General features: G+C 72.4%; 43 protein-coding genes and 1 pseudogene (1 of these 44 running past the window's edge). 20 read left to right on the top strand and 24 right to left on the bottom strand.

Annotation, left to right across the window (positions count from 1 at the left end):
• The first annotated feature begins 692 nt into the window (after window positions 1-692).
• Window positions 693-2363, top strand: coding sequence for a phosphoenolpyruvate--protein phosphotransferase (gene ptsP / locus BGP73_RS04240; RefSeq protein ID WP_069812125.1), 1671 nt, complete (start codon window positions 693-695; stop codon window positions 2361-2363).
• A 146-nt stretch (window positions 2364-2509) separates the two neighbouring features.
• Here the strand turns inward: ptsP and BGP73_RS22820 are convergent, their stop codons facing one another.
• The 3 genes from BGP73_RS22820 to BGP73_RS04255 all read right to left on the bottom strand — a co-directional run bounded on the left by BGP73_RS22820 (window position 2510) and on the right by BGP73_RS04255 (window position 6312).
• The gene (locus BGP73_RS22820; protein ID WP_069812126.1) at window positions 2510-3403 is read right to left on the bottom strand and encodes a hypothetical protein; all 894 of its coding nucleotides are present in this window, start codon (window positions 3401-3403) and stop codon (window positions 2510-2512) included.
• 92 nt (window positions 3404-3495) lie between these two features.
• A complete protein-coding gene (locus tag BGP73_RS04250; RefSeq protein ID WP_069812127.1) occupies window positions 3496-5508 on the bottom strand; it encodes an acetoacetate--CoA ligase in 2013 nt (670 codons plus the stop codon).
• 249 nt (window positions 5509-5757) lie between these two features.
• Window positions 5758-6312, bottom strand: a complete 555-nt coding sequence (locus tag BGP73_RS04255; protein ID WP_069812128.1) for an NUDIX domain-containing protein — start codon at window positions 6310-6312, stop codon at window positions 5758-5760.
• A gap of 60 nt (window positions 6313-6372) precedes the next feature.
• Between BGP73_RS04255 and BGP73_RS04260 the strand changes: the two genes are divergently transcribed.
• From BGP73_RS04260 to glpK, 3 genes are all read left to right on the top strand, one after another.
• On the top strand, window positions 6373-7170 hold the full coding sequence (locus BGP73_RS04260) for a M15 family metallopeptidase (RefSeq protein ID WP_107473968.1): 798 nt from the start codon (window positions 6373-6375) through the stop codon (window positions 7168-7170).
• Window positions 7171-7256: 86 nt separating this feature from the next.
• On the top strand, window positions 7257-7610 hold the full coding sequence (locus BGP73_RS04265; RefSeq protein WP_069812130.1) for a DUF962 domain-containing protein: 354 nt from the start codon (window positions 7257-7259) through the stop codon (window positions 7608-7610).
• Window positions 7611-8003: 393 nt separating this feature from the next.
• A complete protein-coding gene (gene glpK / locus BGP73_RS04270; RefSeq protein ID WP_069812131.1) occupies window positions 8004-9512 on the top strand; it encodes a glycerol kinase GlpK in 1509 nt (502 codons plus the stop codon).
• A 141-nt stretch (window positions 9513-9653) separates the two neighbouring features.
• Here glpK and BGP73_RS04275 read toward each other — a convergent pair whose 3' ends face one another.
• From BGP73_RS04275 to BGP73_RS04285, 3 genes are all read right to left on the bottom strand, one after another.
• Complete coding sequence (locus tag BGP73_RS04275; RefSeq protein WP_069812132.1) at window positions 9654-10061, bottom strand: DUF742 domain-containing protein; 408 nt, start codon at window positions 10059-10061, stop codon at window positions 9654-9656.
• Between the two features lie 102 nt (window positions 10062-10163).
• A complete protein-coding gene (locus BGP73_RS04280; protein ID WP_069812133.1) occupies window positions 10164-10592 on the bottom strand; it encodes a roadblock/LC7 domain-containing protein in 429 nt (142 codons plus the stop codon).
• A complete protein-coding gene (locus BGP73_RS04285) occupies window positions 10589-13210 on the bottom strand; it encodes a sensor histidine kinase (RefSeq protein WP_069812134.1) in 2622 nt (873 codons plus the stop codon). Before BGP73_RS04285 ends, BGP73_RS04280 begins: the two co-directional genes overlap by 4 nt.
• Before the next feature lie 424 nt (window positions 13211-13634).
• Between BGP73_RS04285 and BGP73_RS04290 the strand changes: the two genes are divergently transcribed.
• A complete protein-coding gene (locus BGP73_RS04290) occupies window positions 13635-14120 on the top strand; it encodes a hypothetical protein (protein ID WP_374701117.1) in 486 nt (161 codons plus the stop codon).
• Between the two features lie 179 nt (window positions 14121-14299).
• Here the strand turns inward: BGP73_RS04290 and BGP73_RS04295 are convergent, their stop codons facing one another.
• The 7 genes from BGP73_RS04295 to BGP73_RS04325 form a co-directional block, all read right to left on the bottom strand.
• Window positions 14300-19021, bottom strand: a complete 4722-nt coding sequence (locus BGP73_RS04295; RefSeq protein ID WP_069812136.1) for a hypothetical protein — start codon at window positions 19019-19021, stop codon at window positions 14300-14302.
• Between the two features lie 116 nt (window positions 19022-19137).
• Window positions 19138-20061, bottom strand: coding sequence for a hypothetical protein (locus BGP73_RS04300; protein ID WP_069812137.1), 924 nt, complete (start codon window positions 20059-20061; stop codon window positions 19138-19140).
• A gap of 112 nt (window positions 20062-20173) precedes the next feature.
• A complete protein-coding gene (locus BGP73_RS04305) occupies window positions 20174-21694 on the bottom strand; it encodes a hypothetical protein (protein ID WP_069812853.1) in 1521 nt (506 codons plus the stop codon).
• Window positions 21695-21770: 76 nt separating this feature from the next.
• Window positions 21771-22430, bottom strand: coding sequence for a pyroglutamyl-peptidase I (gene pcp, locus BGP73_RS04310; protein WP_069812138.1), 660 nt, complete (start codon window positions 22428-22430; stop codon window positions 21771-21773).
• 11 nt (window positions 22431-22441) lie between these two features.
• Window positions 22442-23410 (bottom strand): DUF979 domain-containing protein, encoded by a 969-nt coding sequence (locus BGP73_RS04315; RefSeq protein ID WP_069812139.1) that lies wholly within the window; start codon window positions 23408-23410, stop codon window positions 22442-22444.
• Entirely contained in the window at window positions 23407-24123 is a 717-nt protein-coding gene (locus BGP73_RS04320; protein ID WP_069812140.1) for a DUF969 domain-containing protein, read from the bottom strand. The genes BGP73_RS04315 and BGP73_RS04320 overlap by 4 nt, the downstream gene beginning before the upstream one ends.
• 143 nt (window positions 24124-24266) lie before the next feature.
• Complete coding sequence (locus tag BGP73_RS04325) at window positions 24267-24983, bottom strand: GntR family transcriptional regulator (RefSeq protein ID WP_069812141.1); 717 nt, start codon at window positions 24981-24983, stop codon at window positions 24267-24269.
• A 216-nt stretch (window positions 24984-25199) separates the two neighbouring features.
• Between BGP73_RS04325 and BGP73_RS04330 the strand changes: the two genes are divergently transcribed.
• The 3 genes from BGP73_RS04330 to BGP73_RS04340 are packed head-to-tail and all read left to right on the top strand — an operon-like array spanning window position 25200 to window position 27474.
• Complete coding sequence (locus BGP73_RS04330) at window positions 25200-25970, top strand: LamB/YcsF family protein (RefSeq protein WP_069812142.1); 771 nt, start codon at window positions 25200-25202, stop codon at window positions 25968-25970.
• Window positions 25967-26587 (top strand): 5-oxoprolinase subunit B family protein, encoded by a 621-nt coding sequence (locus BGP73_RS04335; protein ID WP_069812143.1) that lies wholly within the window; start codon window positions 25967-25969, stop codon window positions 26585-26587. The genes BGP73_RS04330 and BGP73_RS04335 overlap by 4 nt, the downstream gene beginning before the upstream one ends.
• Window positions 26584-27474 (top strand): biotin-dependent carboxyltransferase family protein, encoded by an 891-nt coding sequence (locus tag BGP73_RS04340; RefSeq protein ID WP_069812144.1) that lies wholly within the window; start codon window positions 26584-26586, stop codon window positions 27472-27474. The genes BGP73_RS04335 and BGP73_RS04340 overlap by 4 nt, the downstream gene beginning before the upstream one ends.
• Before the next feature lie 42 nt (window positions 27475-27516).
• On the opposite strand, the gene BGP73_RS04345 is transcribed toward BGP73_RS04340, so the two are convergent.
• On the bottom strand, window positions 27517-31128 hold the full coding sequence (locus BGP73_RS04345; protein WP_069812145.1) for a hydantoinase B/oxoprolinase family protein: 3612 nt from the start codon (window positions 31126-31128) through the stop codon (window positions 27517-27519).
• Between the two features lie 78 nt (window positions 31129-31206).
• Window positions 31207-32631: a HEAT repeat domain-containing protein gene (locus tag BGP73_RS04350; protein WP_069812146.1), complete on the bottom strand. Its 1425-nt coding sequence runs from the start codon at window positions 32629-32631 to the stop codon at window positions 31207-31209.
• 332 nt (window positions 32632-32963) lie between these two features.
• On the opposite strand from BGP73_RS04350, the gene BGP73_RS04355 reads away from it, so the two are divergent.
• A complete protein-coding gene (locus BGP73_RS04355; protein WP_069812147.1) occupies window positions 32964-34460 on the top strand; it encodes a PP2C family protein-serine/threonine phosphatase in 1497 nt (498 codons plus the stop codon).
• A gap of 240 nt (window positions 34461-34700) precedes the next feature.
• On the opposite strand, the gene BGP73_RS04360 is transcribed toward BGP73_RS04355, so the two are convergent.
• The gene (locus BGP73_RS04360) at window positions 34701-36188 is read right to left on the bottom strand and encodes a DNA-binding protein NsdB (RefSeq protein WP_069812148.1); all 1488 of its coding nucleotides are present in this window, start codon (window positions 36186-36188) and stop codon (window positions 34701-34703) included.
• A 232-nt stretch (window positions 36189-36420) separates the two neighbouring features.
• On the opposite strand from BGP73_RS04360, the gene BGP73_RS04365 reads away from it, so the two are divergent.
• Window positions 36421-37548 carry an aminoglycoside phosphotransferase family protein gene (locus BGP73_RS04365; RefSeq protein WP_069812149.1) on the top strand — a complete coding sequence of 376 codons (1128 nt, stop codon included), beginning with the start codon at window positions 36421-36423 and terminating at the stop codon, window positions 37546-37548.
• Between the two features lie 82 nt (window positions 37549-37630).
• Here BGP73_RS04365 and BGP73_RS04370 read toward each other — a convergent pair whose 3' ends face one another.
• The 3 genes from BGP73_RS04370 to BGP73_RS22970 form a co-directional block, all read right to left on the bottom strand.
• Window positions 37631-38131 (bottom strand): hypothetical protein, encoded by a 501-nt coding sequence (locus BGP73_RS04370; protein WP_069812854.1) that lies wholly within the window; start codon window positions 38129-38131, stop codon window positions 37631-37633.
• 119 nt (window positions 38132-38250) lie between these two features.
• A complete protein-coding gene (locus BGP73_RS04375) occupies window positions 38251-38793 on the bottom strand; it encodes a type 1 glutamine amidotransferase domain-containing protein (protein ID WP_069812150.1) in 543 nt (180 codons plus the stop codon).
• A 165-nt stretch (window positions 38794-38958) separates the two neighbouring features.
• Entirely contained in the window at window positions 38959-39147 is a 189-nt protein-coding gene (locus BGP73_RS22970) for a hypothetical protein (RefSeq protein ID WP_170837750.1), read from the bottom strand.
• On the opposite strand from BGP73_RS22970, the pseudogene BGP73_RS24010 reads away from it, so the two are divergent.
• From BGP73_RS24010 to BGP73_RS04395, 5 genes and pseudogenes are all read left to right on the top strand, one after another.
• A pseudogene (locus tag BGP73_RS24010) lies at window positions 39071-39657 on the top strand (maleylacetate reductase); the annotation flags it as partial. The gene BGP73_RS22970 and the pseudogene BGP73_RS24010 overlap by 77 nt on opposite strands.
• A complete protein-coding gene (locus BGP73_RS04385) occupies window positions 39654-40586 on the top strand; it encodes a dioxygenase family protein (RefSeq protein ID WP_069812151.1) in 933 nt (310 codons plus the stop codon). The pseudogene BGP73_RS24010 and the gene BGP73_RS04385, both read left to right, overlap by 4 nt.
• Before the next feature lie 895 nt (window positions 40587-41481).
• Window positions 41482-41649 (top strand): aromatic acid/H+ symport family MFS transporter, encoded by a 168-nt coding sequence (locus BGP73_RS22825; RefSeq protein WP_139134523.1) that lies wholly within the window; start codon window positions 41482-41484, stop codon window positions 41647-41649.
• A 319-nt stretch (window positions 41650-41968) separates the two neighbouring features.
• Window positions 41969-43597 carry an ABC-F family ATP-binding cassette domain-containing protein gene (locus tag BGP73_RS04390; protein ID WP_069812152.1) on the top strand — a complete coding sequence of 543 codons (1629 nt, stop codon included), beginning with the start codon at window positions 41969-41971 and terminating at the stop codon, window positions 43595-43597.
• Between the two features lie 380 nt (window positions 43598-43977).
• Entirely contained in the window at window positions 43978-45774 is a 1797-nt protein-coding gene (locus BGP73_RS04395; protein ID WP_069812153.1) for a serine hydrolase domain-containing protein, read from the top strand.
• 24 nt (window positions 45775-45798) lie between these two features.
• Here the strand turns inward: BGP73_RS04395 and BGP73_RS04400 are convergent, their stop codons facing one another.
• Both BGP73_RS04400 and BGP73_RS04405 read right to left on the bottom strand, forming a co-directional pair.
• Window positions 45799-47385 carry a phytoene desaturase family protein gene (locus BGP73_RS04400; RefSeq protein ID WP_244501088.1) on the bottom strand — a complete coding sequence of 529 codons (1587 nt, stop codon included), beginning with the start codon at window positions 47383-47385 and terminating at the stop codon, window positions 45799-45801.
• 119 nt (window positions 47386-47504) lie between these two features.
• Window positions 47505-48923 carry a serine/threonine-protein kinase gene (locus BGP73_RS04405; RefSeq protein ID WP_069812154.1) on the bottom strand — a complete coding sequence of 473 codons (1419 nt, stop codon included), beginning with the start codon at window positions 48921-48923 and terminating at the stop codon, window positions 47505-47507.
• Between the two features lie 334 nt (window positions 48924-49257).
• Between BGP73_RS04405 and dhaK the strand changes: the two genes are divergently transcribed.
• Window positions 49258-50244, top strand: coding sequence for a dihydroxyacetone kinase subunit DhaK (gene dhaK / locus BGP73_RS04410; protein WP_170837774.1), 987 nt, complete (start codon window positions 49258-49260; stop codon window positions 50242-50244).
• A 58-nt stretch (window positions 50245-50302) separates the two neighbouring features.
• On the opposite strand, the gene BGP73_RS04415 is transcribed toward dhaK, so the two are convergent.
• The 3 genes from BGP73_RS04415 to BGP73_RS04425 all read right to left on the bottom strand — a co-directional run bounded on the left by BGP73_RS04415 (window position 50303) and on the right by BGP73_RS04425 (window position 52396).
• Complete coding sequence (locus BGP73_RS04415; RefSeq protein ID WP_069812156.1) at window positions 50303-50782, bottom strand: NUDIX hydrolase; 480 nt, start codon at window positions 50780-50782, stop codon at window positions 50303-50305.
• A gap of 146 nt (window positions 50783-50928) precedes the next feature.
• Window positions 50929-51483 carry a hypothetical protein gene (locus tag BGP73_RS04420; protein ID WP_069812858.1) on the bottom strand — a complete coding sequence of 185 codons (555 nt, stop codon included), beginning with the start codon at window positions 51481-51483 and terminating at the stop codon, window positions 50929-50931.
• A gap of 88 nt (window positions 51484-51571) precedes the next feature.
• Window positions 51572-52396, bottom strand: a complete 825-nt coding sequence (locus BGP73_RS04425; RefSeq protein ID WP_069812157.1) for a glutamate racemase — start codon at window positions 52394-52396, stop codon at window positions 51572-51574.
• 126 nt (window positions 52397-52522) lie between these two features.
• Between BGP73_RS04425 and BGP73_RS04430 the strand changes: the two genes are divergently transcribed.
• The 4 genes from BGP73_RS04430 to BGP73_RS04445 form a co-directional block, all read left to right on the top strand.
• Complete coding sequence (locus BGP73_RS04430) at window positions 52523-53773, top strand: glycosyltransferase (RefSeq protein ID WP_069812158.1); 1251 nt, start codon at window positions 52523-52525, stop codon at window positions 53771-53773.
• A 169-nt stretch (window positions 53774-53942) separates the two neighbouring features.
• Window positions 53943-54422, top strand: coding sequence for a DUF6643 family protein (locus BGP73_RS04435; protein ID WP_069812159.1), 480 nt, complete (start codon window positions 53943-53945; stop codon window positions 54420-54422).
• A 318-nt stretch (window positions 54423-54740) separates the two neighbouring features.
• Window positions 54741-55343 (top strand): Rv1733c family protein, encoded by a 603-nt coding sequence (locus tag BGP73_RS04440; protein ID WP_069812160.1) that lies wholly within the window; start codon window positions 54741-54743, stop codon window positions 55341-55343.
• Between the two features lie 94 nt (window positions 55344-55437).
• A protein-coding gene (locus BGP73_RS04445) for a right-handed parallel beta-helix repeat-containing protein (RefSeq protein WP_069812161.1) crosses the window boundary here: on the top strand, window positions 55438-57671 show its 5' portion. The gene runs 172 nt beyond the window's last position; only the first 2234 of its 2406 coding nucleotides appear in the window; it begins with the start codon at window positions 55438-55440; its stop codon lies beyond the right edge, outside the window.

Genomic DNA, 57671 nt, shown 5'->3' on the forward strand with positions numbered 1-57671 from the left:
AAACCCTACCAGTCACTTTTCTGTCTTCCGAATCCGGTCTCCGCAGACTCTCGTCCATGGACACACAGGATCGGCTTCGAGTTCGATCAGCTGTGGTAGGTCCGGCCCGGGAGCGGGTATCCACCTGAGTATCTACGCCGCTCTCCCTGCGACCAGGTCTTCAAGATTACATCGCCGCCGGTCGGCGAGGCAAATCACTGTGTGCTCCGTGCCAGCGTGGCAGTCCGCGCCCTTAGCCCCGGCGGCGGTCCCCGTGACCTACGCTGCCTGGAGGCCGCCCATCCGGAACGGTTCCGTGCGGCCCGCGGCGGGATTTGCCCTGCTGAGCGGCGCGTCCGTTGCGGCCGGGCAGGGCGGCCGGGAGCACTGTGCCGGGACCTCTCCGGGCCGCCGGCCGACACGCGTGTGCGCGTGGCGGGTGCCGTGACGGGGGAAGACCCCGCTGGACACGGCGGCCGGAGGCGTCGTCCGTAGGCAGCCAGCGCCTGGGAGGCTCACTTGGATCTTCCTTATCGCCTCGGACGGCCGTCGTGCCGCCTTCCCCACTGAGCCCGTCGCGGAGAGGAGCCGGCCCGTCCCCGCCACCCGATCAGCCGGAAAGTGCTCTCGACACGCGACTGACGCCCGACTACGACATCACCGAGGGACATCCACCGAGGCGGTACCCGCCACTCTCAATCGGAGACTGTGAGATGAGGACAACCCTGCAAGGCGTCGGCGTGAGCCACGGCGTGGCGATCGGCGAGGTCAGACACATGGGGACCGCGGTTCTCGAACCACCGGCCCAGCAGATCCGGAGGGACGACGCGCCGCGCGAGCAGGGCCGTGCTCGGAGGGCGGCCGAAGCCGTCTCCGCGGACCTGACGGCACGCGGGAACCTGGCGGGCGGCGATGCCCAGGCCGTACTCGAGGCCCAGGCCATGATGGCCCAGGACCCGGAGCTGCTGTCCGACGTCGAGCGCCGGATCGCGGTCGGGAGCTCCGCCGAACGTGCTGTCTACGACGCCTTCGCCTCCTATCGGGCCCTGCTGGCAGGGGCCGGCGAGTACCTGGCCGGACGCGTCGCGGACCTCGACGACGTGCGCAACCGGATCGTGGCGCGCCTGCTCGGCGTCCCCATGCCGGGTGTGCCGGACAGCGAGCAGCCATACGTCCTGATCGCGCACGACCTGGCACCGGCGGACACCGCGCTGCTCGACACGACGCTGGTACTGGGATTCGTGACCGAGGAGGGCGGACCGACCAGCCACAGCGCCATTCTCGCGCGTGCGCTGGGGGTGCCGGCCGTCGTCGCCTTGCGGGGCGCCACCGAACTGTCCGAGGGCACCGTCATCGCGGTGGACGGGAGTACCGGAGAGGTTCTGGTGGATCCCGATCCCCGTGAGCGGGAGGAACTGGAGGCGGAGGCCGCCGAACGGCAGGCGGCGCTCCGAGGTTCCTCGGGTCCCGGGGTGACTTCGGACGGCCACAAGGTGCCGCTGCTGGCCAACATCGGCGGGCCGGCCGACGTTCCCGCCGCGCTGGAGGCCGGGGCGGAGGGGGTGGGGCTGTTCCGCACCGAGTTCCTCTTCCTGGAGGACAGTCGTCGGGCTCCGTCGCGAGAGAAACAGGTCGGGGCCTATCGAACGGTGCTTGAGGCGTTTCCGGGCAGTCGTGTCGTGGTGCGGGTGCTGGACGCCGGAGCGGACAAGCCGCTGGACTTCCTCACTCCGGCCGACGAGCCGAACCCGGCGCTCGGTGTGCGGGGGCTGCGCGCACTGCTGGACCACCCGGAGGTGCTGCGGGGGCAACTCGACGCGCTTGTCGAGGCCGCTGAGGGGCTGCCGGTCCATCTGGAGGTCATGGCCCCGATGGTCGCCGATCGCAGTGACGCCAGGGCGTTCGCCGAGGCGTGCCGCGCCGCCGGCCTGCCAGCGAAGTACGGGGCGATGGTGGAGATCCCGTCCGCTGCCCTGCGGGCCCGCTCGATTCTCCAGGAGGTCGAGTTCCTCTCACTGGGCACCAATGACCTCGCGCAGTACACCTTCGCCGCTGACCGGCAGGTCGGCGGCGTCTCGCGGCTGCAGGATCCGTGGCATCCGGCGCTGCTCGATCTGATCGCCCTCTCCGCCGAAGCGGCGCGGGCGGAGGGCAAGAGTTGCGGCGTCTGCGGGGAGGCGGCCGCCGATCCCGTACTGGCCTGCGTGCTGACCGGTCTGGGGGTGAGCAGTCTGTCGATGACCGCGTCCGCCCTGCCGTTCGTCAGGGCGACGTTGGCCAAACACACGCTTCCTCAGTGCGAGCGCGCGGCCGCCGCGGCGCGTGCCACGGACAGCGCCGAGCAGGCCCGGCGAGCCGCGCAGGCGGTGTTGTCCGGGGAGTGACCACCGCCTACCGTTACGCGGCGGTCACTCCCCGGCTGCTTCCCACACCCCGGTGGTGGCCAGCGCGTGGAACGGGCCGGCCATCACCGGCGGGTTTCGCCGGAGTCACCGTGCGGCTGTCCCGTTCGTCGGTCGGGGCCGACCGGTCAGCCGGCGCCTTCCGGGGGTGGCAGCACGATGCCCGGCTGGTAGTCGACCCCCGGCTCCGGTGGCACGGGATCGCCCGTCTCCGGATCGGTGCAGTAAGCGGTGAACACCTGGGCCGCGGTAAGCGGTCGGGGCCACCCGTCCCGGAGCACCCAGCCCCGTACGGTGTCGGTGCCCGCTTCCCTGGTGCTGCGGACGACCAGGCCGCCGGGGCTGCCGGTGACGATGCCCGCGGCCAGCACCGTGCAGTAGACGAGCGCTTCGGCCTCGAGCAGCCTGAGCTCGCCGTGCGCCCCGCACTCGGCGCTCACCGCCGCGACCAGCGGCCCCTCCCTGTCCGGGACGCTGCACACCAGGTGGTGCCTCCCGGCGCCCACGGTCTGGAGGAGCCGGACCAGTGCCTGGGAGGCCCGGGCGTAGGCGGTGCGGCCACCGTCCTCCCCGGAGCCCGGGACGGGTCCGGCTCCGGCCAGCATCGACATGGCCCTGTCCAGTACGGCGCGACGGTCCTGCTCGTCAAGGAGCCGCCGGGCGAGCCTGTCGAGGGGTCGGCCGTCGTAGGTGACGGTGGCGCCAGCCGAGGCGATGTCGGCGACATAGCGAGCCCGGCTCGCCACGCTGTCGGGGTCGAGGTCGGCATCCGCGCAGAACTCGTCGAATTCGACCGGGTCGAAAACGGTGAGCGTGGTGTGGACACCCTGCGCCGTCAGGACGCGCAGCAACTGCTCCATCTGCCGCAGATAGGTGATGTGCTCGCGGAAGGCGAAGGAGCGGTAGCGCCGCATCGCGGCGAAGTCCTCCTCCCGGACCAGCAGGCCGACGATGCTCGGCGCCTCTCTCCGCAGTCGGGTGGCGGTGGCCCCCGTCTTGTCGTGGTTTCCGGTACGTGCCATCGCCGACTCCCCCTCGGTTCGTCCAATGCGCCTCCATCACGCTAAGTGACGGCACTGACAGCAGAGTGTGACGAGGGGGTGTGTGGCGTCTCTCAGGCGCTCCGCTCCCGGGCGACCCGCTCGTAGAACCGGAGCAGCCCGACGTCGTCGACGGAGCCGGGATTGACCGCCTTCTCCAGGGCGGTCCCCTGGAGGAGGCGTTTGACCGGAACCTCGATGCGCTTGCCGGTGAGGGTGTGAGGGACGCCCGGCACCTGGATGATCTCGTCCGGGACGTGGCGCGGGGAGAGTTCCTTGCGGATGGTGCTTCTGATCCGGTCGATCAGCGCCTCGTCCAGGACGGCTCCCTCCTTCAGGTGGACGAACAGCGGCATCCAGTAGCCGCCGTCCGGCTCCTCGACCCCGATGACGAGGGTCTCCCTGACCTCGGGGAGCCTTTCCACCACTTCGTAGATGTCGGCCGAGCCCATCCGCACGCCCTGCCGGTTGAGCGTGGAGTCCGATCTGCCGTGGATCACGACCGTGCCGCGGGAGGTGAGGGTGATCCAGTCGCCGTGCCGCCAGTTCCCCGGGAACATCTCGAAGTAGCTCTCCCGGTAGCGGGTGCCGTCGGGGTCGTTCCAGAAGCGGATCGGCATCGAGGGCATCGGCGTGGTGACGACGAGTTCGCCGACCTCGTCGACCACCGCTCCGCCCCGACCGTCCCAGGCCTGGAGGTCGGTGGCGAGGCAGGGGGCCTGGAGTTCGCCGACGTACACCGGGAGGGTGGGGACGGCACCGGCGAAGCAGCTGCAGACGTCCGTGCCGCCGCTCACCGAGGCGATCCACAGGTCCTCGGCGACCTCGTCGTGGAGCCAGCGGAAGCCGTCGGGCGGGAGTGGCGAGCCGGTGGTGGCGACACAGCGGACCCGCGACAGGTCGAAATCGCGGCCAGGGTGGACCCCGGCCTTGGCGCAGGCCATGACGTAGGCGGCCGAGGTGCCGAACAGCGTGGCCGAGGTGCGCTCGGCGATCCGCCACTGGGCCGCGGTGTCCGGGAAACCGGGGCTGCCGTCGTAGAGCACGATGGTGGAGCCGACCAGCAGACCGGAGACGAGGAAGTTCCACATCATCCAGCCGGTCGAGGTGTACCAGAAGAAGCGGTCCCCGGGGCCGAGGTCGGTGTGGAGGGCCAGCTGTTTGAGGTGTTCCAGCAGGATGCCGCCCTGGGACTGCACGATGGCCTTCGGCAGTCCGGTGGTGCCGGAGGAGTAGAGCACCCAGAGCGGGTGGTCGAAGGGAACCTGCTCGAACTCCGGCTCGACCTCGGCCGAGGTCAGCCGGGCCCATTCCAGCGCGCCCGACGGAGCCGAGGTGCCCAGCAGCGGAATGTGGACGACTGCGCGCAGGGTGGGCAGGTTCTTCCGGAGCTCGGTGACGGTCTCGCTCCGGTCGTGCTCCTTGCCTCCGTAGCGGTAGCCGTCGACGGTGAAGAGGACGACCGGTTCGACCTGTTGGAAGCGGTCGAGGACGGAACGGGCCCCGAAGTCCGGAGCGCAGGACGTCCAGACGCCGCCTACGGCCGCGGTGGCGAGCAGGGCGACGACCGCCTCCGGGATGTTCGGCAGGTAACCGCTGACCCGGTCACCGGGCCGCACCCCCAGTCGGCGGAGTTCGGCGGCCAGTGAACCGACCTGCCGGCGCAGTTCGCCCCAGCTGAGGGGGCGCGGAACCTGTTGTTCGTCCACGCTCAGCAGCGCCGGCAGACCGGCGCGCTCGGAGTCCTCGCCGGCCCGGAGGGCGTGCTCGGCGTAGTTGAGCGTGGCGCCCGGGAACCAGCGGGCGCCCGGCATGCCGGCGTCGCCGAGAACCTCCTGGTGGGGGGAGCCGAAGCGCACGTCGAACCAGTCTGCCGCCGCCAGCCAGAAGCTCGACAGTTCCTCCACCGACCACTTGTGCAGAGCCGCGTAACTGGCCACCGGGTCCCCGGGCACCGTCCGAGGTGCGCCGTAACGCTCTGCCGCCCAGGTCTGGAACCGGGTGATCTGGGCGTTGGCGACGCGTTCGGCGCCGGGTGTCCAGAGGGGTTCGGGTGCGGGCGTCGGCGGGTTGTTGGCTGGGGTCATGGCTGGGCTCCCGGGCTGCACAGAAGACTGCGTCGGTCGGTGTCGCTCGCAGTGGTCGTCGTCGTTCGGCTGTCGTGCGGAAACGGGTGGTCTCCGGCAGCGGTCCCGCGCGGGGTGTGCGTGGGACCGCTGCGCAGGACGATGCCATGCGAGGGAGCCGCGCACCAGAGTGGCCTTGGAGCGCCCTGCGAGAGGAAGGCGGCCGGTACCGCCGTGCCCCAGTGCTCGGCGGATCGGGCGGGACGGCCCTCAGCCGTGAGAGCGGTGCCGTCCCGGGGCGTAACCCCCCTCGAACCACTTCCGGGCGACTTCGGTGTGGAGCGGGAAGGCGAGTTCGGCGGGGGTGTCCAGGACTTCCCAGCCCTCGGTCTCCTCGGTGGGGACCGAGGGCGGCAGCTCTTCGACGGGCCGCTCCGGCAGCAGGCCGAACACCAGCAGGTGGCCCGAGGGGGAGCTGCGGACGTCCGCCAGGCGCACCTGGTCGCACTCGGCCTCGATGCAGGTCTCCTCGTGGAGCTCCCGGACGACCGCCTGCCGCCAGTCCTCTCCGTGGTCGATGAAGCCGCCGGGCAGGGCCAGGTGTCCCAGTCGAGGTTCGATGGTGCGCCGGATGACGGTCAGCCCCGGGGGCTGCTCCCGGCCGTCGACCGGACGGCTGCGCACGGGCAGCACCGCCACGGCGACGGGCAGGGGGTTGCGGTAGGCGACGTTGCCGCAGACGGCGCACCGTCGCGGCCAGCCGACGTCTGCGGGGTATCCGGCACCGCAGAAGGAGCAGTGCGAGTCGGGGCGGGGTTCGGGCACAGGCGGACTGTACCTCTCACGGCCCTTCCCCTGTCCCCGCGCGGCTGGTAGACGATGGACATGCCGAAGCTGACTCTCCGTGCCCTCGCCTCGTCCATCGCCGGCCTGATCGCTCTGGCCGCCCTCCCGGCCACGGCGCGAGCAGTACCGGAGCCCAGGGCCCCGGAGGAGTTCGTCGCCCTGCGGGACATCGCCCCGAGCATTCTCCAGGAGATGCGGTACCCGACCGCGCACAACTTCGTGGGAGAGCCGGTGGACGGCTACCACCGCCCGATGTGCATCCTGACGCGCCCCGCCGCACTGGCGCTCCGTCAGGCGCAGCAGAGGCTGCTCGCCAGGGGGTACACACTGAAGGTGTACGACTGCTACCGGCCGCAGCGGGCCGTGGACCACTTCGTCGCCTGGGCCGAGGATCTGCGCGACCAGTCCATGAAGGACGAGTTCTATCCCCGGGTCGACAAGACCCGCCTCTTCGAGGACGGGTACATCGCCGAGAAGTCCGGTCACAGCCGTGGCAGCACGGTGGACCTGACGATCGTCAGACTGCCCGTCCGGCCGACGCGCCCGTACCACCCGGGTGAACCGCTCAGGTCCTGCTACGCGCCCCAGCGGGAGAGGTTCCCGGACAACTCCATCGACATGGGCACCGGTTTCGACTGCTTCGACACCCTCTCCCACACGGCGGATCCACGGATCACCGGCGAACAGCGGGCCAACCGCCTCCTCCTCAAGAAGACCCTGGAGGCCGTGGGCTTCGAGAACCTTCCGGAGGAGTGGTGGCACTTCACCCACCAACCCGAACTGTTCCCCGACACCTATTTCGACTTCCCCGTGGAGCGGCGGTCGCTGACGCCGTGAACCCCCGTGGTCCGTACGCCGGAGGCGAGCCGGCCGTTCTCACCCGGGCCCTTACCTGTGGTGGGAGCGGGGGTTAGCGTGGGGCCATGAGCGAGCGGACCTTCGAGAGCTACGAGGAGTTCTGGCCCTTCTATGTGGCGATGCACTCCCGGGCGGCGACCCGGTGGGTGCACCTGGTGGGAACCCTCACCGGTCTGGCCGTCGCCGGGTACGGGCTCGCCCGGGGGCGTCGGCGCTGTCTGGCCGCGTTCCCCCTGATCGGTTACGGCACGGCCTGGCCCGCCCATTTCCTCATCGAGAAGAACAATCCGGCGACCTTCGGCCACCCGGCCTGGTCGTTGCGCGGCGACGCGCAGATGATCGCGATGATGCTGGCGGGCCGGGACCGGGAGCTCGCCGAGACGGCCGCCGAATGGCTCGCGGAGAACCGCGGAGCCTGACTCCCCTGACGGCATCGGGCGGGATCACGGCGGACCGGACGAGGGCTGCCGCGTTCGGATACGCCCAGAAGGCGGCACCCGGCCGTCGTAACCCCAGGTTGCTCCGGCGCCCGGAGCCGCACGGTGCCCGTGGTGCGCGCCGATCGGCGCGGGCTCGTGCCGGAAGCCGGCGGGGATCGGCGAACGGGGGTACTCCGGGGGAGGGAATCCTGCCGCCGGCTCCACCCGTGCGGGAAGTAGACACCCTGCACGGAGGGACCGGGGCACACGGCCCCGGCGAGAGCCAGGGAGCCGCTATGCGTTTTCAGACGGTGGTGCGCTGCGACCAACGAGGGGCCGAAGCGGTGATCTCGGGTCTGACCTTCAACGCCGCATTCTGAGTCAGGAGTCTCCATGCCGGTCCAGTTCGTCGCCGCAATCGACCAGGGAACCACTTCCAGTCGGTGCATCATCTTCAACCAGCAGGGGCTGATCGTCGCGGTCGATCAGCGCGAGCACCGCCAGATCTTCCCCAGGCCGGGCTGGGTCGAGCATGACGCCGCGGAGATCTGGACCAACGTCCGGGCCGTGGTGACCGGGGCCCTGCGGAAGGCCGGTCTCCGTGCCGACCAGCTCACGTCGCTGGGTATCACCAACCAGCGGGAGACCACCCTGCTGTGGGACAAGGCCACCGGGGAGCCGGTGCACAACGCCATCGTCTGGCAGGACACCCGTACCTCGGCGCTCTGCACCGAGCTGGGCGGCGAGGTGGGTCAGGACCGCTTCCGGGACACCACCGGGCTCCCGCTGGCCAGCTACTTCTCCGGGCCGAAGGCGCTGTGGCTCCTGGAGAACGTGCCGGGGCTCCGCGCACGGGCGGAGAAGGGCGAGATCGCCTTCGGCACGATGGACTCCTGGCTCATCTGGAACCTGACGGGTGGGCCGGACGGCGGCAGGCACGTCACCGATGTCACCAACGCCTGCCGCACCATGCTGATGAACATCAAGACCCTGGAGTGGGAGCCGGCGAACCTGGCTGCGATGAATATCCCGGAGTCAATGCTTCCGGAGATCAAGTCGTCCTCCGAGGTGTACGGGCAGGCCGTGGGCCAGCTGGCGGGGGTACCGGTCGCCTCGGCCCTCGGCGACCAGCAGGCCGCGGTGTTCGGGCAGACCTGCTACGGGGTCGGCGAGGCCAAGAACACCTACGGCACCGGGAGTTTCCTGCTGCTGAACACCGGGGAGCGGCCGGTGGCCTCCAAGAGCGGCCTGCTGACGACGATGGGCTACCGGCTCGCCGGGGAGCGGCCGGTCTACTGCCTGGAGGGCTCCATCGCCATCACCGGGGCGCTGGTGCAGTGGTTCCGCGACCAGCTCGGGATCATCCGGACGTCCGACGAGATCGAGGAGCTGGCCGCCAGCGTCGACGACAACGGCGGCGCCTACATCGTGCCGGCCTTCTCCGGACTCTTCGCGCCGTACTGGCGTTCGGACGCCCGAGGGGTCATCACGGGCCTGACGCGTTACGTCACCAAGGCCCATCTGGCCCGGGCGGTGCTGGAGGCCACCAGTTGGCAGACGCGCGAGGTGGTCGACGCGATGTACCAGGACTCCGGCGTGGAGATCCAGAGCCTGAAGGTGGACGGCGGGATGACGGTGAACAACCTGCTGATGCAGCACCAGGCGGACGTGCTGGGCGTGCCGGTGATCCGGCCGAAGATCGCGGAGACCACCTGTCTTGGTGCGGCCTACGCCGCGGGGCTGGCCACGGGGGTCTGGCAGGACCTCGACGAGCTCAGGTCGCACTGGGCGCGGGACGTCGAGTGGACCCCTCGGATGGGAGCGGAGGAGAGGGAACGCGAGCACGGCCAGTGGCGGAAGGCCGTCGAACGCAGCTTCGGTTGGGAGCAGGCAGAGGCCTGACGGCTCGGGCCGAGCCCGCCGGCCCGGCCGCCGGGGCCCATGGGTGCGGTGCGGCCGGCCTCCGGCGCCGTACCCACCTCCGGTCGGGTCGGCGCCCAGGGGCCGGCTGCCTCGGAAGGGTCGTCCCGGCCTGGCCCGGGTTCACAGGGCCCGGAGACCGTTGATCACCTCGCGCAGGATGCTGACGTCCGGCAGCTCTGCCGGGGGCACGGGACGTGAGACCCGGACCAGCTCCGCCGCCAGCAGGTCGCCGACGAAGACCCTGACCACTCCCACCGGCAGGTCGAGGCCGGCTGCCAGTTCGGCGACGGACAGCGGGGCTGCCCGGCACAGCTCGACGAGGCTGAGGTGTTCGGGGGAGAGTCCCCGGTCGGCTCCGTCTCCGCCGTCATCTCCTTCGTCCGGCCCGTCCCGGTGCTCGGCGACGACCATGGCGATCAGGTCGAACTCTTCCCGGGCTCTCCCGCGGGTGCGTCCCCGGGTCATGGCGTAGGGCCGGACGACCGGCCCCGCAGCGTCGTCGAACCAGCGTTCCCCATCCTCGCTCATATCACGCCAGCCTCACAGGCGATGTCTGACACGGATCTGTCCGGTCTCCCGGATCGTCGGCTGGGAAGCGGAGACTCCGCCCGGTGGGTGACCATCGACGGGTCACCCGCCGGCGGCCGCCTCCCGCGGTGCGGAAGCGAGGTGAGCGCCCACCCGCTTGACCAGGAGCGTCATCTCGTAGGCCACCTGGCCCACGTCGGAGTCGGCGTCGGCCAGCACCGCCAGGCAGCTGCCGTCCCCCGCGGCGGTCACGAAGAGGAAGGCCTCGTCGAGTTCGACCAGGGTCTGCCGGACCTGACCGGCGTCGAAGTGGCGCCCCACGCCCTTGGCGAGGCTGTGGAAGCCGGAGGCGACGGCCGCCAGATGTTCGGCGTCCTCCCGGGACAGGTCCGTCGAGACCCCCGTCGCCAGGCCGTCCCCGGAGAGCAGGAGTGCCTTGCGGATGCTGGCGACCCGGCCGACCAGCTCGTCCAGGAGCCAGTTCAGCCGGTTCCCCGAACCGTCGGATGCCATGGGCTTCGATGTGCTCATCGACCGTCTTCCCCCTCGGTTGTCGTGGCTGACGAGATGTCGCCGGTGTCTCCAGCGCTCTCGTCACCATCGGCTCGTCCTCGTTCCCAGCCCCGCTGCAGCGAGGCCATCCGGGACCGCACCTCCTCTGCGTCCCGGTCTCGTTCGGTCGTCGCGGTCTCCTCGTCGGGTTCGGCAGGTCGGAACGGTTCGGCCGGCTTCAGCTGGGGCGCGAGGCTGGCCTGCCGCACCCGGCGCGGCAACCCAGTGCCGGGAGTCCGCCCGGCTCCCGACTCCGGACCACCGCCGTCCTCGTCCTGGGCTCCCCGGGTGCGACGGCCGTCCGGCTCCACCATCCGGCCGTGATCGCTGATCAGCACCGGCGCCTGCCGACGCGGCAGCGGGACCGGGTCACCGCCGGACCGAGCGGGTTCCAGGTCGTCCGAACTGTGCTGGTGCTGTTCGCCGGAGTAACCGCGGACCGGACCGCCCGCGGGCCTCGGCCGGGTGTTCGCTCCCGTGAGGGTGCGGAGGATGGTGCCCTGCTCGGAGTCGTCCCCGTCCAGATCGTCCAGCGGACCCTCGAGTTCGACCGGACCGTCCAGTACGGGAGTGGTACGGCGGGCAGCACGGCCGGTGATCGCGGCCGGTGTACCGGTGGAGGCCCGGTATCCGCTGCCCGGCGGTCTCCGCTCCGGCTGCTCGCTCTCCCCCCTGTCCTCGCCACCCCCGCCCTCCGCTTCCTCAGTGAGCAGGTTGGCCGGGATGAAGACGACGGCGGTGGTGCCCCCGTAAGGAGAGGGCTGGAGCGATACGCGAACCCCCTGCCGCCGGGCCAGCCGGCCGACGACGAAGAGTCCGAGCCGGTCGGTGTCCGAGAGTTCGAACTCGGGGGTTTCGGCGAGCCGGAGGTTGACGTCGAGCAGGGTCTGCGGCGCCATGCCCAGGCCGCGGTCGTGGATCTCCAGCGTGAAACCGTTGGCGACCCGCTCCCCGAGTACCTGGACGGCGGTGTGCGGCGGGGAGAAGACGGTGGCGTTCTCCAGGAGTTCGGCGACGAGATGGGTGAGGTCGGCGACGGCCGGACCGTTCACGGCGAGCTTCGGCAGCCGGCGGACCTCGATCCGCTCGTAGTCCTCCACTTCGGCCACCGCGGCCCGGACCACGTCCATCAGCTGGACCGGCTTCCGCCACTGCCGGGAGGGGACCGCCCCGGAGAGGATGACCAGCCCTTCGGCGTGGCGGCGCATCCGGGTGGTCAGGTGGTCGAGTTTGAACAGGTCGGCCAGTTCGTCGGGGTCCTCGGTACGCCGCTCCATCGTGTCCAGCAGCGCGAGTTGGCGGTGGAGCAGGACCTGGCTGCGCCGGGCGAGGTTGACGAACACCTCGGAGATTCCGCGCCGCACGTCCGCCTGTTTCACCGCGGCCTCGACCGCGGCGCGCTGCAGGTTGTTGAGGGCCTGACCGACCTGGCCCATCTCGTCGCGGGGGTAGTCGAGCCGGGGGGCCTCGGTCTCGACGTCGACCTGTTCGCCGACCGCCAGCCGCTGGAGCACGCTGGGCAGGCGGGCGTCCGAGGCCTCGGACGCCTCCTTGCGCAGTCTGGTGAGATCGCGGACCAGACCGCGGCCGATGCGGATGGAGACGACGAGTGAGAGCACCACCGAGAGGAAGCCGACGCCCGCGATGACCAGCACGATGGTCAGACCCTCTCGGGTCACCGGTGCCAACCGGTCCTCGAACCGCTCGGTCGCGGTGGACGCCATCGCATCCAGCCTTTCGAGAGCGTCGTCGGCGGTGGCGCGCCAGTGCTCGGCGCTCACCGCGTCGACCGCTCCCTCTGGTCCGGCGGCGGTGATGCGTTCCTCGATCGCGCGCAGGTCGTCGCTCTCCGGACCGCTCCAGAACGCCTCGAACAGGGCCCGCTCCTCAGCACGGAGGAGAGGAAGACTCATGCCGTAGTGCAGCTCACGGTCCGCGATCCGGTCGGTGAAGGAACGCAGGTCGTGCTTGCCCATCCGCCCCGCGACGGAGGAGGAGGCGAACATCGCGTCCTCGCGGGACAGCGCTTCCCGGGCACGGGCGATGCCGATGAGCGCCCGGCCCTCGTCGGCGATGCGCGGATCGTCCATCACCCCGTCGCTCTGCGAGGTGAGCAACGTGTAGCAGGGGTCGATGACGTCGTTGTAGGCGACGAAGGCTGCGGAGCGGGCGATGGTGCCCTCCTCCACCCTGTGACGCAGCCCCTCCAGGCTGTCCAGGCTCTCCAGGACGCTGTCCACCCGGGGCCCCAGCCTGGAGAGCGCGGAGGCGACGCTGTCGTCGGAGCGGATGTTCCTCCGGAGCGCCTCGGCTCGCCGGTCGGTCTCCTGCTCCAACTGCCGCAGTCTGGAGTGGGTCGCCGCGTTCCTGGGGTCGGCGAGGAAGACCAGACTCTGCCTGCGCTCCTCCTGGAGGCCCTGCACCACGTCCTCGACCGGGTGGGCCACCTTCTCCAGGAACGGTCCGACCTCGAACAGTCGCTGGGCCTCGCGGCCGGTGAACACCGCGGCCACCGCCCAGATGGTGGTCAGGGACAGCAGCGGAAGCAGAAGCAGCCCCACGATCTTCCTGCGGATCGACGTCCCGCGAGAACTCATGGCCTCTCCTGCCTCAACCCCGCTCCACGGGTGTGGTGTTGCCGTGTCTCCATAGACGGCCGTGAGCCTACTACTGGAAGAGCGGCAACTCGAAGGGTTGCCCTGACCGCGGGTTTCGCCGTGGCATACCAGCCTTCCGAGAATTATCCGGTGATGGCCGGATATACTTGCCTTCCTGGAATGCGTCGAAAGGCAATGGGAGACGGGCCGACTGATCAATTCCCCGGTCCAAAACCAACGTCGTGCCGGGAACCTTTCGCCCACTACCGTTCGTGCCCTTTCCAGCGGCGTGGGCGTTTTTTCGGGGGCGCTCGCCAACCGACCGGTTCCGGGACCGGGCTCGGCCTGAGTCGGGGGCCGGTGGAGCGGCGCGACGGCTCCGGGCCTGCGCCGAACCGCACGTTCGCACGGGAGTGGGGATCTGATGGCACCTGGAGCAGGTCACGCACGAGCGCCTGAAGCGGACTTCCTGCACGGGGTACGGGGCCGCCGCGAGGCGTCGCGGGCCGCGGGGCGCCGCACGCTGTGGACGGAGGAACCGGCGAAGCGTCCTCGGTTGCCCGATCCGGTGCGTACCGCGGCCGCCCGTGCCGTCGTCATCGTCGCGGTGACACTGGTCCAGGCGATGGTCGCCTTCCTGTGCACGCTCGCCGGCTCGTGGTTCGCCTTCCCCGCGGTGCTGTGCTCCGTGGCCAGCACGGTGGTGGCGACCTGGAGCGTGCTGGACGTGTGGATCACCCGCCAGGTGTGGAACCAGCGGCACGGGGTGGTCTCGACCCCCAGCAGCACAGCCCGCGCCCGTCGCCGGGAACGGCGTGCGGCCCGACGGGCGGCACGCCGCCAGGCACGCCGCAAGGACCAGCGGCCGGAGCAGAACCGGCTGCCGGGGCAGGGGCTGTCGAAAGCCTGACACCGAGCGTCGTCAGCTGCCGACGGGTGACGGTAGACCGTTCGCGGGAGTGGGGGGCTTCCGGTTCTCCTCCTCGTTGTCCGCGTTCGGCGAGCAATACGTACTTCGGTCCGCTGTCGTGGACGGGCGCCGGTGACAGGGTGTCAGGGGTTCGTGGTCGCCGGCGTGGCAACCACCTCTCAGCTGCGTTCGGCCGGGCGGCGGTACACCCGGGTCGCGGTGATTTCCGCGTGCGCCGTCTCCGTCTCCGGCTGCTGGTCGGGCAGCCCCGGCCGCAGATGCTCCTCGACGCTGATGTACTTGAGCCCGGCCCGCAGGTCCGCGTCGTTGCGCAACCGGATCACCAGGGGGAATTCGGCGAGGGCGGTGGTGTCGAACAGGCCGGTGGTGTATAGGAGTTGCACGCCCAACGCGTCGGCGACCGCCCGTTGCAGCTCCAGCAGGTAGGTGGCGTTCGCCCGGCCGATGGGGTTGTCGAGGAAGAGGGTGCCCGCGTGCCGGTGCCGCTCACGGCCCCGGTCGTTGCTGCGGAGCGCGGCCATGGTGCAGTAGAGGGCGATGGCCGCGGTGAGCAGCTGGCCGCCGGAGAAGACGTCGCCCATCTGGCCTACCGGAACCCGCTCGGCCCGAAGCACCGAATCCGGCTTGAGGATCTCGACGGCGACGCCCTTGGGCCGCAGTGCAGCCGCGACACCGCGCAGCAGCAGGGACATCCCGTCACGGCGGAGGTCGGAGTTGTTGCGGACGGCCGTCCGGGTGGCCTCGTCGACGACTTCCCCCAGACGTTCGGCGAGGGTGGCGTGGTCCGGATCCTCGAAGCGGATGCGGAGGAACTCCTGCCCCGACCACTCCCCCAGCCCCTCGGGCAGCCGGGACAGCCGCTGGGCGGAACGGAGAGTGGCCAGCGACGCCTCGACCAGACCGCGCAGCCGGTCGACGATACTGTCGCGGTTCCGTTCCAACTGCGCCAACTCGTCGGTGAGCACCCTCAGCCGGGGGGTGAACGCCTTCGCCCAGGCCGCGGCGTGTTCCGGGAGGGCGGCCGCGGGCAGTTCCCGGATCTGCTGCCGGGCCGCCGTCCGCACCTGCTCGTAGCGGCTGGAGTTGGCGTGGCGGACGAGGGCGTCGCTCGCCTCCCGCAGGGCGGACTCGGCGGTGGACAGCTCACCGGCACGCCCCCGGAGGCGCCGGCGCGCCTCGGTGGCCGCCGAGCGGGCCTCGGCCAGGCTCCCTGGATACGGCTCGGGCGCGCCATCGCCCCCGTCCGTGCCGGCGGCCGGTGCCGGGGACGAGGGCTCGCGGAGCAGGTCGCGGAGGAGGGCGGCGGTCTCCTCGAAGCCCGCCGCGGCCCCCTCCGCGGCCTGATGGGCCCGGAGCGACTCGCTGAGCTCCTCCTTCGCCGTCTCCAGGGCCTGGGTGTGGGCGGCGAATTCGGCGGTCGTGCTGCGCAGCAGCGCCTGGGCCTGCTCGGCGTCGGTGGGCTCCGACCGCTCGGGGAGTTCGGTATGCGCCCGCCCGTCGGCCGGCGCGTGCCGTTCGGCCTCTCCCCTGAGCCTGCCGAGCCGCTCGCTCGCCGCGGCGGAGCGGCTCTCCAGCAGCTGCACCAGGGACTCGGCCCGAGCCACGGCGGCCTGACGGGAAGGGACGTCGGCGCCGTCGGTACCGGCCAGCAGCCGGGCGGCGCGAGTGCGGGCCTTGTTGCTGAAACGTTCGAGGTCGGCGAGGGCGACGCTCTCGTCGCTCTCGGCGCGCGCCTGTTCGGTGCGCAGGTCGGCGCCCACGCCGACCTTCTCGTAGAGCTGGGAGGCCGCGCGGTAGGCCTCTCGCAGGTCCGGAAGCGTCCGGCCGCCCGGAGCCGGTCCGTCGGGGAGGTCCTCGGGGACACCGGCGATCTCGGCCCGCTCGGCGCGCAGGGCCCGGGCCGTCCGGCGGGCGTCGTCGGCGGCGCGTTGGGCCGTCCGACGGTCTTCGTCGGCGGCGCGGGAGCGGTCCAGGCAGGCCGCTGCCCGTTCCTCGGCTTCCGCCGCCTCCTCCGCGAGCTCCCGGAGTCTGTTCCGCCAGCCGCCGCGGGAGCGCAGCCGGGTCGCGAGGCCGCTCAGGGCGTCGGCGTTCCGACGGGCCCGCTGCGCCTCCTCCTGGCGCTGGTCCCGCACGGTGCCGAGGTCGGCTGCCGCCTGGTCCGCGGCGACTCGCTCCACCTGGGCCGCGATGAGCGCTTCCTGAGCCTCCTCGGCCCTGGCGCGGGCCTCGTCGGCCTCTGCGGCGAGTTCGGCGAGGCGCCCGGCCGGACAGTCGCTCCGCCAGGCGGCGAGCCGGGCGGCGAGCGCCCGGTCGCCCTGGAGCCGAGCCGCGAGGGCGCGGATCCGCTCGTCTCGGGCGATCACCCGCTCCCGGAGTGTCTGCCGCTCGTCGTCGGCGGCGTGCTCGTCGTGCATCGCGGGGTTGGGCGGGACGAGGAAGACCTCCCCGGAGCCCCGGTCGCTCACCGGTACGGGTGGGCCGGACAGGGCTTCGGCGGTCCCGACGGCGACGGCGGACCGGGGCAGCAGGGCGGCGCCGGCGAGGACTTCCCGGGCGCGGGCGTGGCTGGCGGAGTCGGTGATGACGACGCCATCGACGAGTTCCGGGCGCGCCGCGAGGACGGCGGCGTGCTCTGCCGGGTCGATGGCCTGCGCGAGGTAGCGCCACCCGGGCAGGGCCGGGATGCCGTGTTCGCCGAGGTACTCGACGGTGGCGAGCACATCAGGCCCCGGGGGGAGGAGTCCGCCGTCACCGAGCGCGGCGAGGATGCGTGTGTCGTCGGCGGCGGCGGTACGCAGTTCGAACAGGTTCCGCTCGGCGGCCTGCACGCTCTGGTCGAGCAGCCCCGCGAGCGTCTCGGCGTGGCTGTCCAGCTCATCGGCTTCGAGGGGGTCTCGGTGGGCGGCCGCAACGTCGCCCGTGGGCTCGGGTTCCTGGCCGGAGGCGGTCGTACGGGCCGCTTCCCGGCGCGGCCGGGGGACTCTGCTCTCGGACTCCGCGCCGCCCCCGGGCTGGTTTCCGTTCTGTGGGGCGGGTGCGGGGAGGCTCAGTAGTTCCGCGAGGCGCGGCTGGGCGGCCAGCTCCCGGGCGGACCGGTGCTGGTCGGTGTGTGCCCTGCCCGCCGCCTCGGCCGTGTCCCAGGCTCGGGCGGCGGCCAACTCGCTCTTCCCCTCCGCGACCGCCGCCTCCCTGGCACGCTCCTGGGCGTCCCGGGCAGCCGTACGGGCCTGCTGGGCCGCCTCGGCCGCGGCCTTGGCGGCGTCGCTGGCGGCCAGTGCGGCCCGAGCCGGATCGGTCTCCACCGTGGACTCCTCGATCCACCCGGACCGTACGGCTTCGTCGACCTCCTGGGCCACCTCCGCGAGCCGCTGCTGGAGGTGGCCCGACTCGCTCCGTGCCCGTTGCGCCTCGGTGGCCGCCGCGGTCGACTCCCGCTGGGCGGTCTCCGCGGTCCGCTGGAAGGCCGTGGAACGTTCTTCCTCGTCGGTGGCGTGCTGTTCGGCCTCCCGGGCCGCGCAGTTCAGTGCCTGTACGAGCTCGCCCGCCGCCGAAGCCCGGGCCGCCAGGGCGGGGGCCGCGTCGCGTTCCGCCGCCCGGATCGCCGCCGCCACCCGGGTGGAGCGGTCGGCTGCCGCACGGTGGCGCAGCACCGCCTCGGCGGCCTGCCAGGCGGAGAGCACCGCCCGCGCCTCGTTCAGTTCGCGGCGCTGCGCGGCGGCGGCCTTCTCCGCCGCCGCGAGGGCGAGCGAGGCGTGCCGGTAGGCGAGTTCGGCGGCGATCAGGGAGCTGTGGTGGCGGGTCTCCTCGGCCTGGCGGACGGTGTGCTCGGCGGACGCCACCCGCTGGGCGAGAGCGGCGGAGCGGTGCCGTTCAGCTGCCGCCCGCGCCGACAGCTGTCCGACGAGCGCACGGGCACCGCGGTCGGCGGAAGCGTGCAGGTCCCGGGCGCGGTTCCGTTCCTCGGTGAGTTCGACGATGCGTCCGAGGAGGTCCACCGAGCCGGCCGTGAAGTCCCGCTCGGCGGTCAGTTCGGCCCGGTGGCCGAGCTTGTGGGCGAAGCCGTGCACGAGGTCGGCGAGCCCGTCGGTGTCCCGGGTGTCGGTGACCGCCCGCAGCAGGAGGTCGGTGAAGTCCGAGTCGTTCTTGACGGCGAAGAGGCCGGCCGCCTCGCCCTCGTCGGCGTTCATCTCCCGCTGGTAGCGGAAGAGTTCCGGGTCCAGGCCGAGTTCGCCGAGGTGTTCGTTCCAGCGTTCGTGCACCTCCACCCAGGTGACGTCGAGGTTCGGATAGGCCTTGCCGGCCTCGGTCAGCGCGTCCCGGAAGCCTTTCAGGGTGCGGCGGCGGCCGCGTGCTCCGGAGACCCCGTCGCCCGGTGGGCGTACCGCCGTGGCCTCGGCGACCGGGAGCGAGTCCAGGCTCATTCCGGCGCCCGGCCGGAATGAGTACCAGGCCTCCAGGAACTTCCTGGGGTCGCCCGAGACCTGCCGGCCGCGCCACTCGCTGACCTTGCCGACCACCACGCACTCACCGGTGAGCGTGTGCTGCCATTCCAGGGCGACGTGGCCGCAGTCGTCGGCGAGGAGGAACTTCCGCAGCACTCCTGAGCTGGCTCCGCCGAGGGTGTTGCGGTGGCCGGGCAGCATCACCGAGAAGATGAGTTTGAGCAGTACGGACTTGCCGCCGCCGTTCTCAAGGAAGAGCACTCCGGCCGGGGCCGGACGGCGCGGCGCGCCGGTCGGCTCCTCCTCGAAGAAGTCCGCCTGGACGGGGGCCGGGTCGCTCACCGGCTCGCCGACGCCGCGTAGGTCGAGCACGGTGTCGGCGTAGCGCGCACCGGCAGGCCCGATGGAGTAGAGGCGGACCCGGGACAGCTCGTACATGGTGGGACTCTCGTGGTGTGCGGTGGTTGGGGCGGTCGGGATGGGTGCGCCGGCGGGACGCCGCTCGGCGTCGGTTCGCCCCCGGACGGGGCGTCCGGCGCTGCCGGATCAGGTTGTCAGGCGTGGTGGAACGGCAGCCCCGCTTCGGCGGCCAGTGCCTCGGAGTCGTCTGTCGGCAGCAGCGTGCCGGTGCCGTCGCTGATCGGCACCACGCCCAGGTCCAGCAGTTCGCCCATGGCGGCGCTCCCTGCCATGTCGCGGACCTGGAGCTGGTAGCGGGCCGTGGTGCGGTAGGCACCGCCGGCGTCGTCACCGGCGCGTTGCAGGAAGCCGGAGTCGACGAGGAAGGCGACCGCCTTCGCGATGATCCCGGTGGTCGAGCCGGCCAGGCGGCGGGCATCCTTGGTGGCGCCGGTGGCACTGCGCCTGGCGTACACCCGCCAGGCGGTCTCGAGTCCCGGTTCCTCGGTCCGCGGGTCGGTGTTCTCCCCCCGTTCCTCCGCCCGCTCCTCCAGTCGGCGGCAGACCTGTCGGACGAAGGCCTCCACTCCGCTGACCGTGATCCTGCCGATGTAGCCGTCGTCGGCGAGGTCCTCGGGGCGGGGGAAGGCCATGGCGGCGACGGCGAGGTGCGCGAGGCCGTGGAGGAAGCGGTCTGCGGAGTCGGCCGAGGCCCGGCGGGCGTAGTCGCCCATGCGGACGGCGAAGACCGAGTCCTCGGCGGCGGCCACGGCCATCCCGGCCCGGGCGGACACCTCCAGCACCACGAGTCCGAGGCCGGCGGCGACGGCGTCGGCGAGCCGGGCGAAGGCGGGGTCGTCGCGATGGCGGCGCAGCAGGTCGGTGTACTCCGGGTCCCGGGCCGGCAGCAGTTTGGGCTGGAGGCCGAAGGCGACGAGACGCGCGGCGTCGGCGGCGTCACCGGGGGTCACGCCGCGGGGCGGGGCGGGCGGCTCGGTGTGTTCCGCGGTGGGCTCGGCGGCAGCGGTCCCGCCGAGCGGTGCGGTCCGGGCAGCGTCCTCGGCGTGCTGTTCACTCACGGCTGCTGCTCCTCGTTCTGTTCCGTCCGGCCGACCGGCCGCCTTGTGCTGCTGCGGGGAGCTGTGCTCCCGCCTCCGGGTGGGGTGCGGTCCAGCCGACCGCGGGAGGCCTTCACGGCCCCTCCGGGGTCTCGGCGTCCGCCGTGGTGAGCAGGGCGGTGCCGACGATCAGGTCGGCTCCTCCGTACTGCGGGTCGTCGAGCCGCTCGCCGTCGTCCACCGCGAACAGCAGCCGCCGCTCGCCTTGGCGTTGGGCGCTGCCGACGGGCGGGCTGGCCGCGTGCACCGCGAGGAGAGCGACGAGGTGCGGGAGGTCCGGGTCTCTCCGGCGGGCTTCGGCGAGCAGGCCGGAGAGCCGGCGCGGCGCATGGGGCGGCAGGTCGAGGATCTCCATGGCCTCGGCCAACTGCGGCTCAGTGAAACGGCTGTCGTCGGGGGTGGCGACGAGGTCGGGGTCCGGCAGCGCCACGCCGAGGTGGTCCCGCTCGGCGGGCGGGGTGAACAGCACGTCCACGAGGTCGCCGAGGCGTACGGCCGACGGACCGCGCAGGCCGGTGCCGCGGGCGAAGAAGGCGTCGGTGACCCGGCGCGCGTCCTGGACCGGCAGCGCCACACAGGGGGCGAGGAGTTGGCCGTGGAGGTCGAGGCCTGCTCCGGCTGCCGGGCGGGCGAACGCCTGCCGGTCCTGCTCGGCGCGGAAGAGCGGTCCGGCGGCAAGGAGGCGGGACTGGAGTTGGGTGTGGCGTCTGATGCAGTCCTTGACGATGTCCACCAACTCGGCGGCTCGACGCTTGTGCTCCGCTTCCTCGGTTTCGTCGCGGGCCCGGCGGATGTTGGTCAGGATCGCGTTCTCGTGGCGGTACCGTTCGGCGACGTGCTCGAGCGCTTCGTCGATCATGTCGGGGACGGTCTGCAGCCAGTCCACGGCGCGGACGTCGCGGCGGGTGGCCTCCAGTGTGCGCCGGAGGGTCTCCGCGTACTGGACGGTGCGGTAGCGGGCCTGTTCGGCGGCGAGTTGGGCATCGGCGAGCCGGCCCCGGCTGATCAGCACCTCCAGTTTGACCTCGGCGGCGATCTGGGCGCTGGTCACATCGGTGTCGAGGGCGCCGACCAGGACGTTGACGGCCTCGTCGGTGGTGCGCAGGTAGACGCTGCCGCCGGGGCCGGGGACCTCCTCGATCAGTTTGAAGTCGTAGTCCCGGCGGACGTAGACGCCGTCCGCGCCGAAGGTGCCGTAGACGGCTCGGAAGCCCCGGTCCACGCTGCCGACGTTGATGAGGTTCTCCAGCACCCAGCGGGCCACCCACTCGTGTTCGCCGGCCGGCCGCTCAGGGGCCTGGGCTGCCACCCGGGGCAGCAGCTTGGCCAGGATCTGCTCCTGGTCTGCGCCGGTGTCGAAGTCCATGCTGAGGGTGACCAGGTCGATGGCGGCCAGCGCCACCTCCGCCATGGCGTAGCCGCGGTACTCGCCCGCGAGGTTCGACTTGCGGGCGTCCAGGTCGTGCAGGGGTGCCGTGCAGGCGAGCGCTCGCAGCCGCCGGGCCAGCCCCTCGTCGGCGGCCGGCCCTGGCGCGGGCCGTGGGCCGGCCGGCGGGTTCGGAGCGGCCGGCGCGGCAGGGGGGTTGGCAGTCACCACGACAGGTTAAGCGGTGCCACCGTCTGCGATCGAAACGGCGCATTCTGGTTCGGCCACCCGAAACCGCGGCCCTTCAGTGGGTGGCCCCTTCGGCAACCCGGATGTCGGCGCGGGTGGCCATCGCGGTGGCCACGATGATCCGCAGCGCCTTCGCCATGTCGGAGACGGACATCGAGGGCGCGTCGCCGCTCCCGCCCCGGTCGGCGACCTGGTCCGGCGCGTAGGGCACGTGCACGAAGCCGCCGCGGATCTCCGGCCGTTCCGTGGCGATCAGGTGCGCCAGTCCGTAGAAGACGTGGTTGCAGACGAAGGTGCCGGCGGTCTGCGAGACGCAGGCGGGCAGCCCCGCCGCGCGTACCGCGGCGGCACAGGCCTTGACCGGGAGGGTGCTGAAGTAGCCGACGGGTCCACCGGGCACGACGGGCTCGTCGACGGGCTGCCGGCCGGCGTTGTCGGGTATCCGGGCGTCGTCGACGTTGACCGCTGTCCTTTCCAGACTGACGGAGGCCCGGCCGCCGGCCTGTCCGACGCACACCACCAACTCGGGCCGGTGGCTCTCGACGGCGGCTTCGAGTTCCTCGATGGCCGTACCGAACCGGCAGCTGAGCCGGACCGCCGCGAGCGGCCCGACTCCGGGCAACGGCGATCGGGCCGCGGCTTGGACGGCCTGCCAGGACGGGTTCAGCCGGGCGCCGTCGAACGGTTCGAATCCGGTGAGCAGTACCCGGGCCACTTGGGTCTCCCTCAGAAAGCGAACAGCGAGATGATGAGGATGTTGCAGGCCAGCATCGCGCCGGCGGTGGGGATCTGTGCCTTGATCGGGCCGTACTGGTCCTTGAGTTCCAGCAGCGCCGCCGGCACAAGGTTGAAGTTGGCGGCCATCGGGGTCACCAGGGTGCCGCAGAAGCCGGCGAGCATGCCCACGGCGAGGATCGCGGGCGGGTTGCCGTGCATCTGCTCGATGAGCACCGGCCAGCCGATGGCGGCGGTCATCACCGGGAAGGCCGCGAAGGCGTTTCCCATGATGACGGTGAACAGCGCCATTCCGACGCAGTAGACGGTGACGGCGAGGTACTTCTGCCCCTCCGGCAGTACGGATTCGGTGATCCTGCCGACCTGGTCGCCGACCCCGGACACCTGGAAGATGGAGCCGAGCACGGCGAGGAGTTGGGGAAGCAGGAGTGCCCAGCCCATGGCTTCCAGCAGTCCTCGACCGGCGTGCACGGGCACCGCGGCCCGGCGCTCGCGGACGACGAACATGGCGACGGCGAGGCCGGCGATGGAGCCGATGCCGAGCCCCAGGATGGTCTCGCTGCCCGGTTCGAGAACCGGACGTCCCTCGATGGTCCAGTGCTTGACCAGCGAGGCGCAGAGCACCGCGACGACCGGGATGGTCAGCGCCGGGATGAACAGCTTGCTGCCCAGCCGCTCGGCGGCGGCGGTCCGCTGTTCGGCTGTCGTCGTACGCGGGGTCCCCCGCCCGGTGCGTCCGAACCCGGCCAGGCAGACCATCACCAGGACGGCCACGCCGAGCGGTTCGGCCGGGGCCCGTTTCTCGGTCACCCAGGTGCTGTACAGGAAGCAGAGCCCCAACAGCCCCCAGAACGCCGCTGAGCCGAGCCGCCGGGCGTTGCTGCGATCCCGGACCATCTGCAGGGCCATCGCGACGAAGACCGCGCCCACCAGCCAGAAGAACCACTCGGCCCGGATCACTTGGCCTCCTCGTGTCGTGTCCCGGCCGCTGACTCCGCGTTGGCCGCGATGATCTCCCGTTCCAGGGAGCGGTCCAGGCGCAGCAGGCGGGCTCCGTGGACGAAGAAGGCGCAGACCGCCGTGGGGATGGCCCAGAGCGCCAGTTGCAGCGGCTCCAGGTGGGTGTGGTAGGTGCTGTTGACGAAACCGGTGATGAGCAGGATGGAACCGATCGCGAGGAAGCAGTCCTCGCCGAAGAACAGCCCCACGGTGTCGGCGCTGGAGGAGTACGAGCGGATGCGTTCGCGCACCCGGTCCGGCAGTGGGCCGTACCGTTGCTCGGCAGCTCCCTCGGCCATCGGCGCGATCATCGGCCGGACGCTCTGGGCGGGCCCTCCGATGCTGATGAGGCCGAAGGCCGCGGTGAGTTGGCGCAGCCCCAGGTAGATGGCGAGGAACCGGCCGGTGGTGAGTCCGCTGAGCCTGCCGATGAGTCTGCGGGCCTGTTCCTGGAGGCCGTGCCGCTCCAGCAGGCCGATGACCGGCAACGTGATGACGAAGATCGTCACCGCGCGGCTCGATGCGAACCCCTCACCGAAGGCCGCGAGCACCTCGCGAGGCGACAGCCTGCCCAACAGGCCGGTGGCGATACCGGCGACACCCACCACCAGCAGTGGGTTCCGTCTGGTGGCGAACCCCAGGACCACCACCAGGACACCGAGGAGAACGATCATGCGTCCGCCTTTCGCACACGGACCTCACCGGGACGTGAGGCGAATGCGGGGAGGCTAGAGGATCGTTCAACGATCCGACAAGAGGTCGATCGCCGGAGTCACCATCGCTCCGGACGCGCGCCCCGTTGGGAAGTTCCGCGCCGTCAGTTCTCCGGCATCTGCTCGGCATAGGCCCCGGCGAGCTGCCTTCGGGAGTCCTCCAGGTAGCGGGCGAGAAGCCGCTCGGCCGCCGCTGGCCGCCCCTGCCGGAGCTCTTCGAGGATCTGCCGGTTCCGGGCCAGGTAGGGCTGGTAGAAGCGCCGCGGATCGTCCATCACATGGAAGACCAGGCGTAGTTCGGCGAAGAGGCCGCGCATCAGGTCGTCGGTGCGCGGGCTGCCCGCGAGGCCCACGAGGGCTTGGTGGAAACGGATGTTGGCGGTGGAGAGCTCCTGCCAGGCGCCCTCCCGTACCGCCGACTCCCCGGCGGCGACAGCCGCCTCCACCGGCTTCAGGTCGTAGGGCGGATCCCCCAGGCCGCGCACGATGGCGCACTCGACGAGCTCCCGCACCCGGTAGATGTCCACCAGGTCCTGCACGGTGACGATCCGCACGAAGACCCCCCGGTTGAGCTGGTGGACCAGCAGTCGCTCGTGGGTGAGCAGCCGGAACGCCTCCCGGAGCGTGTTCCGGGAGACCCCGAGGGCGCCCCCGATGCTGTCCTCCGAGAGCCGGGCGCCGGGTGCGAAGCAGCCGCGGGCGATCCGGTCCCGGAGGATGTCCGCGACCCGCTCCGCGGTGCTCGTCCGACCGAGCAGCGCCCGGTCCGCCTCCAGTCCCGCGACCTCCGCCGAGCGCCGGCCAACCCCGTTCGTCACGATTCTCTTCCCTTCCGCCCGGCGTAGCGGGCTTTTCCCGCACAGGAGTCAATCCCAGTTGCGGAGGGAGAACAACGACCTCTTGTCGGATCGTTCAACAATCCCTTACCGTATGGTCGGCCGATCGTTCCCCCTGTCTTCCGCGGACCCGGGACCGGACCGGCGATGGGCGGGCGCCGCGGCCGACCGGAGGCGCTCCGGCAGGACGAACGGAGAGACATGACCGAGCTGGTGATGGACCTCAACGCCGACCTCGGGGAGGGGTTCGGGCGGTGGAGCCTCACCGACGACGAGGGCCTGCTCTCGGTGGTGACCAGCGCCAACGTCGCCTGCGGCTTCCACGCCGGGGACCCCAGCACCATGCACCGGGTCTGCACCATGGCGGCCGAGCGGGGGGTGGCCGTGGGCGCCCAGGTCTCCTACCGGGACCTCGTTGGGTTCGGCCGTCGGGCCATGGACGTGCCACCGGAGGAACTCACGCACGAGATCGCCTACCAGATCGGCGCGTTGGAGGTATTCGCCCGGGCCGCCGGCAGCCGGGTGCGCTACGTCAAGCCGCACGGGGCCCTGTACAACCGCGTGGCCGTCGACGAGGAGCAGGCCGCTGCCGTCGTCGAGGGCATCCTGCTGGCGGCGGGCGGGGCGAAGCTGCCGGTGCTCGGTCTGCCGGGCTCCCGTCTGCACGCCAGCGCCGCACGGGCCGGACTCCCCGTCGTCGCCGAGGCGTTCGCCGACCGTGCGTACACCGCGGCGGGCGCGCTGGTGCCGCGGAACCGGCCCGGCGCGGTGGTCAGCGACCCGACCGAGGTGCTGCGGCGCTCCCTCGCCATCGCCGGGAGCGGAGAGGTGACCACCGTCGGCGGGGAGCGGATAGCCCTCAGGGCCCGTTCGCTGTGCGTGCACGGCGACACCCCAGGGGCCGTGGATCTGGCGCGCCGGCTGAGGACGGGGCTGGAGGCTGCCGGCATAACCGTCGGGGCCTTCGGATGAGGCCCCTGCCGGTGGGAGACCACGGGCTCCTGATCGAACTCGACGACGGGGAGGATGTCGGGGCGCTCCACGCCGAACTGCTCCGCCGCCGAGCCGCGGGCGCGCTCACGGCCACCGGAGAGATCGTGCCCGCGGCCCGGACCGTCCTGGTCACCGGGATCCCGGACCCGGCGGCGCTCGCCGCGGAGCTTCCACGATGGCAGGTCCCGCCCCTGGCGCCCACCGCCCGGCAGGTCGTGGAGGTCCCCGTCCGATACGACGGCCCGGACCTCGCCGAAGTGGCCGAGCTGTGGGGGGTCACCGAACGGGAAGTCGCTCGGATCCACTCCGGCACCGACTTCCGGGTGGCGTTCTGCGGGTTCGCCCCCGGGTTCGGCTATCTCACCGGGCTGGCCGAGCACCGCCGGGTGCCCCGCCGCGCCACCCCTCGTACCCGGGTCCCGGTCGGATCGGTCGGCCTCGCCGGCACCTACACCGGTGTCTACCCCCGGCCCTCCCCCGGCGGCTGGCTGCTCATCGGGACCACGGACGTCGTGCTCTGGTCTCCGGAGCGCGAACCGGCCGCACTGCTCACGCCCGGTGCCGGGGTCCGTTTCGTCCCGGAGACCGCGGTATGAGCGGCCGGTCGATCCGGGTGGTCCGCGCCGGCGCGCTCACCACGGTGCAGGACACCGGCAGACCGGGCTACGCGCACCTCGGGGTGCCCCGTTCCGGCGCGTTGGACCCCGGGGCGCACGCGCTGGCCAACCGGCTGGTGGGGAACGAACCCGGGGCCGCCGTCCTGGAGACGACCCTGAACGGATGTGCCGTGCGGGCCGACACGCCGACGACCGCCGCGGTCACCGGCGCCCCGTGCCGGGTGACCCTGAACGGACGTCCGGTGGCGTGGAGCGGGCCCGTGGCGGTCCCGGCCGGCGGGGTGCTCTCGCTGGGGCCGGCCGAGTACGGGGTCCGCAGCTACCTGGCGTTCGCCGGGGGCCTCGCCGTGGACCCGGTGCTCGGCAGCCGTTCGACGGACCTGCTCTCCGGACTGGGCCCCGAACCGCTGACGGACGGCGCCACACTGCCGCTCGGCCCGGCCCGGCCCGTGCGGCCGGTGTCCGCCCCCACCCTGCCGTGGCAGGCGCCGCCGGCTGAGTTGGTGCTCCCGCTGCTGCCCGGTCCCCGCGAGGACTGGTTCACCGACGGGGCTCTGCGGACGCTCGCGACCGGCACGTACCGGGTCTCCGCAGCGAGCAACCGGATCGGTCTGCGCACCGAGGGGCCGGCGCTGGAGCGCGCCCGAGAGGAGGAGTTGCCCAGCGAGGGCATGACGCTCGGCTCCGTACAGGTACCGCCGGACGGCTGCCCGGTGGTCTTCCTCGCCGACCACCCCACCACCGGCGGCTACCCCGTGATCGGGGTCGTCCCCCAAGAAGCGCTCGACCCCACCGCGCAGGCGGTCCCCGGCACCCCGCTCCGCTTCGTCCTACGGCGCCGGCGAGCCGCGCCCGGCCGCAACTGAGCGCCGGTCCCGCGTCCGGTGGGGAGCGCGGTCCGGCCTCGGTCAGCCCTCGGCCGGCGCGCCGAACCCCCCGCCCCCGGGTGTCTTCAGGACCAGCAGGTCGCCCGGGCCGACCTCAGCCAGATCGCAGCCGGCCAGCCGGGTGACGCGGCCGTCGGCCCGCTGGATCTCGTTGCTCCCCAGTTCCCCGGGGAGGCCGCCGGCCATGCCGTACGGCGGGACCCGGCGGTGCTGGCAGATGAGCCCCACCGTCATCGGTTCCAGGAACCGGAGCTTCCGTACCACTCCGGACCCCCCGTTCCACCGTCCCCGGCCGCCACTGCCCTCTCGTACGGAGAAGTCCTCCAGCCTCACGGGATAGCGCCATTCGAGCACCTCGGGATCGGTGATCCGCGAATTGGTCATATGCGTCTGCACCGCGTCGGCGCCCGGGAAGCCCTCCCCGGCACCCGACCCACTGGCCACCGTTTCGTAGTACTGCACGCGGTCGTTGCCGAAACTGACGTTGTTCATGGTGCCGGAGCCCTCGGCCTGGACCCCCAGTGCGGCGTACAGGGCCCCGGTCACCGCCTGGGAGGTCTCGACGTTGCCCGCGACCGTAGCGGCCGGAGGGCGCGGAGCCAGCATCGAGCCCTCCGGCACCCGGATCTCCAGGGCCTTGAGGCAGCCTCCGTTCAGTGGCAGGTCTTCGGCGATCAGCGTGCGGAACACGTACAGCACCGCCGCCATCACCACGGCCCGGGGAGCGTTGAGGTTTCCCGGCTGCTGCGGGGAGGTGCCCGTGAAATCCAGCACCGCGGTGCGGGCGGCGCGGTCCACCCGCACCGCGACCTCGATCGCGGCCCCGTTGTCGGTCTCGTAGCGGTAAGCCCCCTCGCGCAACGAGGCGATGACCCGCCGGATCGACTCTTCGGCGTTGTCCTGCACGTGCTTCATGTAGGCCTGCACCACGGGGAGGCCGAACTGGTCGATCAGGCCGGAGAGTTCCCGGATGCCCTTCTCGTTGGCGGCGATCTGGGCGCGCAGGTCGGCGAGGTTGGCCTCCGGGTCGCGGGAGGGGTAACGGGCCCCGGTCAGCAGCCGGCGGGTCTCCTCCTCCCGCATCCTGCCGTCGCGCACCAGCAACCAGTTGTCGAACAGCACGCCCTCCTCCTCGACGGTGCGGCTGCGGGCCGGCATGGAGCCGGGGGTCAATCCGCCGATCTCCGCGTGGTGGCCCCGGGAGGCCACCAGGAAGAGCAACCCCTCCCCGTGTTCGCCGAACACGGGGGTGACAACGGTGATGTCCGGCAGGTGGGTGCCCCCGTGGTAGGGGTCGTTGACGGCGTAGACGTCCCCCGGTCGCATCGCCCGGCCATCCGCGTTCCGCCGCAGCACCTCCTGTACGGCCTCGCCCATCGACCCCAGGTGGACGGGGATGTGCGGAGCGTTGGCGATGAGGTTTCCGCCGGGGTCGAAGATCGCGCAGGAGAAGTCCAGGCGCTCTTTGATGTTGACCGAGTGGGCGGTGTTCGCCAGTCGTACGCCCATCTGCTCGGCGACGGCGGTGAAAAGGGAGTTGAAGACCTCCAGCCGCACCGGGTCGACCGCGGTCCCCACCTCGACGGCGCCGGGCCGCAGTCGGACCCTGGTGAGCAGGAGATGGCCGAACTCCCCCACCGACGCCTGCCAGTCCGGCTCCACGACGGTGGTGGAGTCCGCTTCCAGGATCAGGGCAGGCCCCTCCACCCGGTCGCCGGGGCGCAGTTCGGCCCGCTGGTGGAGCTCGGTGCCTCGGCTCCGGCCCCGGCAGAACATCGACACCCGTCCGGCGTGCGGCGGTGCGCTCCCGGCCGGGCGTTCCGCCATCGCCCGCGGTCGGTGCCGGCCGGCGGCGCCGACCGCCTCCACCGCCACGGTTTCGATGACGACGGGCTTGTCCATGGTGAAGGAGTATCGGGCCCGGTGCGCCTGCTCGAAGTCCTGCTTCATCCGGGCCGTGGGGCCCAGCGGCACCGCCAACGCGGAGTCCGTTCCGGCGTAGCGCAGGTGGGCGCGGGCGACGGCGGTCACGGCGCTGTCGGGGATGCCGTCGGCGCGCAGTTCCGCGCGGCCCCGCGCGGCCAGTTCCTCGCAGACTCGACGCGCCTCGGCGGTCCCGGAGTCCGACAGCTCCGCCTCGACCGACTGTTCGCGCAGGGCGGTGGCGTCGGCGAGCCCGATGCCGTAGGCGGAGAGCACCCCGGCCAGCGGGGGGACGATCACCGTCTCGATCCCGAGTTCGTCGGCGACCGCGCAGGCGTGCTGGCCACCGGCTCCGCCGAAGCTGGTCAGCGCGTATCGGGTGACGTCGTGGCCGCGCTGCACCGTGACCTTCTTCACCGCGTTCGCCATGTTGAGCACCGCGATCTCGAGGAAGCCGGCCGCCACCTCCTCGGGGCTGCGCGGGTCACCCGCGGCGCTGCCGGTCCGGGCGGCGAGCTGCTCGAAGCCGCGCCGGACGACCTCGGTATCGGGCGGCTGGTCGCCCTCCGGGCCGAAGACCGCCGGGAAGTGCTCGGCCCGTACCCGGCCGAGCATCAGGTTGGCGTCCGTCACCGTCAGCGGACCGCCGCGCCGGTAGCAGGCCGGCCCGGGGTCCGCGCCGGCGGAGTCGGGCCCCACCCGGTACCGCCGTCCGTCGAAGTGCAGCACCGAGCCGCCACCGGCGGCGACGGTGTTGATGTTCAGCATCGGCGCGCTCATCCGGACCCCCGCGACCTCGGTGCCCAGGGTCCGTTCGAGTTCGCCCGCGTAGTGCGACACGTCGGTCGAGGTGCCTCCCATGTCGAAGCCGATGACCCGGTCGAAGCCGGCCTGTTCGGAGGTGCGGGCCATGCCCACGACACCACCCGCCGGCCCGGAGAGCACGGCGTCCTTGCCCCGGAAGTGGGTCGCCTCCCGCAGCCCGCCGTTGGACTGCATGAACATGAGGCGGATGCCGGGCAGTTCCCGCGCCACCTCCCCGACGTAGCGCCGCAGGATCGGCGACAGGTACGCGTCGACCACCGTGGTGTCGCCGCGGGGCACGAGCTTCATCAGCGGACTGACCTCGTGCCCCCTGCTGACCTGGGAGAAGCCGATGCGGCTCGCCGCGTCGGCGACGGCGTTCTCGTGCTCGGGATGGCGGTAGCCGTGGGTCAGGACCACCGCCGCGCTGCGGAACCCGTCCCGGTGGGCGGCGCGGAGCCGCTCGGTCACCGTCGACAGGTCGAGTGGCCGCACCACGGCGCCGTGGGCGTCGATCCGCTCCGGCACCTCGATCACCCGTTGGTAGAGCGTTTCCGGCAGCAGGATCTCGCGGTCGAAGAGCCTGGGGCGGTTCTGGTAGGCGATCCGCAGCGCGTCCCGGAACCCCTCGGTGACGACGAGCACCGTGGGCGCGCCGCGCCGCTGGAGGAGGGCGTTGGTCGCCACCGTGGTGCCCATCTTGACGACGTCCACCCGATCGGCCGGTACGGGCTGGTCGGAGGCGAGACCGAGCAGCGCCCGCAGGCCGGCCACGGCCGGGTCCCGGTACCTCCCCGGGTTGTGGGAGAGCAGCTTCCGGCTGACCAGCCGGCCGTCCGGGCGACGGCCCACCACATCGGTGAACGTCCCGCCCCGGTCGATCCAGAACTCCCAGCGCCCGGTCACCCCGGCATTGTCTCCGGGTTCCGGCGACGCCGCAGGGCGGCGGCCCGCGGGCGCGGCTCCCGGCCGGAGGCGTGTCGCCTACTCGGTCAGGGCGTCCGGGCCGATCCGGCCGCGAACGGCGGTCTGCACGCCGTCCTCCTCGGCGGGGTCGGCGGCGAGTCGGCGGAGTTGCTCGACCACCCGGCTGTCGCCGATCGCGGCGTGCCCGGCGGCGAGCTCCCGAGTGGTCTCCTCGCAGTCCCACAGGCACTCCACGGCCAGTCCGGCGGCGAACCGCGGGTCGGTGACGGCGAGCGCGCGGGCGGTCGCCCCCCGCAGACGGGAGGAGGAGGTCTCGCGGTAGAGGTGGCGCAGCAGCGGGACCGCGCGGTGCACCACCAGCCGTTCGACGCCCTCGACGAGCGGCCACAGGTCGGCGGCGTCCGCGCCCTCGCTCCGCACCACGCGCCGCAGCGCGGCCAGCACCGAGGGTCCGTCGGATGGGACCCCTCGGCGGGCCAGCAGCACGGCGGCGGCGCGGCCGAGCGGGGTGTCGTGGGAGGCCCAGGAGCGGGCGCGGAGCACCGCCGCACCGCCGCGCATCCGTCCGAGGGAGGCTGTCGCTACCCCGGCGACCAGTGGTGACGGGCTCTCGGCCGCCGCCTCCAGCAGGTCGAGTGCCTGCGGGTCCTCCTGCTCGGCCAGGTGGTGCAGCGCCGTGCTGCGGGCGGCCTCCGGTCCGCTGCGGGCGGCCTCCAGGAGGACGGGGCGGTCCCGCGGGCCGGCCACGGCGGTCAGACAGCGTGCGGCAGCGAGGTGACGGGACCGATCCGGGTCCTCCTCCATCCCCTGCTGCGCCCAGGCGAGCACTGCCGTGACGCTCCAGTCCGGCCTCGGCCCCGTCGGCCGGACCTGCCGCTGCCACCGGTCGAAGGAGGCGTGCTCCTCGGCGGCCCGCACCCGGGCGGCCAGTTCGGGGGCGGCCGTCTCCGCCCACAGCCGCCAGGGCCGGGGCTCGTAGCTGCACCGCATCGCACCGGCCAACTCCGCGATGCCTTCGGGCGTCGGCGGGAACCTCTCCAGCACGGCCGGCCCGATCGCCCGGAGCCCGGCCTCGTCGTCGCGGAGGGCGAGTTCGTCGAGCGCCCAGTGCCAGTTGCTGCCACGGCCCGCGTAGCGCCGCAGCGCCGCTGTCGCGTCGGTTCGTCCGTAGGAGGCGAGGTGGCCGAGTACCGACAGCGCCAGCCCGGTGCGCTCGGGCGCGGAGTCCAGCAGGTCGTCCGGGTGGAAGAGGTGCTCCTCGATCCGCTCCAGGCGGCCGTCGAGCCCCAGCAGGACGCGCGCGTAGTACAGGGAGCGGTTCTCGATCCGCCAGTCGTGCCGTGGGTCGCGGAGCACGCACTGGTGCAGCGCGGCCAGCGCCTCGGACCGCGGGGCGGCGAGGGCGTGCAGCAGGCCGTCCCCCCGGCCCCGCTGGAGGAGGCCGAGGAGGGTGCCGCTGGGCGCTATGTCTGGATCGAACATGAGGTCAGCATCCGGTGTGGGGGGTCCGCTGGCAACGGGATTTCTGTTGGACGGCAGTCTTGCCACAAGCGCGGAGTCCATGCCTGTACGGAGAGGTTGTCCGGCCTGCTGAGCGCGGCAGCCTACCGGGCGAGCCGGTTGCTCCGCTCGGGCGGGGTCGGGCTGGTGGGAGGAGGGGCCGCCCCCGACCGGCCGCCATTGGCATATGCCACAGGCATGAACCGGTCCGGTGTCGGCAAATCCCTTACGGCCCGTCGCTCACTGTGCAACAGTCGTTACCGGCCCTCCGGCAAGTCTCCCCTCAGCCTGCCGCGCCCGTATCGGAGTACGCCATGCCGTCCCATGTGCCCGCGGATCCCTTCGCCGCCGCACCTCCCGAGCGCCCCGCGGTCGACTCCATCCTCGACCGGGCCCGGCAGCTCCGCGGCGAAGTGGACGCCATGCGCCGGGAGGCGGTGGGGCGGGACGGTGCCCGATCCCGGTGGCAGCGCACCCTCTGCGACCTGGCGGTGGCCCACCTCGACGACCTCGGCCGGCAGCTCAGCCAGCTCCGGGAGGGGCTGCCGGCCGGAGCCACCGGTCCGGACCCGGTTCTTCCACCCGGTGCCGTCGACTCCCCCGCGGCCGCGCCCCCCTCCCACTCCGTCCTCCCACCCACTCCGGAGGGAGCGGCGCGGGCGGACTCACTCCTCAACCGCGTCGGCAGCGCCGAGTGGAACCTCCTCACCGACCAGGTCGACTGGTCGGCAGAGCTCTTCACCATCTTCGGCCGTTCCCCCGATGACGGCCCGCTCTCGCTGGACGAACTCCCCTCCCTGCTGCTCCCTGAGGACCAGGGTCTGCTGACGGCCATGGTCACCGGCTGCCTGGTGGACGGCAGGACGATCGACGGGGAGTTCCGCGTCGTGCGGGCCGACGGTCCGGTGCGCACCCTGCACATGGTGGGTGAGCCGGTGCTCGACCAGGAGGGCGACACCGCCTCCATGTGGGCGGTGTTCCGGGACGTCAGCGAGTTGCGCCGGAGCCAGCTGGCGGCCGGCGAGACCCGTGACTCGCTCCACCGGCAACTGGCCGCTGAGCGGCAGGCGCGTCGCACCGCGATCGAGTTGCAGGAGACCGTGCTTCCGCCACGGCACGGGGCCCCGTGGCTGCTGCGGAGCGGGTCGGAGACGCTCGAACTGGCCGCGCAGTACCTGCCGTCGACCACCAGCGACCTGGTCGGGGGCGGCTGGTACGACGCTCTCCCGCTGCCGGACGGCGCGACTCTGCTCAGTGTCGGAGAGCTCCTCGGTCACGGTGCGCGGGCCACCACCGGGGTGGCCACACTGTTGGGGGCGCTGCGCGGTATGGCGGTTGCGGGTATCGCTCCCGGCCCCCTTCTGGGGTGGCTGGGCCAGATGCTCGACAGTTGCGCACAGCCGGTGCTGGGCGGCGTGGTCTGCTGCCGCTACGACCCGCGGACCCGTGAGCTGAGCTGGGCGCAGGCCGGTGGGCCCCCGCCGCTGCTGTTCCGCGACGGGACGGCCGAGCCGCTGCACCCCTCCGGGACTGCGGCCCGGGCCGCCGCTCCGGCCGGTGGGCACCGGCAGCACTCCGCCGTGCTGGACCCCGGTGACCTGCTGTTGCTCCACACCGAGAGCCTCACGCCCTGGCGCCCCGGCAGCAGCGGCGAGCGGGTCGAGAGCCCTCCTGTCCGACTGCTCGGCCTGGCGCCGCGTCTGACCGCGACCCGCAACCCGCGGGAGTGGGTACGGCTGGTGACCGAGGAGTTCAGCGATGCGGAGCGTGCCGCCGACGCCTCCGTGCTCATCGCCCGGGTCGGCTGCTGACCGTGCGCCAGCCCCGGTCGAGGATGGATTCACCCACCGGTCCCTCGGCTGAGGGTTGTCCCGTAATCCCCGGGGATCAGCGCACGGCGTCAGATGCGGTGCGTCGCAAGGCGGAGGGACGTCCCGATACTGGGCGTATGGGTGTTCCGATAACGCGGCGAGGTGCCGCAGCTGTCGTCGTGCGCCCACCAGGGATCACGGGACAACCCTCAGGCCGTGGCGTCGGTGCGGCTGAGCGTCTCAGACGGTGGCGTTGCGCAGTCGGCCCGTGCCCCCTCCGGGCATCCTGGGCAGCGCTTCCCGGATCTCCTCGCGCAGTTCCTTCAGGGCGGCGGACCCGGAGTACCGCCCGGTGAGTCGGTACATCTCGCGCAGCCGGTCCCAGGTGCGGTGTGAGGAGGTCTCGCCCATGCTGATCAGCGCCAACCGGGCGTAGCGGTCGGCCTGTTCGGGATCATCGGCCAGGAAACACGCCGAGGCGAGCGTGATGTAGTCGAAGATCTTCGACCTCTGGCGTCCCGAGGCCCGAAGCCGCAGGGCCTCCTGCGCGTGGTGCTGGGCGGTGGCGGCGGCCGCCGGTTCGTGGTCGGCCAGTGTGCGGTAGGCGAGAGCCTGCATTCCGTGCAGATCCGCCTCGTCGAACAACTGCATCCAACTGGGGGGCGGCACGTCCACGCGGTCCGACACGAAGAGCTCCTCCGCCTCGCCCAGGGTGCGCCGCATCTCCTGGCCGCGTCCCGCCGAAGCCTGGGCCCACGCCTCCACTGTGCAGAGCATGGCCCGGGTACGCGGCAGGGTCTCCTCGCCGGAGCCGGACTTCGCGAGTTCCATGAGGTCCAGCGCGTCGTCCGGTCGGCCCAGGTGCACCATCTGGCGTGCCGCCCGGGACAGGGCCTCGCCGGCCCTGGGACGGTCGCCCCCCTCCCGGGCCGCATGGGCGGCGATGACGAAGTACTTCTGCGCGGTGGGCTCCAGGCCCACGTCGTGGGACATCCAACCGGCGAGGACCGCCAGGTTGGCCGCCACACCCCACAGCCTGCTCTGCAGATGCTCGGGATGGCGGTAGGCGAGGATCCCCCCCACCTCGTTGAGCTGGCCCACCACCGCCTTCCGCTGCAGGCCGCCGCCGCGGGCCGCGTCCCAGGCTCGGAAGACCTCGACCGAGTGCTCCAGGGCCTCGATCTCCTGGGACCCGACCGGTGCCGCCTCGTAGCGGTCGTGATCGGCGGTATCGGACGTCGGACGGCCGCCCACGGCCCGGTCGCCTCGGGGATCAGGGGTCGGGAGGGTGTGCAACCACTCGTGCATGGCGCCGGTGAGCGCCGATCCTGCGGCGAGCGCCGCGCCGGCACCCACCAAGCCGCGTCGGTTGAGCATGAGGTCCATTCCCGTGAATTCGGTGAGGACAGCGGCTGTCCGCTCCGGCGCCCACGGCAGCCCTTCGGCAGACTGCTGCCATCCGGCGCGCGCTCGCCGACCCAAGCCGAGATCCTCGATGGTCACGACACGGCCGAGGCGCTCGGTGAACAGCGACGCCAGCACCTTGGGCACCGGATCGCGCGGCACTTCGCCGGTGTCGATCCAGCGCCGCACCCGCGAGGTGTCCGTCGCCAGCTGCGGATGGCCCAAGGCCGTCGCATGCCGGTTGACGAGCCTCGCCAGCTCCCCCTTGGACCAGCCGGACATCCCGAACAGGTCCGCGAGTCGGGTGTTGGGCCCCTTGCTCACAACAAGCCCCCAGGTTCCTCGGCTGAGTTCGACAGTAACGGCCGGTGACCGGCCGGGCGACTATTCGCCAGGGTTCGCCAGGGTGCGCCAGATGGTGTGCCACCCGACTCGGGGTGTCGGGTGGAGTCCGCCGCCCGTTCCGCCGGGGGACTCCGCTCCCCAGGCTCAGGTCCTCGGCCGGAACGGGCCGGCGCAGACACTCGCCCCGTACGCGAAGGGATCTGTATCGCCCATGTACGCACCATCGTCTCCCGCGTCCACCTCGCCCCGGCCGCACCGCTCGCAACAAGGTGGCGGTGACCTGCTGGCCGGGCCCGGGCGCACGGCGGCAGGAGCAGTGGGCGGCAGGCGTGCGCGCTTGACCTCGGGCGCCGGCGCCCCACCGCCCAGCGGGCGGGTCGACCTGTCCGGCCCGCAGGGGGTCCAGCTGCGCACCGCGCTCACCGCAGTGCTCCGTATCTGCCCGGAGTTCCACGCGGTCCAGGTGCTCCGCCGCAGCAGCCGCTCAGTGGTGCTGTTGGGCACGGTCGGTCGGGGAACGGCCGTCGCCAAGTGCCTGCTCGACCACTCGCCCGTGTGGACTGAACGGTTCCACCAGGAGATAGCCGTCTACCGCACCTTCGTGCGGCACCGGCCGCCGGTGCGGGTCCCCCGGCTGATCGCCGCCAACGCGGAAGAGGGCACCCTGGTGCTGGAGCGGGTGCCAGGGCGGACCGTCTCCCTCCCGCAGCACCGTTTCGAGCCCCAGTCAGGTGCCGATATCCGGGCGACGCTGGAGGCGATCAGCAGGCTCAATCGCTGGCAGCCGCCGAGCGGCCTGTTCGACCACCCGATCAAGTACGGGGCGCGCATCGCGCGCTACCACGAATTGGGCCTGCTCACCGACCGGGACGTGGAGGATCTACAGAAGCTGCTGCACGGCTTGGCCACCGCCTCCGCCCAACCGGTGCGGCGTCAGTTCTGTCACGGCGACGCGCTGCTGTCCAACATCCTGCTCTCCCCCACCGGGCCGGCTCTGGTGGACTGGGAACAGGCGGGCTGGTACCTGCCGGGCTACGACCTGGCCACCCTCTGGTCGGTGCTCGGCGACACCCCGGCGGCCCGACGCCAGATCAGCCAGTTCGCCCAGGCCGGAGGAGCGGCCTCGCGCGACGCCTTCCTGGTGAATCTGATGCTGGTGCTCACTCGGGAGGTGCGGAACTGCGAGATGGCCGTACGCCGGACCATGAGCGAGTCCCTCCCCACCGCCCCCGGGGTACCGACGGCCCCCGGTGAGGCGCAGCGATTGCTGCTGCGGCGGCTCCAGGACGACTGCGCTCTGGCTCGCGGGGCGGTGCGCGCGGCGGTCGGCACACGTTGAGCCGCCGGTGATCCGCAGAATCGGTACGGCACGGCTGAGCCGGCCCTGCTGGGAGCCGGCTCGGCGATGCCGGACGGGCGGCTCAGCCCTGCTGGAACATCTCCGGCGGCAGCGGCTTGAGCAGTTGGTACAGCTCGTCGGTGATGGGCCGGTCCCAGCTGGCGATGGTGACCAGCACTCCGTCGTCGCGGTCGAACTGCACGCAGGACACGCGGCTTTCGGAGATCTTGACCCTGCGGACGATCAGCAGGTTGCCGCTGTGCATCACGGGGGTGTCCTCGGTGTCCACCACCCGCACCGGTTCGTCGTTGTCGAGCGCGAGGAGCAGTTGGGCGACTTCGAAGGGGACCTCGTCGCCCTCCAGCTCACGGGCCGGCGATCCGGCGGGGAGGTTCCCGATGATCATCGCGGGGCCGCGTCCGCCGAACAGGTCGTAGCGGAGGAACACCCCCTGGCAGCTACCGTCCGGAGCCGGAAGGAGACCGGCCCCGAGATTGCCTGGCCAGTCGCTCGGGTCCATGGCCAGGACGTCGAAGTCCGGCCCGGCGGGCGTGGCTGCGCTGCGTCGACGGAGGAACGACATGCGGAACATGGTACGTGTCCGGTGCCCTTCTCGTGCCGGCGGGCGTCCGCCGCGCCGACGCCCTCACTCGCCGCCGGCGGTGACGGCGCCGTGCCTGCGGATGACAGGGAGCGGGGCCTTCAAGCGGCGACCTTCCCGAACTCCTTCACGAAGGTCTCCTCGAAAGCCTTGAGGTCGGACGGGCCGCGGCTGGTGATCAGCGTGTTGGGCCCCTCCCGGCTCACCCGCACCTGCTCGTCCACCCAGGTGCCGCCGGCGTTCCGCACATCCGTCTGCACACTGGGCCACGAAGTGAGCGTCCGACCGCGCACCACATCGGCCTCCACCAGCATCCACAGCGAGTGGCAGATCGCGGCCACCGGCTTGCCCTCGTCGAAGAACCCCTTGACGAAGGCGACGGCGGTCGGGTCCCGCCGCAGCGCGTCGGGGTTGGCGACCCCGCCGGGCAGCACCAACGCGTCGTAGTCGGCCACCCGCGCCTGGTCGACCTTCCGGTCCACCGGAAAGGTGTCCGCCTTGTCGAGATGGTTGAACGCCTGGATCTCCCCGGCACCGGTGGAGAGCAGTTCGGGCGTGCCTCCGGCCGCGATCACCGCCTGCCATGGCCCGGTGAGCTCCACCTGCTCGGTACCTTCCATGGCCACGAGAAAGGCTACCTTCACCTCTGCCACGTCCTCTCTCACTGCTCGCGTGGGCTGTCTGGTCAGCGGACGCACGAGTGCCCGGGGGAAAAGCCGCGAAACGGAGAGCGCCCGGCAGCCGTGGTGGCTCCGATGCTGAGCGCCCGAGACCATCCCGCCTGGCCCGGAGGACGGCGGGACGCCGGCTCAAAGATAGGTGGGGTCGGCGGCGACCGCGATGTCGAGCACCAGCGGACCACTGCGCCGGGCGGCGCCCGGCAGCAGGTCCGCGAGGCCGGCCCGCAACTCCTCGTAGGGCCTGCCGGGCGGCATGACCGTGGCGTCGGGCCTGAACGCGATGGCGCACTGCGTCGACTCCTTCTGGGGGCCCCGCACCGACCCGATCGACCGGGCACTGGCCGGGGAGGGGATCCGCAGTCTGGCCGCCGGTCTACCCGTCGTGGCCGAGGACCCGGCGAACGTGGCCGGTATCGAGCAGACGCTCTACGGCGCCTACCTCGCGGCGGTCTCCTCCGCCAGCGCCGGCTCCGGCATGCACCACAAGATCTGCCATGTGCTCGGCGGCATGTTCGACCTTCCGCACGCCCAGACCCACGCCGTCGTCCTGCCCCATGTGCTCGCCTTCAACGCGCCCAGCGCCCCGGAGGCGGAGCAGCACATCGCACGGGCTTCGGCAGCGCGACCGCCGCCGCCGGGCTGGCCGCACTGCGGACCGAGCTGGACGCCCCCAAGGCGCTCAAGGACCACGGGATGCCCCGGGAGGGCATCGCCCGGGCGGTGGCACCGGTCCTGGCGGCGATCCCCACCAACAACCCCGCCCCCGCTACCGAGGACGACATCACCGAACTGCTGCACGCAGCCTGGGAAGGGAGTGACCCGTCATGACCGAGGCCGGCTTCGAGACGGCGGAGACGGAGCACGGGCCGCCGCGGCCCGCGGTCCCCGCCGAGCAGGAGGCCCGGGAGGCCGAGCTCCTGGAGCGTGTCGTGCGCTCCTTCGACCAGTGCCGCGACCCGCGTCTCAAGCAACTGATGGGCTCGCTCGTCAAGCATCTGCACGCCTTCCTGCGGGAGGTCCGGCTGACCGAGGAGGAGTGGGCCGCGGCGATCGGCTTCCTCACCGAGGTCGGCCACATCACCGACGACAGGCGGCAGGAGTTCGTCCTGCTCTCCGACACCCTCGGTGCATCGATGCAGACCGTCGCGATCAACAACGAGGCCTACCGGGACGCCACCGAGGCGACCGTCTTCGGCCCCTTCTTCGTCGAGGGATCGCCGCGGATCCCGATCGGCGGCGACATGTCGTTCGGCGCCACCGGCGAGCCGTGCTGGGTCGAGGGCGCCGTCACCGGCCCCGACGGCGCCCCGCTGGCCGGGGCCCGCATCGAGGTGTGGAAGGCCGACGAGAAGGGCCGTTACGACGTGCAGTACGACGACGGTCGGAGCGCAGCCCGTGCCCACCTGTTCACCGACGAGCGGGGGCGCTACAGCTTCTGGGGCATCACACCCACGCCGTACCCGATCCCGCACGACGGGCCGGTGGGGCGGATGCTGGCGGCTGTCGGCCGTTCCCCGTACCGCGCCTCACACCTGCACTTCATGGTCACGGCGGAGGGGCACCGGCGGCTCGTCACACACATCTTCGTCCGCGGTGACGAACTGCTCGACCGGGACAGCGTCTTCGGCGTCAAGGAGTCGCTGATCAAGGACTTCGAGAAGCGGGCCCCCGGCACACCCACTCCGGACGGCCGCCGGATCGAGGGCGCCTGGTCGCAGGTCCGGTTCGACATCGTGCTGGCTCCGGCCGGCCTCTGAGCAGCGCGCCACCAGGCACGTGACCAGCCGTCAACTGCCCTCGGGGCGGCTCGGGGCCCGCCCCGAGCCGTCGGGAGGCGGCCCGTTGCGCCGCCACGGCCGCGGGCCGCCCTCCACACCGGCGGCCCACCTCGACGCGAGCCCGCCGGGACCACCCCGGTGGATGTACGACACCCAGGCGGAGCGCCTCGTCCGGCCCCCGGCGAAGCGTAACCGCCACGCGGCACCTGGCATCGGCGCCGCCGCAGGCCACCACCGCCCGACACGGCACCGGACGGCCCGCGGCCAGCGGATTGCGACTCACGGCGCGTGTCAACAGCCCCAGCTTCGGCCGACTCCACTCCGCAGGCCACCGCCGGCACTCGACAGCCGGCTTCCGGCACACCGCGGCGGACCGGAGTCTCTCCAGGAGAACGGAGCGCGTCACATGTCCGCGACCAGAGCAACCGCAGGCCCCGTCAGCGGACGCAGTACACACTGGGTCCTGCTGATCTGCTGCCTCACCGTCATCTTCGACGGCTACGACCTGATCGTCTAGGGGGCGATCGTCCCCGACCTCCTCGCCTACGACTCCTGGGCGCTGACGGCTTCCGAGGTCGGCCACATCGGAAGCCTCCCGCTCGGCGCCCTCGCCGACCGTTGGGGCGAGAAGCTGGTCATCGCCTCCTCCTCTGCCTCGCGGCGGTCGCCGTACTTCTGTTCATCACGAAACCCTCCACCGTCCCACTGCTCCTCGTCGGCGCGCTCGCCGGCTTCGGGTCGAACACGCAGACGCTGGTGAACGCGTTCATCGGCGGCCTCTACCCGTCGAAGGTGCGGGCGTCGGCCCTCGGCTGGGCCCTGGGGGGGGGGCGGTCGGATCGGCGGCATCCTCGGTCCCACCTACGGCGGTTGTGTGCTCACCCCGGTCAACAGCGACTCGCTCTCCGACAACTGGGTGTTCTACGCGTTCGCCATCCCGGCGGTGCTCGCCGCGGTCCTGACCGTCCTGGTGCCCACCAGCCCTCGGCGGGATCCGGTCGAGCGCACCCACGCCCCGGCCGTGGCCGAGCCGCGGGCCTGAGGAACATCCGGGGCGGCGGGTCGGGCATCCGAAAAGGAGGTGACAGCCCGGGCCGCCGCCCTGCTATGTTGTTCGGGCTTCTGTTGCCGCCGATCGGAGTAGGACGTTGCTCGTCTGAGGTCCTGAGACACCGTGTCCCCCGTCCGTGTGGGGACGCCACGTGCGACCTCGGCGTCAGAGCCGTCCTTGCGGAGCGGGGCTCTCGGCAGTTCTCCCGCTCCCCGGGCTTCACTCCTCTCCGGCCGACGGCGGGTCGCCGCCTCCCAGTGTCTCGACACGCGTTTGCCCCTGACCGGATCACGCAACCGCGGAGACCCTCATGGCTCATTCCGTCACCTGTTCCTCCCTCTCCTTCGCCTGGCCCGACGGCACCTCCGTCTTCGAGGAGCTCGACGCCGCCTTCGGCCCCGGCAGAACCGGACTCGTCGGTGTCAACGGCTCGGGCAAATCGACCCTGCTGAAACTGATCGCCGGCCGACTCTCCCCGGCCGACGGCACCGTCCGGGTGGCCGGCACCATCGGCCACCTCCCGCAGGACATCACGCTCGACACCGCCACGCGGGTGGACGAGACGCTCGGTGTCGCCGCCCAGCGGGCGGCGCTGCACGCCATCGAGTCCGGCGACGCGGCCGAGGAGCACTTCGAGACCGTCGGCGATGACTGGGACGTCGAGGAACGCGCTCTGGCCGCCCTCGGCGAACTCGGCCTCGACCACATCGGACTCGACCGCACCTTGGGCGAGGTGTCCGGCGGCGAGTCCGTGCTGCTCCGGCTCGCGGCGCTGCTGCTGCGCCGCCCGGACATCCTGCTGCTGGACGAACCGACAAGCAGCCTCGACCTGTACGCGCGGCGGCGGCTCCACGCCGCCGTCGCCTCCTGGCCGGGCGTCATGATCGTGGTCAGCCACGACCGGGAGCTGCTGAAACTCGTGGACCAGGTCGCCGACCTGCGCGCAGGCGGCATCACCTGGTTCGGCGGCAACTTCTCAGCCTACGAGGAGGCCCTCGCCGTCGAACAGGAGGCCGCCGAGCGCATGGTCCGCGTCGCGGAGGCCGATCTGCGCAAGCAGAGGCGCGAACTGGTCGACGCCCAGGTCAAGCTGGCCCGCCGCAAGAGGTACGGCCAGAAGATGTGGGACCAGAAGCGCGAACCGAAAATCGTCATGGGGCTGCGCAAACGCGCGGCGCAGCAGTCCGCGGGCAAGCACCGGGTGATGCACGAGGAGAGACTGGCCGAGGCCAGGGAGCGGCTCGACGAGGCGGTGGAGGCCGTGCGGGACGACGGCGAGATCCGCGTCGACCTGCCGTACACCGCTGTGCCGCCGGGCCGGTCGGTGCTGACGCTACGCGATCTGGAGCTGGTCCACGGCGCTCGCGTGGCCGGCGGGTACGACCTCCACGGTGCCGAGCGCATCGCGCTGGTGGGGCGCAACGGCGCGGGCAAGACGACGCTGCTGCGCACCATCGCCGGGGAGCTGGCTCCGGTGTCGGGCGAGGTGGCGGTACACGTGCCGGCACGGTTCCTGCCCCAGCGGCTGGACATCCTCGACGGGGAGCTGAGCGTCGCGGAGAACGTGGCCCGTTTCGCGTCGGGCGCCACCGACAACCTGATCAGGTCGCGGCTGGCCCGCTTCCTGTTCCGGGGTGCCCGCGCCGACCGGAAGGCGGCGACCCTCTCCGGCGGCGAGCGGTTCCGGGCGGCGCTGGCCGCGCTGATGCTTGCCGATCCGGCGCCGCAGCTGCTGATGCTGGACGAGCCGACGAACAACCTGGACATGGTGAGCGTCCGGCAGCTCACCACGGCCTTGGAGTCGTACGAGGGCGCGCTGCTGGTGGCCAGCCACGACCTACCGTTCCTCGCCTCGCTGGGGATCACTCGGTGGCTGCTGCTGGAGGAGGGAGAGCTGACGGAGACCGCACCGGGGGCGCTGGGCGCCACGGACGACTGACGCGGTGCGCGGCGGCCGGTCGGCTCCTTCGGCAGCGCCCCGCGGCATGGTGGGCCTATGTGCGGAAGGCGCCGAACGGACTCGGGATCCGCGCCGGCCCCAGTACCGGCGCCGGTGTTCGTGGCCGCTCCCGCCAGTGGCACCGAGGTCGAGGCCGGCTGCTGGAGCACCGGCACTTCCGTCAGGGGCTGCAACTCCAGGTCCGCAGTCATCCGGCCCTCGCACCAGCGCACTCGCCACCCCGCGCCGCGGGTACCGCCTCCGTCAGGGGACCGCAGCCGGAAAACAGGCCCCCGCGCGGCCTTGACACAGCCCTTTCCTCGGAAGAATGTTCCGTCTACTGATCCACTGTCCGAAAGTTATTTTCAGGAGGGTGTCGCATGACCGAGGAAGCGGGAAGCGTCGGCAGAGCGCTGTCACGGAGGCGGTTCGCGGCAGGGGTGCTCGCGTTCGGCGGCTCCCTCGTGCTGCTCTCCGCTCCCGGCGGAGCGGCCCAGGCCGCCGCGCCGACCGGCGGGAACCGGGGCCGGGTGCTGCACCGGGGCTCGGCTCGGCAGGCCGGTCTGCTCCCGGAGCACCTGCGGCAACTGGTCTCCGACGCGCGCACGTACCTCGGCCCCTCCCCCGAGCATCCCTGGTACGCGGGCGCCGTGATCCTCGCCGGGCGCGGCCACACGGTCGCCCTCCACGAGCCGATCGGCAAGGCGGTCCGCTACCGGGACTACGACGAGGCCACCGACACAGGTGTCGAGTTCCCCGCCGAGCAGCAGATCCCGATGGCCGACGACACGATCTTCGACCTCGCCTCGGTCTCCAAGCTCTTCACCTCGATCCTCGCCGTCCAGCAGATCGAACGGGGCACGCTCGAACTCGAGGCGGCGGCCTCCTCGTACCTCCCGGAGTTCGCGGCGGCGGGCAAGCAGGACATCACCATCCGTCAGCTGCTCACCCACACCTCCGGTTTCCGGTCCTGGATCCCGCTCTACGAGGAGCCGACCCGGGAGGGGATGCTCCAACTGCTCTGGGACGAGGAGCCGGAGAGCCAGCCCGGCACGGTGTACCTGTACTCCGACCTGAACCTCATCTCGCTCCAGCTGGTCCTGGAGCGGATCACCGGCCGCCCGCTCGACCGGCTGCTGCGGGAGGAGATCACCGGACCGCTGGGGATGCGCCACACCCGCTACAACCCACCCGCCTCCTGGAAGCCCAGGATCGCCGCCACCGAGGTGGCGCGCCCGCCGTGGAGCGGACTTGACCGCGGCCTGGTCTGGGGCGAGGTCCATGACGAGAACGCGCACGCCTTCGGGGGCGTGGCCGGGCACGCCGGGGTCTTCTCCAACGCCTGGGACCTGGCGGTGCTCTGCCGCACCCTGCTGGACGGCGGGGCGTACGGCGGGGCCCGGATCCTCCGAGCCGAATCGGTGGAACTGCTGTTCACCGACTTCAACACGGCCTTCCCCGGCGACGAGCACGGTCTCGGTTTCGAGCTCTACCAGCACTGGTACATGGGTGCGATGGCCACTCCACGCACCGCTGGGCACACCGGCTTCACCGGTACCTGCCTGGTCCTCGACCCGAGCACCGACACCTTCCTCGTCCTGCTGGGCAACTCCGTGCACCCGGTTCGCGACTGGCGGTCGGGCAGCGCACCCCGAGTGTCGGCCGCCAACCATCTGGCCCGGGCGGTCCCGGTGCCCCCGGCACACGGGCGCACCGCCTGGTTCTCCGGCATGGCCAGCGACACCGAGGCCACGCTGACACTGCCGGAGCTGACGGTGAACCAGCAGCGGGCGCGGTTGAGCTTCTCCCTCTGGTGGGACACCGAGCCCGGCTCCGACCCGGTGCGGCTGGAGGCGTCCGCGGACGGCGGTGAGACCTGGCAGCCGGTGCCCTTCACCACCGAGCGCGGCGGCCGCCCGCCCGAGCCGCACCCGGACGGCACGGCCCGGGGCTGGTCGGGCCGCGCCTGGCACCGGGCGCACGCCGATCTCGGGCCCTGGCGCGGGACTCCCGTCCGGCTGCGGTGGAACTACACCACGGACCCGCTCTACGTCGGGCGGGGGGTATACGTGGACGGCATCCGGGTCACCGACGGGAGCCGCCCGCTTTTCGACGACGAACGCCCGAAGGACGCCCGCAAGGTGGCGGCGGACGGCTGGTCGGCCTCCGCGAACTGACGCCGCGGAGACCGACCCGGGGTGCTACCGGCCCAGCGCCGCCATCGCGGCGTTGTGGCCGGGGACACCGCTCACCCCGCCGCCCCGGACCGCCCCCGCACCGCAGAGCAGCACGTTGGGGTGTTCGGTCTCCACCCCCCAGCGTCCCGTCGTCTCGCCGGCGTACGGGAAGGCGAGTTCCCGATGGAAGATGTTGCCACCGGGTAGTCGGAGTTCGCGCTCGAGGTCCAGGGGACTCTTCGCCTCGATACACGGCCTGCCGTCGGCGTCGGTGGCCAGGCAGTCGGCGATCGGTTCGGCGAGGTGGGCGTCGAGTTCGTCGAGCGTCGACCGCAGCAGTTCCGCAAGGACGGCATCGTGGTCGTGCTCGAAGAGCCGGGCGGGCGTGTGCAGGCCGAAGAGCGTCAGCGTGTGGTGGCCCCTGGCGGCGAGGTCCCCGCCGAGGATCGAGGGGTCGGTCAGTGAGTGGCAGTAGATCTCGGACGGCGGGCGACTCGGCAGCCGGCCGGCCGCGGCCTCCCGGTAGGCGTCCGCCAACTGCCCGTACCCCTCGGCGATATGGAACGTGCCGGCGAACGCCTCTCGGGGATCGACGGTCCGGTCCCGCAGCTCCGGGAGGCGCCGCAGCACCATGTTGACCTTCAGCTGTGCGCCTTCCGCCCGCTCCGCGGGCTCCCTGCCGAGCAGACGGTCAAGCGCCTCCGGAGCGGCGTTGACCAGCACCTGCCGTGCCCCGAGGGTGCCCTCCACCCCGTCCGCGCTGCGGTACCTCACCTCCGCCCGTGTTCCATCGGTGGCGATACCCGTCGCCTCGTGCCCGGTGACGATCTCGGCGCCGGCCGCGCGTGCGACGTCCGCCAGCGCGTCCGTGAACGCCCCCATTCCGCCGACCGGGACGTTCCAGTCGCCGGTACCACCGCCGATCACGTGGTAGAGGAAGCAGCGGTTCTGCGGCAGCTCGGGGTCGTGTGCGTCGGCGAAGGTGCCGATCAGCCCGTCGGTGAGCACCACCCCCCGCACCAGGTCGTCCTGGAAGAGATCCTCGACGGTGGCGCCGAGCGGTTCCTCGAACAGCGCACGCCAGGCCGTCTCGTCGTCCACACGCTCCCGGAGTTCGGCCCGGCTCGGCAGCGGCTCGGTGAGCGTGGGGAAGATCCGTCCGGCGGCCCGCTGGGTCATGCCGTAGAAGCTCTCCCAGGCCTCGAAGTCGCGGTCCGACCCGGTGAGGCGGACGAAGGAATCCCTGGTCCTGGCCGGGTCGGAGCCGTCCACCAGCAGGCCCGTGGCGTGCTCTCCGCGCAGCGCGGGGGTGTAGGAGGAGATGGTCCGCTTCCGGACGTCGAACGGCAGTCGAAGCTCGCGGACGATCTTCCTGGGCAGCAGGCTCACCAGGTAGGAGTAGCGGGACAGCCGGGCGTCGACACCGGCGAACGGCCGGGTCGAGACGGCCGCGCCCCCGGTGTGCGGGAGCCGCTCCAGTACGAGCACCCGGCGACCGGCAAGGGCCAGGTAGGCGGCGGCGACCAGTCCGTTGTGGCCACCGCCGACGATCACCGCGTCATAGGCGTCCCGGGCGGGCGGGGTGGGCTTGGGTTCCATGGCGTCGGGCATGGTCCTTGGTAGCACGGACCCGCGGCTTCCGGGGGGTCGCGGGGTGCCGCTCCGCCCCGGCGTGGACCAGCCGTGTCTGAGAGGCCGTGGGTCGGGCGGTTCCGGCGCCCCGGCTGCCCTCAGGGGCCGCACGCCGCCGTACGGCTCAGCTCCGAGAGGCGTCGGTGCAACCGCGTCGCCTCGACCGGACGGCCCAGACGTTCCAGGAAGTAGGCCTGGTCGGCAAGGCTGGTCACGGTGTCCGGGTGGTCGACGCCAAGCGCCCGTTCCCGGGAGCGCGCCACCTGGCAGGAGAGGGCGAGCGCCTCCTCCCAACCACCGAGTCGCCCCAGCGCCACCGCGAGCTCGCGCCGGCTGGCGAGGGTGTCGGGGTGCTCGGGCCCAAGCAGCACCTCCCGCTCGGCGATCACTGAGCGGTAGATCTCACTCGCCTCCTCCCAGTGGCCGAGCGCCGCCAGGTGCAGGCCGGCGCTGTGCCGTCGGGCCAGCGAGGCGAGCGCTCCCGGCGCCGCCTCGGACCGGTTCGATGTGTACCGGGGTGTCCAGCCGGCGGTGAGCGCTGCCCGTCCGCCTTCCTTCCCTGTCTCGCCTGCCGCGGCACCGTCCGTCCGGTGCCCGGCGGTCATCCCGGCCGCCCAGGGGGGAAGCCCGTCCGGAGCGGGATCGGCCCAGCTCTCCGACGGCCAGGGCGGCCTCCGCGCGACCGTGAGCCGATCGACCACGTCCGCGGCGCGCTGCGGTCGGTCTTCCGGGGCCTTGGCCAACAGGCCGAGCACGATCTCCTCGAGGTAGCGGGGGATCTCGGGACGGTGCGCCCGCGGGGGCACCGGGGCGGTGTCGCGGTGGCCGATGAGCACGGGCCAGGGGTCCCCCCGACCGAACGGCGGTGTGCCGGTGGAGAGTTCGTAGAGCACGCAGCCCAGCGAGTACAGGTCGCTGCGGTGGTCCACGGTGGCACCGGCGATCTGCTCCGGTGACATGTAAGGCGGTGTGCCCATCGGGGCACCGGTGCCGCTGAGCCGGGCGGTGAAGCCGATGTCCTGGCCGAGCCTGGCGATGCCGAAGTCGCAGATCTTCACCGTGCCGTCCCCGGTGCGCATGATGTTGGCCGGTTTCAGATCGCGGTGCACGATGCCATGGCCGTGGGTGTGGTCGAGGGCGGCGGCCACCTGCTCGGCGATCTCCACGGTCTCGGCCACGGGCAGCGGGCCACCGTTGTCGGTGAGCAGCTGGCCGAGGTCACGCCCGTCCAGGTACTCCATCACCAGGAAGAGCGAACCGCTCTCCTCCCCGAAGTCATGGACGACCGTCACTCCGCGGTGCTGCAACGCGGCGGCCACCCGAGCCTCCCGCCGGAACCGCTCACGTAGCGCGCCTCCGGATGAGTGGTCGAGCTGTCGGCCCGCCGGTTTGAGGCACTTCACCGCGACCTGGCGTTCCAGCGCCTCGTCCAGCGCACGCCACACCTCGCCCATGCCACCGCGCCCGATCGTCTCGAGCAGCCGGTAGCGGCCCCGGATCAGTCTGGTCCGCCCCATCCACCCGCCACCTCGTCGACTCGCACCGCCCTCCCCAGCCCGTCCAGTATGGCTGGCTGACCAACCGTTGGCACGGAGCTCAGGACCCCGTGGGGCGGCGGTGACGGCGCACGGGGCGCACAGCGGGCACCGACACGCGGAAAGCGATGCGCCCAATGGTGACCTGGGCCACTCTCACCGTGATACTGGTCGCTGTACGGCAGCCCCGCCCCTCGTTCCAGCCCCGCACGCTCCCGCCTCGGCCCGCCAGGATCGTTCGATCCGCACGCTCACCTGGGGAGTCCGGTCCACGGCGGTCGCCGCCAACGCCTTTCGGAGGTAGGTACCCGTGAAGATGCTGATCAACGTACCGGAGACCGTGGTAGCGGACGCGCTGCGGGGGATGGCCGCCGCCCACCCGGAGCTGACGGTCGACGTGGAGAACCGGGTGATCGTGCGACGGGACGCTCCGGTCGCCGGCAAGGTCGCCCTGGTCTCCGGCGGTGGCTCGGGGCACGAGCCGCTGCACGGTGGGTTCGTCGGCCCCGGGATGCTGGACGCGGCCTGCCCCGGAGAGGTGTTCACCTCGCCGGTCCCGGATCAGATGCTGCGCGCGGCGACGGCCACCGACAGCGGCGCCGGCGTGCTGTTCATCGTGAAGAACTACACCGGCGACGTCCTCAACTTCAACATGGCGGCCGAACTCGCCGAGGACGAGGACATCCAGGTCGCGACCGTGCTGGTCAACGACGACGTGGCGGTCACCGACAGCCTCTTCACCGCGGGCCGCCGCGGCACCGGGGCGACGCTGTTCATCGAGAAGATCGCCGGCGCGCTGGCCGACGAGGGCGCGCCGCTGGACCGGGTGGAGGCGGTGGCCCGGCAGGTCAACGACTCCTCGCGCAGCTTCGGAGTGGCCCTGACCTCGGTCACCACACCCGCCAAGGGCGGTCCGGCCTTCGACCTTCCCGCGGGGGAGTTGGAGCTCGGCATCGGCATCCACGGCGAACCGGGGCGGGAGCGCCGGGCCATGATGACCTCCCGGGAGATCGCCGACTTCGCGGTGGACGCCGTCCTGGAGGATCTGCAGCCCAACGGTCCGGTGCTCGCCCTGGTCAACGGCACGGGCGCCACCCCGCTACTCGAACTCTACGGTTTCAGCGCCGAGGTCCAGCGGGTGCTGGCGGAGCGGAAGGTGCCGGTGGCCCGCACGCTGGTGGGCAACTACGTCACCTCACTGGACATGGCGGGCTGTTCGGTGACGCTCTGCCAGGCGGACGAGGAGCTGCTCCGGCTGTGGGACGCGCCGGTGCGGACTCCGGGTCTGCGCTGGGGAGCCTGAGCCCGTTGGCGGTCCGCCGCGCGGCGAGCGCGGCGGACTGTCACGCCTCCTCGTGCCTTCAGAGAGGTCCGGCCGGCTCGAACCACGCCGGCCCTTCGTCGAGGGCCTGCTTGATCCGGGTGACGGCGAAGTCCTCCAGGGTGGGCAGCGCGTCCACCGGGAACCAGGCGACCTCCAGCGACTCGTCGTCGTTGACACGGGCCTCACCGCCGGTCCGCCGGCAGCGGAAGGTGATGTCCATGAACTGGCACCGGTCGCCGTTGGGGTACTCCACCGGCCGCAGCGTCTGGGCCAGCACCAGCCGCTCGGGGACACACCGCACCGCGGTCTCCTCGTAGACCTCGCGGACGGCGGCGGCGGCCGGTTGCTCGCCCGGCTCGGGGATGCCGCCGATGATCGACCAGCGGCGGGTGTCCGTCCGCCGGGCCAGGAGCACGCGTCCGTCCTCGTCGAAGACGATCGCGCTCACGCCCGGTAGGAAGAGCAGTTGGTGGCCGATGCTCTCGCGCACCGCTCGGATGAACTCGGGGGTTGCCATGGGCCGAGCCTATGAGCTCTCCCCCTCCCGCCCGGAGGCCGCTCCGTGCCCCAGCGGGCGTGGAGCACGGCCCGGCCGCTGAGCGGCGCCTCTCCCGTCTGCGGGCGTGCTGCGGACCACCGGTCACCGAGGCGGGAGCTGCGGGATCAGGACCGCCCGGTGCCCAGCCGGTCCCGGATGGCCCGCACCGCTGTCTCGGCATCGTCCACGGTCACCGTGAAGACGCGTCCGTCACCGAGCCTCACCACCAGCGCCTCGCCCCGGCGGACCACCACCGCGGTGCCCTTCTCCGGTCGCCAGCGGTAGCCCCAGCCGCCCCAGTGGCGCGGGGTCACGCTGGGGGCGAAGTCGGCCGCGACCACGTGCTCGAGAAGGATGCGCCGGCGGGGCAGTCCCATGTGGCCGCAGCGGACCTCCAGGGCCTGCCCGTCGACGCGTACCGCGACGTGGACGAAGGCCAGCGTGCCGAAGAGGATCAGCAGCCCGGCGAGGACGCAGCCCACGACGGACATGGCCAGCGGGACGCCCCCGGACGTCCACGGCGAGTGCACGGCCAGCCCGATCCCCAGAGCCAGGCAGCCCGCGCCCACCGCGGCGAGCAGCCACTGCGTCCGGTTCCTCGCCCGGCCGGTCCAGACTTCCGGGACCTGCCGGGCGGGGGTCTCCGGGTCGGCTGCCGGCTGCTGGGGGCCGTCGTTCATGGCAGCGAGCGTACCCGCCGCCACGGCGGCGTCCCGGCTTTCGCCGCGCCCGGTCACCACCGCTCGGAGGCGGCGGGTCCGCTCGTTCTCAGGCGCCGGGCACCGGTGGGGAGGGGACGGTACGCGGAGCGTCGGTCTCCAGGGCGGGGGAGAGCGTACGCCCCTCGGCGTAGCGGAGGGCCTCGGCGGGGAGCCCGACCTCCCTGCCGCTGAGGAGCACGGTGGTGTCGTCGCTGGCCACCGCGGACGGTTCGGGCCGCGCGCCGATGCGGTGCAGCGCCTGGGCCGCCACCGCCCCGGCGGAGCCATGGAGGGTGACCGCGGGGCCGCCCGGCCGCTGGACCGCGGCCCTGATCCGGTCTGTCACCAGTTCGTAGTGGGTGCAGCCCAGCACGACGGCCGCGACGTCCGGAGGGGTGCGGTCGGCGGCCGCGGCGACGGCGCGGTCGACGGCTGAGGGCTCCGCCCGCTGCACCGCGTCCGCCAGTCCCGGACAGGGCACCTCGGTGACCGCCACCCCTGCGGCGAAGTCCGTGATCAGTCCATGCTGGTAGGGGCTGCCCGTGGTGGCGGGGGTGGCCCAGACGGCCACCGGCCCCCCGCCGCGGGCCGCCGGTTTGACCGCCGGCACGGTACCGACGACCGGGATCCGCGGTTCCAGCTCCGCGCGGAGCGCGGGCAGCGCGTGCACCGAGGCGGTGTTGCAGGCCACGATCAGCACATCCGGGCGGTGGGCCACGGCCGCCCTGGCGCAGCGCAGGGCGCGGGCGGTGACCTCTTCCGGGCTACGTGGCCCCCAGGGCATCCCGTCGGGGTCGGAGGAGAGGACCAGCGCGGCGTCGGGCCGCAGCCGGCGGACCGCGGCGGCCGCCGCCAGCAGTCCGATTCCGGAGTCCAGTAGGGCGATCTTCACCTGACCACCGTAATCGGATCGTCGGAGCGGCGCCGGGCACGGGTCGCTGATCCGGCGGAGGGCATCCCGCCGAAACGCGCCCGCGCATCACCGCTGGTGGCCGTCGGATGGGGCAGACTCCGCAGGATGAGCCCCCTGACGTGGATCGCCGCAGCTTCACTGGTCGTCTGGCTCTGGCTGCTGCTGGGCCACGGGTTCTACTGGCGGACGGACGTACGGTTGCCTGGAGCGGGCACGCCACCGCCCTCCGAGACGGCCGGGTGGCCCGCGGTGGCCGTGGTGGTGCCGGCCCGGAACGAGGCCGCGGTCCTGCCGTCGAGTCTCCCCTCGTTGCTCGACCAGGACTATCCGGGAGCCGCGGAGGTCTTCCTCGTCGACGACGGCAGCACCGACGGAACGGCGGAGCTGGCGCGCCGGCTGGCCGAGGGGCCGCACCCCTCCCCGGCACGCCCGGAAGGCCTGCCGTTGACCGTGGTGTCCGCCGGAGAGCCGCCCGCCGGCTGGACCGGGAAGCTCTGGGCCGTCCGGCAGGGCTGCTCGGCGGCCCGGGACCGGATGCCGGAGCTGGAGTACCTGCTGCTGACCGACGCGGACATCGCACACCGCCGGGACAGTCTGCGGACGCTGGTCTCGGCCGCCCGCTCCGCCGGTCTCGACCTGCTCTCGCAGATGGCGAGGCTGCGGGTGGTGACCACCTGGGAACGGCTGGTCGTCCCGGCGTTCGTCTACTTCTTCGCCCAGCTCTACCCCTTCCGCCGGGTCAACCGGCCGGGTTCCGGTACGGCTGCCGCCGCCGGCGGGTGCGTGCTGCTGGGCGCGGCGGCAGCCGAGCGGGCCGGGGTCCCCGAGAGCATCCGGGGAGCGGTGATCGACGATGTCGCCCTGGCCGGGGCGGTCCGCGCCGCCGGGGGGCGGGGCTGGCTGGGGCTGGCCGAGGGGGTGCGGAGCGTACGGCCGTACCCGGGGCTGGCCGACCTGTGGGCCATGGTCTCCCGGAGCGCCTACACCCAACTCCGCCACAGTCCCTGGCTGCTGGCGGGAACGGTGCTCGCCCTGGCCCTGGTGTACCTGGCGCCCCCGATCTCGCTACTGGCCGGCGTGGTGGCCGCGGAGCCGGCCACGGCGCTGGCCGGCGGAGCGGCGTGGGCGGTGATGGCCGGAACCTATCTGCCGATGCTGCGGTACTACGGGCAACCGCCGTGGCTGGCTCCGCTGCTGCCGGGCACCGCTCTGCTCTATCTGCTGATGACCGTCGACTCGGCGGCACGCCATCACCGGGGCGGCGGCGCGGCTTGGAAGGGCCGGACCTACCGGCCCCGCACGGCCCCGGAGGAGGACGCGCCGGTCGAGAGCGGAGCCTCTGAGGGGGCCGGCTGATCCGGACAGAAAGAAGGCTGAAAGCCTCTGTTCCGGCGATCATGGTCCGCCCGTACGACCGGTTGCTCCCGGTTCCGCCGCATTGGCGCCGCGGTACCACTCCCAACAGGAGAAACAACCTTCTTGCCAGTCTCCCCAACTCGCACGTCGTGGGCTTAACTTAGGTGGTATGACTCCCCCCCGCTCCACTTATGGCGGCGGTTACTACTCCGCGCCTTCTTTCCCGGACACCCCGATCTACGACAGCCTCGTCGCGGAACGCGGTACCCCGCAGATCGCGCCGATCCGGGTGCCGGCCGCGCCCTACGACACGGGCAGCCATCTGCCGGCACTACCGGCCGCACTCCCCGCGCTGCCGGCCGCGCCGTCCCACCACACGCCGCCGCACGGTTACCAGCATCAGACGAACGCGGTGCCACCGCCCGCGCCACTGCAGCAGGCACCCGCTCCGCACATTCCGCAGCGGCCCGTGCCGCCCAGGGGCTACCCGGTGCCGCAGCAGCCGCAGCCGGGGCACGCCCCGGCCGGCGGGATGGGCTATGAGGCGATGCGCCCGGCCGCTCCGCGCCCGCAGCCTCCCCGGCCGGCACCGGCCCCGCCCGTGTACGACGACCCCTACGGCCGGCAGTACCCGAGGCAGGGTTACTGATCCGTTCGGGAGGAGCGGCACCACGGCAAGGAGCGGCCGTGGTGCCGGTCAGCGGCGCCGATTCGGAGTCGGGCCGCGCTTCAGGCAGAATGTGATCTCCGAGGGCACCGGAGGGCCGGGCACAGGCGCTCCGGTGGAAGTTTTCGGCTGACCCATCGGCCGCGGCGAACCGCCCTGCTGGAGCGGGGGTTCGGCGGCACGGGACGGCGGGGGCGTCGAAGCGGTCAGCCGTCAGAACGGCAGCCGTGGTCCGTTCCCAGGGCCGTGTGACCGCTGGTCCGGTGAGGTCATCGCCGGTTCGGAAGGCGGTACGGGGCGGTGCTGGTGTTGCAGGGTCTGTGGCGGTGGCGGCGGAACCCGCTGCGCCGGTGCACCGACCTCGTGGAGGCGTGGATCGCTCTGGTGGCGGTCCTGCTCGTACTCCTCGGAGCCCCGGCCGCCGGCGTGATCGCCGGCTCGCTGGCCCATGCCTCGCTGCGGCAGACCGCGCGCGAGCAGCAGCACCAGCGCCATCTGGTGCGGGCGACGGTCGAGCAGTTGCTGCCGCATCCGCCGGCCGATCCGGATCCGGAGAGCGCCTCCGTCCAGGATTCGCACCGCCAGGTCCTCGCCACCTGGACGGCCACCGACGGAACCATGCGTTCTGGGGTGGCTCCGGCACCGCTCAGCGCCCGCCCCGGGCAGCCCTTCACCTTCTGGGCGGACGCGGCCGGCCGACCGACGAGACGGCCGATGGACGAGACGGCGGCCACCGCGCACGCCGTGCTCGCGGGGGTCGGCGTCGGCGTCGGCGTGCTCGGGCTGGTGGAGGGGGCGCGCCGGCTGGTGGTGTGCCGTCTGCAGCGCCGGCGATACCGCAGCTGGGAGCGGGACTGGCGCCGAACCGGTCCGGACTGGGGCAGGACCGGCGCGGACAGCTGACGCGTCAACTCCCTTGCTCCGCGCACGCTACGGTGGTGCGCCAAGTACAGCCGTACGCGGACATCACACGCACGAGGTGGGGGCTCAACTCCGAATGGCACCACAGGGCACGGTCCAGGTGACGCACACCGGCACATCGCGGTGGCGACGTCGCACCGGGGAGTACTCCTCGCTCACCGCGGCCCTGGAGGCCGCCGGTGACGGCGATGTGCTCTCCATCGCCGCGGGCACCTACCGGGAGAACCTCGTCGTGGAGCGCGCCGTCACACTGCGCGGCCCGGAGGGCTCGCGCGGGTCGGTGCGGATCGCCCCGGCCGACGGGGTGGCGCTGACCGTGCGCGGCCCGGCCGTCGTGCGGGACCTGGACATCGAGGGCCAGGACTCGGCGGCCCCCGCCCTCCTCGTCGAGGAGTGCTCGGCGGAGCTGACCGGGGTGCGGATCGCCACCCGCTCCGCGGTGGGGATCGAGGTGCGGGCCGGTGCCCGGCCGACCGTGCGCCGCTGCACGGTCGACAACCCGGCGGGGGTCGGCATCAGCGTCCTCGACAACGCCGGGGGGATCTTCGAGGACTGCGAGGTGGTCTCGGCGGGGCAGTCGGGGGTGACCGCACGGGACGGAGCGCACCTCAGGCTGGAGCGCTGCCGCATCCACCACGCCACCGGCGCCGGCCTGTCCCTCAGCGGCGAGGGCACCGCTCTGGAGGCCGTCGGCTGCGAGGTGTACGAGATCAAGGGTGCCGGGGTGCAGGTCGCCGCTCGGGCGACCGGTCAGCTCACCGACTGCTCGGTGCACCGCACCTCGGCGGACGGTGTCACGCTCGACACCGACGCCGTCCTCACCCTCTCCGACTGCGATATCCACGACATCCCGGAGAACGCCGTCGACCTGCGGTCGCGATCGGTGCTCACGCTAACCCGGAGCAAGGTGCGCCGCTTCGGGCGGAACGGACTGTCCGTCTGGGATCCGGGCACCAGGGTCGACGCCCACCAGTGCGAGATCCACCAGAGCACCGGGGACTATCCCGCGGTGTGGATCAGCGACGGCGCGACCGGGGTCCTCGACGCCTGCCGACTGCACGAGGTGCCGGACGCGCTGTTCGTGCTGGACCGCGGCTCCAGAGCCGACGTCGTCGACACCGACATCTTCGAAGTCCGCAACACCGCCGTGTCGGTGAGCGACGGGGCGGCGGTGCAGCTCGACGACTGCCGCATCCGGGAGGCGGCCACCGGCGCCTGGTTCCGTGACCAGGGCACCGGTGGCTCCCTCACCGGCTGCACCATCGACGCCACGTCCACCGGGGTGATCGTCACCAAGGGGGCGGATCCGACGGTCGAGCGGTGCACCGTCGACTCGCCCGCCGAGGCCGGCTTCTACGTGTCCGCGGCGGGGCGGGGCACCTTCAACCGCTGCAAGGTCACCGGCAGCGGCGGCTACGGCTTCCACATCATCGACGGCTGCCGGTCGACGCTCAGCCGGTGCCGCACGGAGCGCTGCGCCCGCGGCGGCTACGAGTTCGCCGAGGAGGGTCCCACCAGCGAGGACTGCACCAGCGACGAGAGTTCTGAGCAGCGCTCCGCGCCACCGCTCCCCAACGAGCCCATACCCGCGGTGCAGACGGCGGGGCTGCTGGGCGGCGCCACCGCCGGCCCGGCCCCCGGGGAGTCGGCGGCACCGTCCGCCGAGCCCGCCCGACCCTCGGACGAGGTGTTGGGCGAACTCGACGCGCTGGTCGGTTTGCAGAGCGTGAAGCGCGAGGTCCGGGCACTCATCGACATGATCGAGGTGGGCCGCCGGCGGCAGCAGGCGGGACTCAAGGCGGCCTCAGTCCGCCGGCACCTGGTCTTCACCGGTGCGCCCGGCACCGGCAAGACGACGGTGGCCAGGCTCTACGGTGAGATCCTCCACTCACTGGGCGTTCTGGAGCGCGGCCACCTGGTCGAGGTCTCCCGGGTCGACCTGGTGGGGGAGCACATCGGCTCCACGGCGATCCGCACCCAGGAGGCCTTCGACCGGGCCCGTGGCGGGGTGCTGTTCATCGACGAGGCCTACGCGCTCTCCCCCGAGGACTCCGGTCGGGACTTCGGCCGGGAGGCGATCGACACACTGGTGAAACTGATGGAGGACCACCGGGACGCGGTGGTGGTGATCGTGGCGGGCTACACGGCCGAGATGGAGCGCTTCCTCACCGTGAACCCGGGCGTGGCCTCGCGGTTCTCCCGGGTCATCACCTTCGGTGACTACGAGCCGGAGGAGTTGCTGCGGATCGTGGAGCAGCAGGCCGCCGAGCACGAGTACCGCATCGGGGACGCCGCCGCGGAGTCGCTCCT

The organism is Streptomyces sp. TP-A0874 (assembly GCF_001748085.1).
In the GTDB taxonomy this organism is placed as follows: Bacteria; Actinomycetota; Actinomycetes; order Streptomycetales; family Streptomycetaceae; genus Streptomyces.

Excerpts from the sequence above, each read along its gene's own strand:
- ptsP (WP_069812125.1), top strand. The coding sequence starts at position 693 with ATGAGGACAACCCTGCAAGGCGTCGGCGTGAGCCACGGCGTGGCGATC.
- BGP73_RS22820 (WP_069812126.1), bottom strand. The coding sequence starts at position 3,403 with ATGGCACGTACCGGAAACCACGACAAGACGGGGGCCACCGCCACCCGA.
- BGP73_RS04250 (WP_069812127.1), bottom strand. The coding sequence starts at position 5,508 with ATGACCCCAGCCAACAACCCGCCGACGCCCGCACCCGAACCCCTCTGG.
- BGP73_RS04260 (WP_107473968.1), top strand. The coding sequence starts at position 6,373 with ATGCCGAAGCTGACTCTCCGTGCCCTCGCCTCGTCCATCGCCGGCCTG.
- BGP73_RS04265 (WP_069812130.1), top strand. The coding sequence starts at position 7,257 with ATGAGCGAGCGGACCTTCGAGAGCTACGAGGAGTTCTGGCCCTTCTAT.
- glpK (WP_069812131.1), top strand. The coding sequence starts at position 8,004 with ATGCCGGTCCAGTTCGTCGCCGCAATCGACCAGGGAACCACTTCCAGT.
- BGP73_RS04275 (WP_069812132.1), bottom strand. The coding sequence starts at position 10,061 with ATGAGCGAGGATGGGGAACGCTGGTTCGACGACGCTGCGGGGCCGGTC.
- BGP73_RS04280 (WP_069812133.1), bottom strand. The coding sequence starts at position 10,592 with ATGAGCACATCGAAGCCCATGGCATCCGACGGTTCGGGGAACCGGCTG.
- BGP73_RS04285 (WP_069812134.1), bottom strand. The coding sequence starts at position 13,210 with ATGAGTTCTCGCGGGACGTCGATCCGCAGGAAGATCGTGGGGCTGCTT.
- BGP73_RS04290 (WP_374701117.1), top strand. The coding sequence starts at position 13,635 with ATGGCACCTGGAGCAGGTCACGCACGAGCGCCTGAAGCGGACTTCCTG.
- BGP73_RS04295 (WP_069812136.1), bottom strand. The coding sequence starts at position 19,021 with ATGTACGAGCTGTCCCGGGTCCGCCTCTACTCCATCGGGCCTGCCGGT.
- BGP73_RS04320 (WP_069812140.1), bottom strand. The coding sequence starts at position 24,123 with ATGATCGTTCTCCTCGGTGTCCTGGTGGTGGTCCTGGGGTTCGCCACC.
- BGP73_RS04330 (WP_069812142.1), top strand. The coding sequence starts at position 25,200 with ATGACCGAGCTGGTGATGGACCTCAACGCCGACCTCGGGGAGGGGTTC.
- BGP73_RS04335 (WP_069812143.1), top strand. The coding sequence starts at position 25,967 with ATGAGGCCCCTGCCGGTGGGAGACCACGGGCTCCTGATCGAACTCGAC.
- BGP73_RS04340 (WP_069812144.1), top strand. The coding sequence starts at position 26,584 with ATGAGCGGCCGGTCGATCCGGGTGGTCCGCGCCGGCGCGCTCACCACG.
- BGP73_RS04350 (WP_069812146.1), bottom strand. The coding sequence starts at position 32,631 with ATGTTCGATCCAGACATAGCGCCCAGCGGCACCCTCCTCGGCCTCCTC.
- BGP73_RS04355 (WP_069812147.1), top strand. The coding sequence starts at position 32,964 with ATGCCGTCCCATGTGCCCGCGGATCCCTTCGCCGCCGCACCTCCCGAG.
- BGP73_RS04365 (WP_069812149.1), top strand. The coding sequence starts at position 36,421 with ATGTACGCACCATCGTCTCCCGCGTCCACCTCGCCCCGGCCGCACCGC.
- BGP73_RS04370 (WP_069812854.1), bottom strand. The coding sequence starts at position 38,131 with ATGTCGTTCCTCCGTCGACGCAGCGCAGCCACGCCCGCCGGGCCGGAC.
- BGP73_RS04385 (WP_069812151.1), top strand. The coding sequence starts at position 39,654 with ATGACCGAGGCCGGCTTCGAGACGGCGGAGACGGAGCACGGGCCGCCG.
- BGP73_RS04390 (WP_069812152.1), top strand. The coding sequence starts at position 41,969 with ATGGCTCATTCCGTCACCTGTTCCTCCCTCTCCTTCGCCTGGCCCGAC.
- BGP73_RS04395 (WP_069812153.1), top strand. The coding sequence starts at position 43,978 with ATGACCGAGGAAGCGGGAAGCGTCGGCAGAGCGCTGTCACGGAGGCGG.
- BGP73_RS04400 (WP_244501088.1), bottom strand. The coding sequence starts at position 47,385 with ATGCCCGACGCCATGGAACCCAAGCCCACCCCGCCCGCCCGGGACGCC.
- BGP73_RS04405 (WP_069812154.1), bottom strand. The coding sequence starts at position 48,923 with ATGGGGCGGACCAGACTGATCCGGGGCCGCTACCGGCTGCTCGAGACG.
- dhaK (WP_170837774.1), top strand. The coding sequence starts at position 49,258 with ATGCTGATCAACGTACCGGAGACCGTGGTAGCGGACGCGCTGCGGGGG.
- BGP73_RS04415 (WP_069812156.1), bottom strand. The coding sequence starts at position 50,782 with ATGGCAACCCCCGAGTTCATCCGAGCGGTGCGCGAGAGCATCGGCCAC.
- BGP73_RS04420 (WP_069812858.1), bottom strand. The coding sequence starts at position 51,483 with ATGAACGACGGCCCCCAGCAGCCGGCAGCCGACCCGGAGACCCCCGCC.
- BGP73_RS04430 (WP_069812158.1), top strand. The coding sequence starts at position 52,523 with ATGAGCCCCCTGACGTGGATCGCCGCAGCTTCACTGGTCGTCTGGCTC.
- BGP73_RS04435 (WP_069812159.1), top strand. The coding sequence starts at position 53,943 with ATGACTCCCCCCCGCTCCACTTATGGCGGCGGTTACTACTCCGCGCCT.